The sequence below is a fragment of the Cupriavidus sp. MPR-AND1C genome (genome assembly GCF_058809705.1).
This window is the reverse complement of record NZ_JBXASU010000008.1, coordinates 56,049-111,021: the sequence shown is the minus strand read 5'-3', so window position 1 is coordinate 111,021 and position 54,973 is coordinate 56,049. Positions and strand designations below refer to the sequence as shown.

At 67.2% G+C, this 54,973-nt stretch carries 52 protein-coding genes and 1 pseudogene (2 of these 53 only partly in view); 28 read left to right on the top strand and 25 right to left on the bottom strand.

Annotated features, from left to right (window positions below; all coding sequences use genetic code 11):
* The 3 genes in view from cyoC to AC1RWI_RS07505 are tightly spaced (at most 17 nt apart) and all read left to right on the top strand, a layout consistent with a single transcriptional unit that may run on beyond the window.
* Positions 1 to 338, top strand: partial view of a cytochrome o ubiquinol oxidase subunit III gene (gene cyoC / locus AC1RWI_RS07515; RefSeq protein WP_492865436.1) — the 3' portion only. The gene continues 319 nt to the left of window position 1, outside the view; 338 of the gene's 657 nt are visible here — the last part of the coding sequence; its start codon lies off the left edge, out of view; the stop codon is at positions 336 to 338.
* Positions 335 to 742 carry a cytochrome o ubiquinol oxidase subunit IV gene (gene cyoD, locus AC1RWI_RS07510; protein WP_043353083.1) on the top strand — a complete coding sequence of 136 codons (408 nt, stop codon included), beginning with the start codon at positions 335 to 337 and terminating at the stop codon, positions 740 to 742. Before cyoC ends, cyoD begins: the two co-directional genes overlap by 4 nt.
* A 17-nt stretch (positions 743 to 759) precedes the next feature.
* Complete coding sequence (locus AC1RWI_RS07505) at positions 760 to 1,593, top strand: SURF1 family protein (RefSeq protein ID WP_492865434.1); 834 nt, start codon at positions 760 to 762, stop codon at positions 1,591 to 1,593.
* A 16-nt stretch (positions 1,594 to 1,609) separates the two neighbouring features.
* Here the strand turns inward: AC1RWI_RS07505 and AC1RWI_RS07500 are convergent, their stop codons facing one another.
* Positions 1,610 to 2,812 carry a dipeptidase gene (locus AC1RWI_RS07500; RefSeq protein WP_082055048.1) on the bottom strand — a complete coding sequence of 401 codons (1,203 nt, stop codon included), beginning with the start codon at positions 2,810 to 2,812 and terminating at the stop codon, positions 1,610 to 1,612.
* 248 nt (positions 2,813 to 3,060) lie between these two features.
* Here AC1RWI_RS07500 and AC1RWI_RS07495 point away from each other — a divergent pair, with 248 nt between their 5' ends.
* From AC1RWI_RS07495 to AC1RWI_RS07485, 3 genes are all read left to right on the top strand, one after another.
* On the top strand, positions 3,061 to 4,362 hold the full coding sequence (locus AC1RWI_RS07495; protein ID WP_492865432.1) for a UDP-N-acetylglucosamine 1-carboxyvinyltransferase: 1,302 nt from the start codon (positions 3,061 to 3,063) through the stop codon (positions 4,360 to 4,362).
* Between the two features lie 371 nt (positions 4,363 to 4,733).
* On the top strand, positions 4,734 to 5,681 hold the full coding sequence (locus AC1RWI_RS07490) for a DnaJ C-terminal domain-containing protein (protein ID WP_492865430.1): 948 nt from the start codon (positions 4,734 to 4,736) through the stop codon (positions 5,679 to 5,681).
* A gap of 4 nt (positions 5,682 to 5,685) precedes the next feature.
* Positions 5,686 to 6,003: a chaperone modulator CbpM gene (locus AC1RWI_RS07485; RefSeq protein WP_063778450.1), complete on the top strand. Its 318-nt coding sequence runs from the start codon at positions 5,686 to 5,688 to the stop codon at positions 6,001 to 6,003.
* A gap of 23 nt (positions 6,004 to 6,026) precedes the next feature.
* On the opposite strand, the gene AC1RWI_RS07480 is transcribed toward AC1RWI_RS07485, so the two are convergent.
* From AC1RWI_RS07480 to AC1RWI_RS07465, 4 genes are read right to left on the bottom strand one after another with little or no spacing between them, the layout of a single operon-like run.
* On the bottom strand, positions 6,027 to 7,457 hold the full coding sequence (locus AC1RWI_RS07480) for a C25 family cysteine peptidase (RefSeq protein WP_492865428.1): 1,431 nt from the start codon (positions 7,455 to 7,457) through the stop codon (positions 6,027 to 6,029).
* A 24-nt stretch (positions 7,458 to 7,481) separates the two neighbouring features.
* The gene (locus AC1RWI_RS07475) at positions 7,482 to 8,825 is read right to left on the bottom strand and encodes a hypothetical protein (RefSeq protein ID WP_492865426.1); all 1,344 of its coding nucleotides are present in this window, start codon (positions 8,823 to 8,825) and stop codon (positions 7,482 to 7,484) included.
* A 51-nt stretch (positions 8,826 to 8,876) separates the two neighbouring features.
* Complete coding sequence (locus AC1RWI_RS07470) at positions 8,877 to 12,698, bottom strand: nSTAND1 domain-containing NTPase (protein ID WP_492865424.1); 3,822 nt, start codon at positions 12,696 to 12,698, stop codon at positions 8,877 to 8,879.
* A 1-nt stretch (position 12,699) separates the two neighbouring features.
* On the bottom strand, positions 12,700 to 14,760 hold the full coding sequence (locus AC1RWI_RS07465; protein WP_492865422.1) for a CHAT domain-containing protein: 2,061 nt from the start codon (positions 14,758 to 14,760) through the stop codon (positions 12,700 to 12,702).
* Between the two features lie 643 nt (positions 14,761 to 15,403).
* Here AC1RWI_RS07465 and AC1RWI_RS07460 point away from each other — a divergent pair.
* Positions 15,404 to 15,859: a cupin domain-containing protein gene (locus tag AC1RWI_RS07460; protein ID WP_043353100.1), complete on the top strand. Its 456-nt coding sequence runs from the start codon at positions 15,404 to 15,406 to the stop codon at positions 15,857 to 15,859.
* 72 nt (positions 15,860 to 15,931) lie between these two features.
* Here the strand turns inward: AC1RWI_RS07460 and msrA are convergent, their stop codons facing one another.
* The 3 genes from msrA to msrB form a co-directional block, all read right to left on the bottom strand.
* The gene (msrA, locus tag AC1RWI_RS07455) at positions 15,932 to 16,672 is read right to left on the bottom strand and encodes a peptide-methionine (S)-S-oxide reductase MsrA (protein WP_043353103.1); all 741 of its coding nucleotides are present in this window, start codon (positions 16,670 to 16,672) and stop codon (positions 15,932 to 15,934) included.
* Between the two features lie 99 nt (positions 16,673 to 16,771).
* Complete coding sequence (locus AC1RWI_RS07450) at positions 16,772 to 18,580, bottom strand: cytochrome c biogenesis protein DipZ (protein WP_043353105.1); 1,809 nt, start codon at positions 18,578 to 18,580, stop codon at positions 16,772 to 16,774.
* Positions 18,581 to 18,630: 50 nt separating this feature from the next.
* A complete protein-coding gene (gene msrB, locus AC1RWI_RS07445; RefSeq protein WP_492865419.1) occupies positions 18,631 to 19,161 on the bottom strand; it encodes a peptide-methionine (R)-S-oxide reductase MsrB in 531 nt (176 codons plus the stop codon).
* Positions 19,162 to 19,387: 226 nt separating this feature from the next.
* On the opposite strand from msrB, the gene AC1RWI_RS07440 reads away from it, so the two are divergent.
* Both AC1RWI_RS07440 and AC1RWI_RS07435 read left to right on the top strand, forming a co-directional pair.
* A complete protein-coding gene (locus AC1RWI_RS07440) occupies positions 19,388 to 20,110 on the top strand; it encodes a response regulator transcription factor (protein WP_043353109.1) in 723 nt (240 codons plus the stop codon).
* The gene (locus AC1RWI_RS07435) at positions 20,107 to 21,624 is read left to right on the top strand and encodes a sensor histidine kinase (RefSeq protein ID WP_052494858.1); all 1,518 of its coding nucleotides are present in this window, start codon (positions 20,107 to 20,109) and stop codon (positions 21,622 to 21,624) included. Before AC1RWI_RS07440 ends, AC1RWI_RS07435 begins: the two co-directional genes overlap by 4 nt.
* Positions 21,625 to 21,636: 12 nt before the next feature.
* On the opposite strand, the gene AC1RWI_RS07430 is transcribed toward AC1RWI_RS07435, so the two are convergent.
* Positions 21,637 to 22,536: a LysR family transcriptional regulator gene (locus AC1RWI_RS07430; RefSeq protein ID WP_492865416.1), complete on the bottom strand. Its 900-nt coding sequence runs from the start codon at positions 22,534 to 22,536 to the stop codon at positions 21,637 to 21,639.
* Between the two features lie 190 nt (positions 22,537 to 22,726).
* On the opposite strand from AC1RWI_RS07430, the gene AC1RWI_RS07425 reads away from it, so the two are divergent.
* Positions 22,727 to 23,167 (top strand): DoxX family protein, encoded by a 441-nt coding sequence (locus AC1RWI_RS07425; RefSeq protein WP_043353114.1) that lies wholly within the window; start codon positions 22,727 to 22,729, stop codon positions 23,165 to 23,167.
* On the opposite strand, the gene AC1RWI_RS07420 is transcribed toward AC1RWI_RS07425, so the two are convergent.
* From AC1RWI_RS07420 to AC1RWI_RS07410, 3 genes are read right to left on the bottom strand one after another with little or no spacing between them, the layout of a single operon-like run.
* Positions 23,119 to 24,507 carry an MFS transporter gene (locus AC1RWI_RS07420; RefSeq protein ID WP_492865414.1) on the bottom strand — a complete coding sequence of 463 codons (1,389 nt, stop codon included), beginning with the start codon at positions 24,505 to 24,507 and terminating at the stop codon, positions 23,119 to 23,121. The genes AC1RWI_RS07425 and AC1RWI_RS07420 overlap by 49 nt on opposite strands.
* Positions 24,504 to 25,601 carry an MBL fold metallo-hydrolase gene (locus tag AC1RWI_RS07415; protein ID WP_492865412.1) on the bottom strand — a complete coding sequence of 366 codons (1,098 nt, stop codon included), beginning with the start codon at positions 25,599 to 25,601 and terminating at the stop codon, positions 24,504 to 24,506. Before AC1RWI_RS07415 ends, AC1RWI_RS07420 begins: the two co-directional genes overlap by 4 nt.
* Before the next feature lie 31 nt (positions 25,602 to 25,632).
* Entirely contained in the window at positions 25,633 to 26,136 is a 504-nt protein-coding gene (locus tag AC1RWI_RS07410) for an ester cyclase (protein WP_043353118.1), read from the bottom strand.
* A gap of 414 nt (positions 26,137 to 26,550) precedes the next feature.
* On the opposite strand from AC1RWI_RS07410, the gene AC1RWI_RS07405 reads away from it, so the two are divergent.
* A complete protein-coding gene (locus AC1RWI_RS07405) occupies positions 26,551 to 27,798 on the top strand; it encodes a collagen-like triple helix repeat-containing protein (RefSeq protein ID WP_492865410.1) in 1,248 nt (415 codons plus the stop codon).
* A gap of 29 nt (positions 27,799 to 27,827) precedes the next feature.
* On the opposite strand, the gene AC1RWI_RS07400 is transcribed toward AC1RWI_RS07405, so the two are convergent.
* Positions 27,828 to 29,114, bottom strand: coding sequence for a DUF2325 domain-containing protein (locus AC1RWI_RS07400; RefSeq protein ID WP_492865408.1), 1,287 nt, complete (start codon positions 29,112 to 29,114; stop codon positions 27,828 to 27,830).
* 230 nt (positions 29,115 to 29,344) lie between these two features.
* Between AC1RWI_RS07400 and AC1RWI_RS07395 the strand changes: the two genes are divergently transcribed.
* The 3 genes from AC1RWI_RS07395 (at position 29,345) to AC1RWI_RS07385 (ending at position 30,818) form a co-directional block, all read left to right on the top strand.
* Entirely contained in the window at positions 29,345 to 29,701 is a 357-nt protein-coding gene (locus AC1RWI_RS07395; protein WP_144409919.1) for a gamma-glutamylcyclotransferase family protein, read from the top strand.
* A gap of 150 nt (positions 29,702 to 29,851) precedes the next feature.
* A complete protein-coding gene (locus AC1RWI_RS07390; protein WP_492865406.1) occupies positions 29,852 to 30,280 on the top strand; it encodes a TOBE domain-containing protein in 429 nt (142 codons plus the stop codon).
* A gap of 211 nt (positions 30,281 to 30,491) precedes the next feature.
* Positions 30,492 to 30,818, top strand: a complete 327-nt coding sequence (locus AC1RWI_RS07385) for a winged helix-turn-helix domain-containing protein (RefSeq protein ID WP_043357615.1) — start codon at positions 30,492 to 30,494, stop codon at positions 30,816 to 30,818.
* Positions 30,819 to 30,946: 128 nt separating this feature from the next.
* On the opposite strand, the gene AC1RWI_RS07380 is transcribed toward AC1RWI_RS07385, so the two are convergent.
* Positions 30,947 to 31,441 carry a hypothetical protein gene (locus tag AC1RWI_RS07380; RefSeq protein ID WP_492865404.1) on the bottom strand — a complete coding sequence of 165 codons (495 nt, stop codon included), beginning with the start codon at positions 31,439 to 31,441 and terminating at the stop codon, positions 30,947 to 30,949.
* Positions 31,442 to 31,629: 188 nt separating this feature from the next.
* Between AC1RWI_RS07380 and AC1RWI_RS07375 the strand changes: the two genes are divergently transcribed.
* On the top strand, positions 31,630 to 32,133 hold the full coding sequence (locus AC1RWI_RS07375; protein WP_492865402.1) for a GyrI-like domain-containing protein: 504 nt from the start codon (positions 31,630 to 31,632) through the stop codon (positions 32,131 to 32,133).
* An 11-nt stretch (positions 32,134 to 32,144) separates the two neighbouring features.
* Here the strand turns inward: AC1RWI_RS07375 and AC1RWI_RS07370 are convergent, their stop codons facing one another.
* Positions 32,145 to 32,297: a hypothetical protein gene (locus tag AC1RWI_RS07370; protein ID WP_158408293.1), complete on the bottom strand. Its 153-nt coding sequence runs from the start codon at positions 32,295 to 32,297 to the stop codon at positions 32,145 to 32,147.
* Between AC1RWI_RS07370 and AC1RWI_RS07365 the strand changes: the two genes are divergently transcribed.
* The 3 genes and pseudogenes from AC1RWI_RS07365 to AC1RWI_RS07355 form a co-directional block, all read left to right on the top strand.
* Positions 32,284 to 32,559 carry a hypothetical protein gene (locus tag AC1RWI_RS07365; protein ID WP_043353122.1) on the top strand — a complete coding sequence of 92 codons (276 nt, stop codon included), beginning with the start codon at positions 32,284 to 32,286 and terminating at the stop codon, positions 32,557 to 32,559. The genes AC1RWI_RS07370 and AC1RWI_RS07365 overlap by 14 nt on opposite strands.
* A 142-nt stretch (positions 32,560 to 32,701) precedes the next feature.
* Positions 32,702 to 33,082, top strand: coding sequence for a VOC family protein (locus AC1RWI_RS07360; protein WP_043353124.1), 381 nt, complete (start codon positions 32,702 to 32,704; stop codon positions 33,080 to 33,082).
* A gap of 35 nt (positions 33,083 to 33,117) precedes the next feature.
* A pseudogene (locus AC1RWI_RS07355) lies at positions 33,118 to 33,300 on the top strand (hypothetical protein); the annotation flags it as partial.
* 4 nt (positions 33,301 to 33,304) lie between these two features.
* On the opposite strand, the gene AC1RWI_RS07350 reads toward AC1RWI_RS07355, so the two are convergent.
* The 7 genes from AC1RWI_RS07350 to AC1RWI_RS07320 form a co-directional block, all read right to left on the bottom strand.
* Positions 33,305 to 33,742 (bottom strand): ester cyclase, encoded by a 438-nt coding sequence (locus AC1RWI_RS07350; protein WP_043353126.1) that lies wholly within the window; start codon positions 33,740 to 33,742, stop codon positions 33,305 to 33,307.
* A gap of 85 nt (positions 33,743 to 33,827) precedes the next feature.
* Positions 33,828 to 34,805 carry a Bug family tripartite tricarboxylate transporter substrate binding protein gene (locus AC1RWI_RS07345; protein ID WP_043353128.1) on the bottom strand — a complete coding sequence of 326 codons (978 nt, stop codon included), beginning with the start codon at positions 34,803 to 34,805 and terminating at the stop codon, positions 33,828 to 33,830.
* 63 nt (positions 34,806 to 34,868) lie between these two features.
* Positions 34,869 to 35,675 (bottom strand): SDR family NAD(P)-dependent oxidoreductase, encoded by an 807-nt coding sequence (locus AC1RWI_RS07340; RefSeq protein WP_201777380.1) that lies wholly within the window; start codon positions 35,673 to 35,675, stop codon positions 34,869 to 34,871.
* 222 nt (positions 35,676 to 35,897) lie between these two features.
* Positions 35,898 to 36,995, bottom strand: a complete 1,098-nt coding sequence (locus AC1RWI_RS07335; protein WP_492865398.1) for a substrate-binding domain-containing protein — start codon at positions 36,993 to 36,995, stop codon at positions 35,898 to 35,900.
* Positions 36,996 to 37,107: 112 nt separating this feature from the next.
* Positions 37,108 to 37,728, bottom strand: a complete 621-nt coding sequence (locus AC1RWI_RS07330; protein WP_043353130.1) for a flavodoxin family protein — start codon at positions 37,726 to 37,728, stop codon at positions 37,108 to 37,110.
* Positions 37,729 to 37,861: 133 nt separating this feature from the next.
* Entirely contained in the window at positions 37,862 to 38,389 is a 528-nt protein-coding gene (locus tag AC1RWI_RS07325) for an Rv1443c family protein (RefSeq protein ID WP_492865396.1), read from the bottom strand.
* Between the two features lie 83 nt (positions 38,390 to 38,472).
* Positions 38,473 to 39,036 (bottom strand): P-loop nucleotide/nucleoside kinase family protein, encoded by a 564-nt coding sequence (locus AC1RWI_RS07320; protein WP_492865394.1) that lies wholly within the window; start codon positions 39,034 to 39,036, stop codon positions 38,473 to 38,475.
* A gap of 385 nt (positions 39,037 to 39,421) precedes the next feature.
* On the opposite strand from AC1RWI_RS07320, the gene AC1RWI_RS07315 reads away from it, so the two are divergent.
* From AC1RWI_RS07315 to AC1RWI_RS07270, 10 genes are all read left to right on the top strand, one after another.
* A complete protein-coding gene (locus AC1RWI_RS07315; RefSeq protein ID WP_492865392.1) occupies positions 39,422 to 40,270 on the top strand; it encodes a hypothetical protein in 849 nt (282 codons plus the stop codon).
* 133 nt (positions 40,271 to 40,403) lie between these two features.
* Positions 40,404 to 42,827, top strand: coding sequence for a penicillin-binding protein 1A (locus AC1RWI_RS07310; protein ID WP_492865390.1), 2,424 nt, complete (start codon positions 40,404 to 40,406; stop codon positions 42,825 to 42,827).
* A gap of 256 nt (positions 42,828 to 43,083) precedes the next feature.
* A complete protein-coding gene (locus tag AC1RWI_RS07305; protein WP_043357629.1) occupies positions 43,084 to 43,752 on the top strand; it encodes a CDP-alcohol phosphatidyltransferase family protein in 669 nt (222 codons plus the stop codon).
* Between the two features lie 8 nt (positions 43,753 to 43,760).
* Positions 43,761 to 44,603, top strand: a complete 843-nt coding sequence (locus AC1RWI_RS07300; protein ID WP_043353137.1) for a HalD/BesD family halogenase — start codon at positions 43,761 to 43,763, stop codon at positions 44,601 to 44,603.
* Entirely contained in the window at positions 44,600 to 45,607 is a 1,008-nt protein-coding gene (locus tag AC1RWI_RS07295) for a flippase-like domain-containing protein (RefSeq protein WP_043353139.1), read from the top strand. Before AC1RWI_RS07300 ends, AC1RWI_RS07295 begins: the two co-directional genes overlap by 4 nt.
* A 32-nt stretch (positions 45,608 to 45,639) precedes the next feature.
* On the top strand, positions 45,640 to 46,404 hold the full coding sequence (locus AC1RWI_RS07290) for a phosphocholine cytidylyltransferase family protein (protein WP_492865387.1): 765 nt from the start codon (positions 45,640 to 45,642) through the stop codon (positions 46,402 to 46,404).
* A 53-nt stretch (positions 46,405 to 46,457) separates the two neighbouring features.
* Complete coding sequence (gene aepX, locus AC1RWI_RS07285; protein WP_419188928.1) at positions 46,458 to 48,107, top strand: phosphoenolpyruvate mutase; 1,650 nt, start codon at positions 46,458 to 46,460, stop codon at positions 48,105 to 48,107.
* Positions 48,104 to 49,285: a phosphonopyruvate decarboxylase gene (gene aepY / locus AC1RWI_RS07280; protein WP_043353145.1), complete on the top strand. Its 1,182-nt coding sequence runs from the start codon at positions 48,104 to 48,106 to the stop codon at positions 49,283 to 49,285. Before aepX ends, aepY begins: the two co-directional genes overlap by 4 nt.
* Positions 49,286 to 50,350 (top strand): 2-aminoethylphosphonate aminotransferase, encoded by a 1,065-nt coding sequence (locus AC1RWI_RS07275; RefSeq protein WP_492865385.1) that lies wholly within the window; start codon positions 49,286 to 49,288, stop codon positions 50,348 to 50,350.
* Between the two features lie 332 nt (positions 50,351 to 50,682).
* On the top strand, positions 50,683 to 51,195 hold the full coding sequence (locus AC1RWI_RS07270; protein WP_492865476.1) for an MlaC/ttg2D family ABC transporter substrate-binding protein: 513 nt from the start codon (positions 50,683 to 50,685) through the stop codon (positions 51,193 to 51,195).
* On the opposite strand, the gene AC1RWI_RS07265 is transcribed toward AC1RWI_RS07270, so the two are convergent.
* From AC1RWI_RS07265 to AC1RWI_RS07255, 3 genes are all read right to left on the bottom strand, one after another.
* A complete protein-coding gene (locus AC1RWI_RS07265) occupies positions 51,176 to 53,317 on the bottom strand; it encodes a putative bifunctional diguanylate cyclase/phosphodiesterase (protein WP_492865383.1) in 2,142 nt (713 codons plus the stop codon). The genes AC1RWI_RS07270 and AC1RWI_RS07265 overlap by 20 nt on opposite strands.
* Before the next feature lie 173 nt (positions 53,318 to 53,490).
* On the bottom strand, positions 53,491 to 54,816 hold the full coding sequence (locus tag AC1RWI_RS07260) for an MFS transporter (protein ID WP_492865381.1): 1,326 nt from the start codon (positions 54,814 to 54,816) through the stop codon (positions 53,491 to 53,493).
* A gap of 101 nt (positions 54,817 to 54,917) precedes the next feature.
* Positions 54,918 to 54,973: the 3' portion of a DUF2783 domain-containing protein gene (locus AC1RWI_RS07255; protein WP_459374321.1), read on the bottom strand. The gene runs 160 nt beyond the window's last position; the window shows 56 of its 216 coding nt (coding positions 161–216); its start codon lies beyond the right edge, outside the window; its stop codon occupies positions 54,918 to 54,920.

The window sequence follows — 54,973 nt, the reverse complement described above, 5'->3', positions numbered from 1 at the left end:
AGGTGCGCGCCACCCTGATCTGGCTCGGCATCACCGGCCTGCTGGGCGCGGCGTTCATCAGCCTGGAGCTCTACGAGTTCGCGCACCTGGTCCACGATGGCGCGGGGCCGCAGCGCAGCGCGTTCCTGTCCTCGTTCTTCACGCTGGTGGGCACCCATGGGCTGCACGTGACGGTCGGCATCGTCTGGCTCATCACATTGATGGTGCAGGTGGGGCAGCACGGGCTGATCCCGGAGAACAAGCGCCGCCTGATGTGCCTGTCCATGTTCTGGCACTTTCTGGATGTGGTCTGGATCGGTGTGTTTACCTTCGTCTACCTGATGGGAGTGCTGCCATGAACGCGCATGACAATGCCCTTGCAGGCGATCCCCATGGCCACGGGCATGGCCATGACGACCACGGCCACGATGGCGAGGTCAGCCATAGCACCTTCAAGGGCTACATGACGGGCTTCGTGCTCGCGGTGGTCCTCACGGCGATCCCGTTCTGGCTGGTGATGGCCAAGGTTTTCGATAAATCCAGCACCACCGCGTTGTTCCTGCTGGGCTGCGCCGCGGTGCAGATCGTCGTCCACATGATATATTTCCTGCATATGAATGCGAGATCCGAGGGCGGATGGACCATGCTGGCGTTGATCTTCACGATCGTGCTGGTGGTCATCGCGCTGAGCGGCTCGCTTTGGGTAATGTTCCACCTCGACCAGAACATGATGCCAATGCACGACATGAAGAACCTGCCTTGACGGCCCGGCAGCAGGGCGTGGCCCAACCCAATCCGCCTTCCCGCAAGCGCGCCACTGGCGCGCTTGTGGCGTTTGCCCTGCTCGCCATCGTGGCGGTAGCCGGGCTGCTTTCGCTCGGCGTCTGGCAAGTCGAGCGCCGCGCGTGGAAGCTCGACCTCATCGAACGCGTGAACGCGCGCGTGCATGCTCCCGCCACGGCCGCGCCCAGCGCCGATCAGTGGCCGCGGCTCACCAAGGCCGCCGACGAGTACCGCCGCGTGCGGCTCACCGGCACCTTCCTGAACGACAGCGAGACCCTGGTGCAGGCCGTGACGGAACTGGGTGGCGGCTTCTGGGTGATGACGCCGTTGCGCACGGCGGACGGCAATGTGGTGCTGGTCAACCGTGGCTTTGTGCCGCCTGAGCTGAGCGAGCGCGCCAGGCGCGGCGGGGGTGACCCCACCGGCGAGACCACCGTCACCGGCCTGTTGCGCTTCAGCGAGCCCGGCAACGGCTTTTTGCGCACCAACGATCCGGCGGCCGGGCGCTGGTACGCGCGCGATGTGCCGGCCATTGCCGCCGCGCGCGGCCTGCGCAACGTGGCGCCTTACTTCATCGATGCAGACGCGGCCGTGCCGCTCGGGGACGCCAGCAAGCGCACCTGGCCGGTGGGCGGGCTGACCGTCATCACGTTCAACAACAACCACCTCGTTTATGCGATCACCTGGTTTGCGCTGGCGCTGATGTTTGCCGCGGGCGCTGTCTATGCCGGGCGGGAGGCGTACCGCCGGTCGCGGGCCGACGATACACGGGATACCCAGGATACCCAGGATACGCCGGGTGAGGGCAAGGCGGGACGGCGCGCGCCGTAAGCGCAGGTCCCTCGCGCTACCCCACGCACGCTTCGAACACCCGGCGGTAATTGCCGCCGAGCACCTTGCCGGCTTCCTCTTGCGTGAATCCTGCCGCCAGCAGCGCGGTGGCCAGCGAGGGCAACTGATCGTAGGTCCGGAACACCGGTGGCGAGATGAAGCCGAGCATGTCCGTTCCCACGCCCACATGATCCACGCCAACCACGTCGGCCATGCGCTTGATGCCTAGCGCCATCGCAGGCAGGTCGCGGAAGGTGCCCGCGCTGGGCCAGACCCCGATCACGCCACCGGTGCCCGCGATCACGCGCGCGTGGTCTGGCGTGATCAGCCGGCTGCGCAGGCTGGGGCGCGTCGCCAGCGCGGAGTGCGAAATCACCAGCGGCTTGGTGGAGATGGCGGCGGCGCGCTTGACCAGGTCATAGGTGCCGTGCGCGACATCGACGACGATGCCCAAGGCATTGCAGCGCCGCACCACATCCGCGCCGAAATCCGTCAGGCCTGCGTGCACCGGCGCCTCCGTCTGGATGTCGCCCAGTTCGTTGACGCGGTAGTGTGTGAGCTGCAGGTGGCGCAACTGGTGCATGCCGTACGCTTCGTCCACACGCTCGAGCCTGCCCTCCAGGAAGTCCGCACCTTCCGACGCGATGATCACGCACGGCCCGGCCGGCCCCCGCGTGGCCAGCGTAGCCGCGTCGGTCACCACTTGCATCTGCTCACGCTCCACCAGCTTGTGCGCACGCGCGAATTCGGCCACGCCAAGCGCGTAGAGCTCGCCTTCGGACGGGGTTCGCCAGGCTTCGAAGCGCGTGCGATCGGCGGACACGCGCGTGACGATGGTATCCGTCACGATCGCCAGGCAGATCACGTTCACGCCGCCCGCGCGCATCGGCGCGGCCAGCGCAAGGAAGGGCCGGTCCGCGCCGATGGCGGGATCGCGCGACACAATCACGCGCCCGGCATGGCTGTGCATGTCGATGACCAGCGCGGCGGGGGAGGGCTTCCTGGGGGAGACGTCTTTGACGCCGCTCGCGTCTTTGGCGGCCTTCGTGCCGGCTGAACCCTGCGGCTGGGTGTCGCCGGCAAGGTGTCCCTGTGCACAGGCGGCTAGCGCCAGTGCAGCGCCAGACGCCAGGAACGCGCGGCGGCTGATGCTGCCCGGTGCTTGTCCAGGCGGCGCATCGGCATCGCCCCGACAGATCGTCGTCCGGTCAATCTGCATTGTCGCCCCACGCGTTTGTGCAGCCACCATGATATCGCGGCGCAAAGTGCTTCAGGCGCACCACTTGCAGGACGCCGTCCCATCGCCCTGGGCCTGCGCGCTGCCTGAGGCGGTTTTTCCAACCTGGTCTCTTTTCGAGAGCGTCATCTGTGAACGCTGCCAGGGTGGCATCCTTGTCCTTGGCAGTGCAAGTACAATGCTGGGCGTTGTTCCATCCTGTCCTGGCTCGTCTCGCAATATCCCATCCCATGTCCAATCTCATCGTGCACGGCGGCAAGCCGCTCCGGGGGCGTATTACCCCTTCCGCCAACAAGAATGCAGTGCTTCCTGTGCTCTGCGCCACGCTTCTGACCGATGAGCCCCTGCGCCTGCATGGCGTGCCCGACATCACCGATGTGCGCAAGATTCTCGACATCTTCCGTGCTTTGGGCAGCAAGGTGCATATGGATGACGCAAGCGGCACGCTGTCGCTGCACCATCAGGAGACCGTGTTCGACGCGGCCCGCCATCGGCTGCCCGAAGAGATGCGCTCGTCCATCATGCTGGTGCCGCCGCTGCTCGCCCGCTTTGGCGTGGCCCGGCTCGAAGATAACGTCAAGGGTTGCACGCTTGGCGTGCGCGAGATCGATCCGCACGTCGATGTCTTCCGCCGCTTTGGTGGCGAGGTGGAGCGGGCCGATGGGTCGCTGCTGGTGCGCAGTGCCGGCCAGCTGACACCCATCGACCACTGGCTTGACTATGCATCGGTCACTACCACGGAGAACTTCGTGCTGTGTGCCGCAGCAGCGGGTGGCGCCTCCACGCTCACCAATGCCGCATCGGAGCCCCATGTGCAGGAATTCTGCCGCTTCATGGCGATGATGGGCGCGCGCATCGAAGGCATGGGCACCTCGCGCCTGACGGTGCATGGCGGCAACAAGCTCAAGGGTGGCGACTTTACCTTCGACGAGGATTTTCACGAGATCACCACTTTCCTGGCGCTGGGCGCCATCACCGGCGGCGATGTCGTGGTGCGCAACAGCGCGCCGGGGAATTTCCCGCTGATCGACCGCACCTTCGCCAAGTTCGGCGTGCAGATCACGCACGAAGATGGCTGGTCCCGCGCCACCAGCGCCGGTCCCCTGAAAGTGCAGACGCCGTTTACCAGCAACGTGCTGACCAAGGTCGAGGCCGCGCCGTGGCCTTACTTCCCGGTTGACCTGCTGCCTATCTTCATCGCGCTGGGCGTGCGCGCGCAGGGCAACGCCATGTTCTGGAACAAGGTGTACGACGGCGCGCTGGGCTGGACCGGCGAGCTGTCGAAGTTTGGCGCCCATGTGTTCTCGTCCGACCCGCACCGGCTCATCACCTTTGGTGGCAATCCCCTGACGCCGGCGGTGGTGGAAAGCCCGTACATCATCCGCGTGGCCATCGCCTTGCTCATGGTGGCCGCGAGCATCGATGGCCGCTCGGAGATCCGCAACGCCGCGCCCATCCGCCGTGCCCATCCGCGTTTCGTCGAGAACCTGCGCAGCCTTGGTGTCGAGGTGGAGTGGACCAGCGAGGAGTAATCTCGACTGCGGCTCTAACCTCTGCCAACGGCCAGGATGCCGAGGTTCAGGTCGCCGGCGTGGCAGGCAACCGGCGGTCGAGTTCACGCTTGCGGCCCGAGCTTGCCGAGCCGTGATTGTTCAGCGTCTCGCGGGGCGGATGCCACATTTTTCGCCGATGCCTCCAGTAGCTGGCTTGCCGCGAACATAGCAAGTTCCGCAGGTTCCGCAGGTGCGCACGCCACGTCATGGATACGGGCGCCGACAGCGCGCGCAGGGCGAACCGCGTCGCACCGCATGCCCGTGCCTTTGCCTATACTTAGAGCCGCAGGTCAAGCGCATCATTCGCCAAGCGCCGTGCGCGTGCCGCACGCCAGTTGCCGGGGGCATTCATGGAGTACAAGGATTACTACGCGATGCTCGGGGTGGAGCCCACGGCCACGCAGGATGAAATCAAGCGCGCCTACCGCAAGCTGGCGCGCAAGTATCACCCGGACGTCAGCAAGGAGCCGGATGCGGAGGCCCGCTTCAAGGATGTGGCCGAGGCGTATGTGGCGCTGAAAGACGAGGAGAAGCGCGCCGCTTACGACGACGTGGGGGCGCGGTACAAGAGCGGCCGCGAATTCACACCGCCACCGGGATGGGATAGCGGCTTCGAATACAGCGGCGGCGAGGCGGATCTCGAGCAAGACCTGGATCGCAGCGATTTCTTCGAGTCGCTCTTCGGCGCCAGGCATGCGCAGTCTCGCGGTGGGCGAGGCGCTGCCCGCATGGCAGGTGGCGATCACCATGCCAAGGTGCAGATCGATCTGCAGGACGCCTACCGGGGCGGGCGCCGCACCATCACGCTGCGTACGCCCCAGGCAGACGCCAGTGGGCACGTGCGATTGCAGGAGCGGCAGCTGGAAGTCAATATTCCCAGGGGCATTCGCACTGGACAGCATCTTCGGCTTGCAGGCCAGGGCGGCCCCGGACTTGGAGACGCTCCCGCCGGCGACCTCTATCTCGAAATCGAGATCGCGCCGCACCCGCTGTTCCGCGTAGTCGATCGCGATGTCTACCTCGACCTGCCCGTGGCCCCATGGGAAGCCGCCTTGGGCGCCAGCGTCGGCATACCCACGCCGGACGGCAGCGTGCAACTCAGCGTGCCGCCGGGCTCGTCGGCGGGCCGCAAGCTGCGGCTCAAGGGCAAGGGCCTTCCCAGCACGCCGCCCGGCGACCTGTACGCGGTGCTGTCGATCGTCTTGCCACCCGCGGACACGGAAAAGGCCAATGATGCGTACCGGGAGATGGCCAAGACCTTTAGCGGCTTTGCCCCGCGCCGTTCACTGGAGGCTTGATGCGATGAGCGATCAAGGCATATCGATGCTGCATGGCGTCCTTGTCGAAGAAGAGGTGCAGTTCACGCTGGTGGAGCTGAGCGAGGCCTGTCATGCCGACATTGGACAGGTGGTGGCGCTGGTGGAGGAGGGCGTGCTGACGCCGCGCGGAGAAGACGCGCCGCGCTGGCGTTTCGACGGCGCCACGCTCAAGCGTGCCCGCACGGCGCTGCGCCTGGCGCGCGACCTGGAGCTTGGGGTGGCCGGCGCGGCCGTCGTGCTCGACCTGCTGGACGAGATCGAGACGTTAAAGGCAAAGCTGCGGCGGGCGAACCTGGCTTGAAGAGAAGCGTTTTGCACTCCCAGTCACGCCATGTCCCGCACCCTCAGCCGCACCGCCGGGTCCCCCAGCACCACATAGTTGCGCGCATCGTCCCGTGCCACCCAGCGCAGCGCGATGTCGGCGTCGGGGACGTCGGCGCCCGCGCTGCGGTCCCGCAGCAAGTCGGCCAGTTCGGTGCTCAGCGCGGCCCAACGGATGTTGAAGCGGTCAGTCGCCTGGCCAATGCGCTCGCCGCGCAGCAGGCTGCCGATCACGTCGCGGAACCCCTGGGTTTGCGCGTCGGCGCGTTCGGACTGGAAGCCGTAGGCCCACGCCCTGTCGATGTGTCCGAGCACGGCCAGCGCGCCGCCATGCGGATGCGCCAGCAGCCGCTGTGGCAGGCGCGCGGTGAAGGGCGCGGGCGCTAGCCGGGTGGGGGCGTCGCCGCCGTGGCCGAAGTTGTCGAAGTCCGGGCAGCCGGCGCCGTAGCAGGCAAAGCAGAACTGGATAAGGCCGTGGCACTGCGCGTCGTCGGGGACATCCTGCGCGGCGAACCAGTGCTCGGGGCCGATCGCGCCATAGCCTGGCCAGTCCTGGCAGACGATCGCGCCCTGGGTGCCGGCAAGCCGCGCATCGTCCGCGCGAAAGCCCATGCCGTGGGAGCCGGTGAAGAGCAGGGCGGGTGGCCCGTCCGGTCCTTTGCCGCGTAGTACATCCGTCAGCGCGGCTTTGGTGGCGGCCTCGCCCAGCAGCGCCTGCATGGCAAAGCCCTGGCGCTCACCCAGAGGCTTGGCTTGCGCGGTGCCCTGGCTGAGCGGGGTGGCCAGCTGCCGCGTGAGCAACTGGGTGGCGCGATCAAAATCAAGGCAGGTGGCGAACAGCGCAATCCTGCGCCGGGCGGCCACGCTGGCCATGGTCTCGTAGGCTGTCACGCTGTCCGCATAGCAGCGAAAGTCCGCCAGTTGCGGAAAATCCAGCCGTCCCACCGCCCAGTACAGGTCCAGCGTGTATTGGAAGGCAAACGGGATCTTGTCCGGCGGCCCGACCAGCACGAGGTAGTAGGGTACGCCCAGCGCCGGGTCGACCACGTTGAGGGAGACCCCGTGCCGCGCCAGCCAGGTGGCGGCGCTTTCGCCGGGCAGGCAGCCGTCGGCGCCCTGGAATACCGAGACCTGTCCCGCCTCGCGGTGCCGCCAGGCGATCAGCGGCGCGAGCGCGTCCAGGTAAGGCGCCGGATCCACGTCGGAGGGAAACAGCAGGCCCCAGCCGGCCTCGTCGAGCTTGGCGCCGTCGACATCGCCGAGCACCGCATAGGTCTCGGCCTGCCGGGCTTTCTCCGCGGCGCGTTCCGGCGCGCGGCGCAAGGCGTGCTCGTGCGCGGAGAACCCGGCGATGGCCTGCGCATCGAGGCTGGCGAGCGGGCGTCCGGTGTCGGCCTGGATGCCGAGCGGCATGGGCATGGCGTCGTCGGTCATGGTTGGGGCTCCTTGGGTTTGTTCTCAGGTCAGCGCGGCTTGCCAGATCAGGTGGGCGACCTCCGGCCCGGCGATGTCGTTGTGGGCGCCGGCGATGCCACTGCCGTTGCAGATGTATTCACTGGCTTCGATGTTCAGCACCTTGCCGGCCGTCATGGCGTAGTTGCCGTCATACGGTTGCATCGGTGCGTCCGTGGCGGCGTCGGTGCCCTGGATGCCGAACGCACCGATGGCGCCAAAGGTGGGATAGGTGGGGTAGGCGGGAGATGCCTGCGTGGCGTCGAACGCCACCTGGCCCGCCACGCCGGCCGCCCAGGGATACAGCGTGCCGACCGCGCTGTCGTGCCGCGAGCGGGTGACCACCAGCGGCCCGCTGACCTTGCCATCGGGCAGCACGTGGTGGCAGTAGCCCGCCGTACCCGGGCGCACCGGGATGTCCGGCGCGTACGCCCAGAGCGACATGGCGCCCTGCACCAGCACGCAGGAGGCTGCCGGGCGCCGCAGCGCGGCCGTGCCGCCAGGGCCGCCCAGCGCGGCGGACATGACGACGGCGCCGAAGCTGTGGCCCATCAGGTGGATGCGCGCCGACGGCAGCGCGTCGCCGATGCTGTTGAGCAGCGGGAAGACGCCGCACTCGCCCACGGTCTGGCCGCGCTTTTTCATGGTCCAGAACGAGAGTTGCCGCAGGGGCGCCAGCAGCCCGCCCAGCACCGGCCCGCCAAACGCGGCGCCCAGCTGGTTGGCTTCGGCGAAGGACGCCGCGGGATCGAAGGGCAGGCGGTCGGCGCCGGCGTCGCCGCCCGGGCCCTCGCTGCCCAGCGCGAGGGCCTGGTCGAGTTGCAGGTAGGCCTGGCGCACCGGGTCGGGCAGCGTCACGGCATCCGCCTGGGTGCGCGCGGCTTCGAAGATGACGGCCAGCGCGGCGCGTACCTGTGGCGTATCGCCCAGGCGCTGCGCATAGGCGTCGATCATGGCTTGGGCGCCTTGCGTGCCCGGTCCGGCCAGCGGCGCAAAGCTGGCGCCGTCGCCCAGTTCCTCGTCGCCCCAAGGCTGGCTGGGCCAGTGCACGCCGATATGGGCAATGGCGAAATCCGGGTGCCGGGCGCGCATGGCCTGCTCGTCGCCGGCGCTGCGCGCGAACGCGCCGATCCAGCGGTCGTACTGGATGCGCGCCGCGGGCAGGTCGCCCTGCCAGCCGTGGCTCCACAGGAAGACATCGGTGGGCGCGGCGGCTTGCCATTGCGCCAGCAAGCGCTCGGACATCTGTCCCGCGATCCCGTCCGGGTCGTCGCTGCGTTCGTTGCCGGCGGCGTCCAGCGCGAGCAGGGCGTAGGTGGCGCTGGTACCAGCGATGGTCTGGAATGGCATGGCGTGCCTCCCTGGCTTGTCAGGTTCAGTCGATAGATGCAGCGGATGCGGTCAATGCGCCTCACACGCGCTAGGTGATGGGGTATCGCCCTTGAAGAACTCGGCCTTCTGCCTGGGCGTAAAGCCGCCGCCGACGATGGCGCAGGCCGCTTGGCGCCACTGCGCCATGTCCAGGTCCCAGATCGCCGCGATCCCGGTGCCCGCCGCGTACAGCCAGCGCCCGTCGTCGCTCACGGATAGCGCGGCCACCGGCTGCCGCGGGTCGCGATAGAGCGCTTGCGGGATGGGCAGCGGACGATCGGCCTCGGGATCGAGCAGGAACAGGTTGCCGTGGTCATCCCCGGCGACGACGAATGGCGCATCGGGCGCGGCCAGCGCGGTGATGACGCCTGCGGCATCCTGCTTGAGGATGGTGGCCTTGGCCGGCACCGGCTGACCCGGCGTTGTTGCGGACATTGTTGCCGGCGTCGCCAAGGGCTTGGGCAATGCCAGGCGATAGACCTTGCCGAGGTAGTTGCCGGCCACCAGCGTGTCGCCGCGCGCGTCAAAGACCAGGCTGGTGATCTGTCCGCGCGGCAGGCCCTCGAAGCGCTGGGCCATGACGGCCTTTGCATTCGCGCAATCGGCGTCGGCCGCGGCAACCTGCCACAAGCTGATGCCGTCGTCGTCGGTGACCGCGAGCTCCGCGGTGCCCGGCCGGAAGGTGGCGTACGCAGCATGGGACAGGGCCTCGGGCAGCGGGATGCGGCAGGCGGCGGCTTCGGGGGTGGCTGCCGTGGACGCCATGGAGGCGGATGGCGCCGCGTGCCGGCTCGCGCCCTGATCTGGCGCCAGCCGCCATAGCTCCAGCCGCCGGTTCTCCGCGGGCTCACCCGAACGGATTGCCAGCAAGCGCGCGTCGTCGCTGATCGTCAGGCGGGTGCTGGCGCCGGCCATCACACCGGGCAGGATCGCATCGCCCGTGCCATCGGTCCGCAGCATCCAGACCTGGCCATTGTCGTCCGCCGCTACCAGGCGCTGTGCGCGGCGTGCCCAGTCGAGTGCCCGCACCGGTGGCGCCAGCATGTCGATGGGGCGCCGGATGGCCTGCTTGCCCGGCTCGGCCTGGAGCAAGGCGAGCTTGCCATCTTCGGTCGCGGCCACCAGGGGCGGCGTGATGCCCGTGAGCGCAAGCAGCAGGACAGGCTTGCCCTCCTGCCGGCGCGAGACGATGCGGGCCATCGGGTGCCGTGGCGCATCGAAGCGCATCTGCAGCAATTCGCCCTGCTCGGTGGAGGCATAGAGCCGCTGGTCGCGGCCGGCCAGGGCCAGTCCGGTGATCTGGCTCGGCAGGTCCAGCAGCTCGGTGCGCGTTGCCCGCATGTGTTCCGGGTCGAGCCGCCAGCGGATCACGCGGCCATCCCAGCCGCCGGAGAGCAGTTGCCGGTCACTGGTGAACACCAGCCGCACCACGGCGTCGTCGTGCCCCAGCAGTGCCTGTGGCCATAGCTCGCCGTCGGCGGTGCGCCACACGCTGATGCGCCCGCCGCGCGTGCCCGCCACGGCCAAGCTGCCATCGGGGCTGACGGCGATGCTGTGGTAGCCCGCGAACCAGTCGGTGTTGTCCGCGGGCGCCGACAGTTCGTGCGCGGGTGTTGTCAGCACGAAGGGATCCGCCGGGTCCGCCTGCGCGTCCGCCGGCAGGTGCCACAACCTTGCCTTGCCATCGCGCCCCGCGGTGGCGAGCTGCCGTCCCTCGTCGAACAGCGCCACATCGGTCACACGCAGCGCATGCGCGCGCGCGCTGGCAATCGGGTGCCGCCAGGCGTCTCCACCCTTGGCCAGATCCCACACGACAATGCGGCCGCGCTCGTAGCCCGCGACCAGGCGCTGCCCGTCGCTGGATAGGGCGGAGACCGGGCCCCAACCGCCTTCGCGCCTGGCGCCCGCCGGCAGCAGCAGCACCGTGGCGCGCGCAGGCTGGGCAACGTTCCATAACGCCACGCTGCCGTCCTGCCCGCCGGTGGCCAGCGTGCCGGCGCCCGTCAGTGCAAACACGCGCACGCCTTCGGGGTGCTGGTTCCTGAGCGCGGTCTCGTCCAGGCGCACCGTTGCGGCACCGGGCGCAATCGCGGTGATCTCCATGAGCCAGTGATTCCCGCCGAGCCGGGCACTTACCCGATAGCCGGCGTCGCCCTGCACCTCCAGCGTTTGCTCGTCCGCGCGCGCCAGGTAAGCCTCGATATGCCGGGCACGGTTCATGGCGCCGACCAGTGCGCGCCGAAAATCAAAGCCCTCCGGCGGCGCATGGTTGCGCTGGCCGCGCGTGCCCTCCACCGACGCCAGCAGCGCAGCGTCCGGTGCCGGGCGCGAACCGAGCAGCGAGAACAAGGCGTTTTGCCGCGCGATGTCCTGCTTGGTGGCGCGCAGTTGCCAGGCCAGGATCGCCACGCCAATCAGCACCAGCAGCCCGATGAGCCCGAGCGCATAGCCAAGCATGCGCCAGCGCCGCGCGCGCTCCCGCTCCGTGCGATGGCGCTGGTAGGCCGCCAGGAACCGGTTCTCCGCTTCGCTGTGCCGGTCTTCGGCCTCAAGCAAGGTATCGTCGAGTTCCGCGGTGGAGGTGAGCTTGCCGAATACGCCGGGATTCTCGCCGGACAGCGCCCAGGCCCGCGCCAGCTGTTTCCAGTGCGGCAGGTACTGGGTGCGCCATTGCGCGTTGCTGGCGCGCAGCGGCTCGATCAGCCGGTCGTGGGCCAGCTCCAGCCACTGCGCGTCCTGGCGGCTTTGCGCGCGCACCAGGTGGTACTGCTGCAGGATGTCCAGCTCAGCCGCGGTGGGCGCGCTGCGCGAGCCCGCATCCAGCGTCGCCTGCGCGCGCATGTTGGTGGCGGTGATCAGCCGGCTCTCGATCCAGTCGCGCACCACGCGTTGCCGGATGCGCGTGCCGGTGGCCGCGTCCAGGGCCATGTTGCAGTAGGAGGCGAGCGCAGCGCTGGTGTCCAGGCGCTGCACCTGCTCAAGCGTGATGGCGCCTGCGCCCGCCGGCGGCCCGGCCGGGCCGAAGCACGCCTGCCACAGGCTCAGGCCAACCACCTGCAACTGCACCGGTTCGACATAGCGCCCCTCGCGCAGGCTCACCTGGCCCGCGGCGTCGCGCGTGCGAACCTGGGCCAGATCCTTCACGAGTTGCCGCGCCGCGTCCTCCTGGAAATCCACGCCAGCTTCCCGCGCGGGGCCGCGCAGCGCTTCGAGCGCCTGCTCGCGCGAGAGCAGGTCGATCCGCATGGTGTTGGTGAGCCGTGTCGGCACCAGGTCGCGATAGGCATCGAGCCAGGAGAAGTACTCCTCACGCATCGCCACCAGCGCCCAGACGGGGCTCCCGCCGCGGCCGAGCAATTCGCCCAGCTGCGCAAAGAAGGCTTGCTTGGCGCCAGTGTCGGTGGTGTCGAGCGTGAAGATCTCCTCGAACTGGTCGAGCACGACCAGCAGGCGTCGCGCGCGGCCGCCGTGGGCGGCATCTTCCATGCGGGCCAGGCACGACAAGAGCGTGTCGTCCGCGCGCGGCTTGAGTCCGGCGCGCGCGGCCCAGCAGTGCAGCACGCTGGTGACGTAGCGGTTGGCGCCTTCGTACGGCACGCTCACGCGGGCGGTCGGCAACACGTCGAAACGATTCGCCAGGCGCTTGCGCAGCCCCGCCTCGATCAGCGAGGTCTTGCCCGCACCGGATGGCGAGTACAGCAACACGATGCGGTCGGCGATCAGGCGGTCGCGCAGCTCCTCGATCTCCGCATCCCGCCCGAAGATCGGATCGGACTCGTCCAGCGGCATGGGGCCGATGTACGGGCCGTGGGCGCGCTGCGCGGCGCTGTCGCGGGCAGGATTGGCCGCCATCTCAGGCCTCCAGGCGCCGCAGCAGTTCGGCGGTGAACATGCCCACGTCGCCCCAGTACAGCTTGAGCCGCGCCTTGTCCTGGAAGTAGCGCTCCAGGTAGCGCCGTGCGCTCACCGGGTCGACGATGCTGTTGGGGTCCAGCTGCGCCGAGAGGTGCTGGTACTCCTGGCGCAGGTCCGCGCCCTCCAGGTTGAGGATGCTGCGAAACAGGATGCGGAATTCCCACGACTGCACGTCGAAGCCGACGAACAGCAGCGCGCTGTCGTTCAGGCGCGCGCGCACGGCCAGCGGGATGGCGGTGCCGTTCGTCGATACGCTGGTGAGGTAGTCGAAGTACTGGTCCTCGGTCAGCACCAGCGAGCCGGGCTCGCGCAGGTCGCCAAACAGCTTGAGCACCATCGGCGTCTGCGGGGTGGGATTGGCACGCTTGCGGCCTTCGGCCAGCGCGTCGTCGCAGGCCTGCGCCTGGCGGTTCCAGCGGCACAGGCGGATGCCGGGATCGGCGCCGCCCTCGCGCAATGCATCGACGAGCAGGTCGCTCGGGTCCGTCGTCAGGTAGACCGGCAGCTTGAGCCGTGCCATGGCGCGGTAGGGGTTGTCGGGGTCCTGCTGGCGCTGCGCGCGCCCCACGGCGCAAACCACTTCGCCAAGCTGGGCGATGATGTCTTCGTTGCGCAGCGCCGCCAGCTCGGCCGGCAAGATGTCGTGGTACTGCTGGCTCAGGTGCTGGTAGGCAAACTTGAAAAAGAGCCGCCGCGGAAACACGCCTTGCTGGGACACGGCCAGGTACTGCGCCACCTGCGGCAACTCGTCGCGCTCGTGCGCCGCCATCGGGAAGTGATAGGCCTCGGCCCACATCTGCGCCAGTTTCAGGCGCGAGCCGAACACCGTCTCGCTCATGGCGGGCCCGAGGATCGGCGTGGTCTCGCCGTGCTGGATGTTCTCGATGACGGCGCGCCAGGCGTCGGCACCGTCGCCTTCGTCGGGACCGAATCCAGGCGGGTAGAAGATCCGGCCGCTGTCCAGGCGCGTGAATACCGCCGGCATCCACCAATCCGGATACTGGCTGACGGCGGCGCGCGCAACGCCCGCGGCGCGGTCCACTTCGCCGTGGTCGCGCAGTTCGGCAAAGAACACCGGCATGAAGGCGGCCATGGTGGCCACGCTCACATTGCCCTGCATGGCCAGCACGGCAGGCACGCCAGCCTGCGCCAGCAACGGACCCAGCGCCATCAGCGTGCTGCCGCCGCGTGCGGCCCCTGTGCCAGCGCTCTGGCACGAGCACAGCACCACCAGGCTGGGCGGGCGTTCCAGCGCGCCGATGTGGTTCACCAGCACGCTGCCAGCCACCAGGTCGCGGGTGCCGTCCATGCGTTCGAGCCATAGCATGGGCTCATCGTCCACCAGTGCCCCGTGGCAGACCAGGTAGAGCACGTCCACGCCGTCGCGCAAGCCGCCAAGGATGCGTTCAACCGTGGCGCACCCCGGCTCGGCCAGCACGGTCACGGGCACCGGGGCCAGCGCGGCGCTGGCACGCGCGGCTTCGCCCGCGGCATCGATCGGCACCATCTCCTGGCCCAGGCCGCTCGGGTTTGACACGACCACCAGCGCCGTCACGTCGCTCTTGGCGCGCAGCTTGGGCAGGCGCATCTCACGCGCAAACAGGTAGCGCGAGAAAAAGCACCGTTGCCCAATGAACAGAGGGTGCTCGCCGGCCGGGTCGAACAAGGTCTCCCAGGGCAGCGCATGCAGCTCGCACGCCTGCACGCTGATGCGCAGGCGCACGCGCAGGTCCAGGCGCCGCTCATCCGCGGCGTTCTGCGCAGTGACAAAGGCATCGCGCACGACCGGCGCGGCAAACAGGCAGGCGGCCAGTGCGCGCCCGCATACCTGCGGATCCGCATCGCGCAGCGCCGGCGCATCCGGCGACAACGCCAGCGGCACGCGCGGCGTGATGGCGTCGCCCTCCGGCACCCGATGGCGGGCTTCCACCGCGTACCTGGCATCGCCATCGCCATCGCTGTCGATGACGATCTCTAGCTCGGAGTAGTTGCGTGGCATGGGCCGTTTTGCCGCAGGGCGTGACGCGCGATGCGTTGCCGGCTATGCGCTATCGCGCGAATCGCACCCACAGCACGGATTGCACGGCTTGCCGTCCCGGCACGGTGCACTGGTCAGCGCAATGGCGGCCATGTTCCTCCCCCGCAAATCTGCCATCCACGCAGGGTGGATGGCAGCAAATCGCTTTTTGTCGCGGCAATGCCATGCTGGCGGCCCGCATGCCGGCTTGTCTTGTGCTCTGGCTTTGCGTTGCCTAACTACTGAATATGATATTTGCGAAAAATGCAATTTGCGTCGCCGCCGCCGCCGTGCCGATCTTGCCGATGGTGATGCAAGCGCCATCCGGCGCGGCCGCCCACGCTGGCAAACAGGTAGCTGCCGAGGAGCACGCAGAGCGCCGTCAGCAAGCCGGCACAGGCCGAGTAAAGGCCGAGTACAGGCCGAGTACAGGCCGAGTACAGGCCCGTGCCGCTGGAGATGACACCCACGCCAGCAGCCGCGAGCCGAAGGTGAACGCCGTGATTTCCGCGATCACGCCCGGCGCCCACAGCTAGCCGATGGTCCTGTCGCAAGCATCCACGCTGACCTAGAATCGCAATAGCGGCGGGGGCGAGCGGTGCTTTGAATTGGCGGGAGATTGAAAATGGCGCTTGATGGCGGGACTCCGGGCGATTCGATCCAGGTGGGTCAGTTGCACATCCAGTACCTGATCGATGGTGCGGCGGCGGGTGGGATGGGTGTATTCGAGTTGACGGTGCCGCCCGGCGCGCAGGTGCCGCCAGCGCACAGCCACACGCACAACGAAGAGTGCGTCTATGTGCTGGCGGGCCGGCTCCGGTACGCTGTCGATGGGGTGGCCCGAGACCTGGCGCCGGGAGAGTGGATGCATACCCCGCGCGGATCGGTGCATCAGTTCAGCAACCCGCACGGCGACGCGGCTCGCGCACTGGTTGTTCTCACGCCGGACATCGGGGCCCAGTACTTCCGCGACGTCGCCGATGTCGTCAATGCCGGCGCGCCACCCGACCGCGCGGCGCTGGTTGCGGTCATGTCCCGCTACGGGCTAATACCGGCAGCACCACCGGCAGCACCGGGTTAAGCGCAATCCACTGCCCGCAGGGCCGCGTCACCCGCGTGGTCGGCGCGGCAAGCAGCGATCTGCGCGCGGCCATCACGAGCCCGCCACCTTCAGCAGTACCGGGTCGTTGCGATACAGGTCGGGAAACATCTGCTTCAGGTAGCCGATCTTGGGCATGTCGTTGATGACGATGTATGGATGCGAAGGATGGCGGGTCAGGAAATTCTGGTGATAGCTCTCCGCCGGGTAGAAGGCCTTGTAGTCCTCGATGCGGGTGACGATGGGTGCCTTGAACGCATTGGCCTTGCCCAGTTGCGCGATATAGGCCTGCGCCACGCTGCGTTGCTCGGCATTGAGCGGGAACACCGCCGAGCGGTACTGCGTGCCGTGGTCCGGACCCTGGAAGTTGAGCTGGGTAGGGTTGTGCGCAACCGAGAAGAAGATCTGCAGCAGGCGGCCGTAGCTGACCTGCGCCGGGTCGAACAGGACCTGTACTGACTCCGCATGCCCGGTATCCCCGCCGCTGACGGTCTCGTACTGGGCCGTGCTGGCCGCGCCGCCGGCATAGCCGGACGTGACCTGCTTCACGCCGCGCACGTGCTGGAACACGCCTTGCACGCCCCAGAAGCAGCCGCCGGCGAACACGGCCGTTTCCGTTGGCGCCGTGCCGGCTTTTTCATCGAGCGCGGGCGGTGGGATCTTGACGGCGTCTTCCGCCGAGTTGGCCACGCGCTGCCAGGCCAGCAGGCCTGCCGCCAGCATGACGAGGCCAGCGACTTTTGCGGCGGACGAACGCGTCCACCAGGAGAAACCGGTTGAAGTTTGCGTGGTCATGATTGCCTGTCCTTGAACGTTGCTGTGTCGTAATCAATGCGTGGAATATGGCGGATATGGCGATACGGCGATACGGCGATATGGCGGCTTGCGTGCGCATCAACCGAAGGTAAAGGCGTAAGCCTCCACGCCGGGGTCCAGGAATTCGATCGCAAACGTGCGATCGGCTACCTTGCCCGTCTGCCGCACCAGTTGGTATAGCCGCTGCTCGGTCACCGTGCCGCTGCCATCGGCCGCCACATCGGTGCCGTGCGCGCTGCCTGGTGCGCCGCCGTCCACGCTCACCCGGAACCGCACTGGCTTGCCGTCCTTGCCCGGCCCCAGCACCAGATGCAGGTCGCGCGCGTGAAAGCGGTAGACGATCCGCCCGGAGGCGCCCGCCAGGGTGGCGTGCTCCGCACCCACCTGCCAGGTGCCGGCCAGGCCCCAGTCGTTGAGTGCGGGGTTTGCGGGTGCGGTATAAGTGTGCGCCTTGTCTTGCGCCTCGCCGCCGGGCGAGGCGAAGTTCTGCGCCCGCTCATAGCCAAGGTAGGTTTCGCCGGACTGGATTTCCGCTTCGTCGGCAGCCATCTGCACGCCTTGCACGTTTTGCGTATCGGCATGGCTGATGCCCATGGCCACCTTCGCCGCATCGGCGTGGCCCGCTTGCGCCAGCAGTTGCTGGATCACCTGCTCGGATTTCGCGTACTCGCCTTCGCCGAAGTGGTGAAAGCGGATCTGCCCCTGCGCGTCGATGAAATAGTGCGCCGGCCAGTACTGGTTGTTGAAGGCGCGCCAGATCGCGTAGTTGTTGTCGACCGCCACGGGATAGTCGATGCCGAGGTCGCGCGTGGCTTTCTTCACGTTGTCGAGATTGCGCTCGAAGGCAAACTCCGGCGCATGCACGCCGATTACCACCAGCCCCTGGTCGCGGTACTTCTGCGCCCAGGCCCTCACATAGGGCAGGGTGCGCAGGCAGTTGATGCACGAGTAGGTCCAGAAATCGACCAGCACCACCTTGCCGCGCAGCGCCTCGGCCGTGAGCGGCGGCGAGTTCAGCCACTCCACGGCGCCGCCCAGCCCGGGCAGCTGGCCTTCCACGGGGAGTGCCGCGGCGGCGCTTTCGCCGGTCTTCAGGCTGGTTGCGCGCATCATCGCGCCGGACGGCGTGGCCATGGCCGCGCCGTTGCCGGCTTGCGCCTGTCTAGCGGAGAGCTTGTCGACCAGCTGCTGCTCGATGCCGCCCGTGGCCACGGTCGAGACGCGGGCCAGCACACCGGTGTCCAGCCCCAGCCCGATGGCAACCACGCCGAGCAGCATGGCCGCGCCAATGCCGCGCCGGACCCATTCTCCCGCACCCAGCGAGCGCTTCATCGCGGTAAAGACCCGGCCGCCGATCAGCAAGGCCACCGCCAGGGACGTGGCCGCGCCGGCCGCGTAGGCCACCAGCAGCAGCGTGGTGCCGGCGCTGGCGCCGCGCAGCGCCGCACCAGTCAGCACGAGGCCGAGGATCGGGCCAGCGCACGGCGCCCACAGCAGGCCCGTGGCAATGCCGAGCAGGAACGACGAGCCGGGCCGGACCTGCCCGCCATCGGCCTGCGCAAACGCGCTGAGCCGGCTGCCCGCGCTGACCAGCGGATGCATCAGCCGCTCGGCCAGGCGCGGCAGCAGCAGCGTCAGGCCGAACACGGCCAGCAAGGCAATGGCCAGCCAGCGTCCGTACTGGTTGGCCTGGGTTACCCAGCCACCGCCCACTGCCGCCAGCGTTGCCACCGCCGCGAAGGTCAGCGCCATGCCGGCCAGCAGCGGCAGGCCGCTGCGCACAAAGGGCTGGTCGGCCCGTGAGAAGACGAAGGGCAGCACGGGCAGGATGCACGGGCTGAGAATGGTGAGCGCGCCACCAAGGTAGGCGAGGATAAGGAGGAACATGGAATGCTTCAGTCTGGTTGTTGTTGTCGGCGTTGGAGGCCCGCGCGGGCTCAGGCGGCTTGCGGCTTGAACGTCATCGCCACGCCGTTCATGCAGTAGCGCAGCCCGGTCGGCTTGGGGCCGTCGTCGAACACATGGCCCAGGTGACCGCCGCAGCGCCGGCAGTGCACTTCCGTGCGCGATATGCCGAAGGAGCGGTCCTCGTTCGTGCGCACGGCGTTCTCCAGCGGCGCCCAGAAGCTGGGCCAGCCGGTGTGGCTGTCGAACTTGGTGCGCGACGAGAACAGGTCGAGCTGGCATCCGGCGCAGGCGAAGATGCCGGCGCGATGCTCATCGTTGAGCGGGCTGCTGTAGGGCCGCTCCGTGCCTTCCTGGCGCAGCACGTTGTACTGGCTTGCGCTGAGCATCTGGCGCCACTGGGCGTCGGAGCGCACTACCTCGAAGGCTTCGGCGGGCTTGCCCGCGTTCGCCGTGTTCGTCGCATTCGCCGGACCGGCGGCCAGCGCGCGCCAGCCGCTAACGGCCGCGAGCGCCGCCACGGCGGCACTGCCCGATACCAAAAAGCGCCTTCTGCTTCCCATGATGTGCTCCTTGCCTCAATGTATCGATCGCGGCGACCGACTTGCCGTCGATCGCTGCCATGCATCGTTGGCCGCATCGTATGGCTGGCACCATCCCGGAGTCCTCACCAAAGGTTAAATTAAATGTGATAACTCGCCGCCTCAAAATTTTGCACAATAGCCAGGCCGGCGCCTTTCCTGTGCCTCCCCTGTCACGGGCGAGCCGACTCGCGCCTCTAGGCTGAACATGGATCACCCCAAGCGCATCCTGATCGTCGAAGACGACGTCGACATCGCCAACGTACTGAGCCTGCACCTGCGCGACGAGCGCTATGAAGTGGTGCACAGCGCCGACGGCAACGAAGGCCTGCGGCTGCTGGCGCAGGGCAACTGGGACGCGCTGATCCTCGACCTGATGCTGCCCGGCGTGGACGGGCTGGAGATCTGCCGGCGCGCCCGCGCCATGACGCGCTACACGCCGATCATCATCACCAGCGCGCGCGCCAGCGAAGTCCACCGCATCCTTGGCCTGGAACTTGGCGCCGACGACTACCTGGCCAAGCCGTTCTCGGTGCTCGAACTGGTGGCCCGCGTGAAGGCGCTGCTGCGGCGCGTGGATGCGATGGCCAAGGACCTGCGCATCGACGCGGGCAGCCTGGAGCTGGGCGGCCTGTCGATCGATCCGCTCACGCGCGAGGCCAGCGTGGACGGCCGGCGCATCGAGCTCACCCCGCGCGAGTTCGACCTGCTGTATTTCTTCGCCAGGCATCCCGGCAAGGTGTTCTCCCGCATGGACCTGCTCAACGCCGTCTGGGGTTATCAGCACGAGGGCTACGAACATACCGTCAACACCCATATCAACCGGCTGCGCACCAAGATCGAGGCCGATCCGGCACAGCCCAGCCGCATCCTGACCGTGTGGGGGCATGGCTACAAGCTCGCGGCGGGAACACAGGGAGGCGCGCCGTGAGCCTTGACCTTGGACTGAACCTGAGCCGCCGCCTGACCCTGACGCAGCGGCTGTCCCTGGTGTTTTCCGTGCTGCTGCTGGCCTGCTGCGGCGCCTCCGCTTGGCTGCAGGTCCGCTCCAACGACATGCGCGAAAAGGAGGTCATCCAGGACCTGTCGCGCGGGCTGGCCGGCCATATCGCGCGCAATGCATCGCTGATGGACGCCAACGGGCTCAAGCCGGATGCGTTGCGCCGCCTGTTCGGCCAGTTGATGGTGGTGAACCCGAGCGTGGAGGTGTACCTGCTGGACAGCCAGGGCCGGATCCAGGGGCACGATGCGCCGGCCGGGCACCTGCAGCGCCAGCAGGTCGACCTCAAGCCGGTGCAGCGCCTGCTGGCCGGCGAGCCGCTGCCTATCCTTGGGGACGATCCGCGCAGCGCGGGCGGGCGCAAGGTGTTCAGCGCCGCGCCGCTGCGCGTGGGCGGTGCCGAGCCCGCCGGCTACATCTACGTGGTGCTGCTGGGCGAGGCGCATGACGAACTGGCGGCGCGTGCCTCCGCCAACTCGGTGCTGCGCACCACGCTGTGGTCGATGGGGCTGGTGGCGCTGCTGGGCTTGCTGGCGGGGTTGATGGCGTTCGGCCTCATCACGCGGCCGCTGCGCCGCCTGACCGAAGCGATGCGGCGGTTTGATGCCGATGGCGCGCCCGAGACGCAGCCGCGCGTGCCGCGCTCGCCGCGCGGCAATGCACGCGATGAAATCGTCGCGCTGGAAGCGGCCTTCGCGCAAATGGCGGACCGCATCGCCGAGCAATGGCGCGCGCTGACCAAGCAGGACCAGGAGCGGCGCGAGCTGGTTGCCAATATTTCCCATGACCTGCGCACGCCGCTGACCTCGCTGCACGGCTACCTGGAAACGCTGTCGCTCAAGGCCGATACGCTCAGCGAGGCCGAGCGCCAGCGCTACCTGGCCATCGCGCTGGCGCAAAGCGTCAAGGTGGGGCGGCTGGCGCAATCGCTCTTTGAGCTGGCGCGGCTGGAGCACGGCATCGTGCAGCCGGCGCTGGAGGATTTCTCCCTGGTGGACCTGGTGCAGGACGTGTTCCAGAAGTTCGAGCTGCCGGCCGAGGCGCGCCATGTGCGGCTGCGTGCCGGCATCCCGCAGCGTCTGCCCGCCGTCACGGCCGATCTTGGCATGATCGAGCGCGTGCTGACCAACCTGCTGGATAACGCGATCCGCCATACGCCGGCCGAAGGCGCCATCGATGTCGATCTCGCCCTGCGCGACGGCAAGGTGGCGGTCACCGTCAGCGATACCGGCCCCGGCATTCCGGCGGAACTGCGCGAGAGCCTGTTCCAGCGGCCGTTCAGCGCCGGCGGCGCGCATCGCGGCGGCGGGCTGGGACTGCTGATCGTGCAGCGCATGCTGCAGTTGCATCACAGCCAGATCCGGCTGGTGGAGCGCGCCGGCAGCGGTACGGTGTTCAGCTTTGAGTTGCCGGTGTCCAGCGTCGCTGCCGGCAATGCCCGCTAGCGGCGGGCAGGTTCAGTCCGCTGCCTGGCCGGAGAAGCGTTCGATCAGCCACGAGGCCGCGGGGCCGGGTGGCGTGTCGGTGCGGTAGATCGCATCGAAGGGGTAGAAGTTGCTGTGATTGTCGGGCAGGTCGAGCAGCACCAGGCGGCCCGAGTCGAGATCTTCCTGCACCATGGGCACCGGCATATTGCCCCAGCCGATGCCTTCGCGCAGCAGCATGTGCTTGGCGCCAAGATCGCCCAGGCGCCAGGTATGTGTGCTGATCACTGCGAAATCCTTGCCGCGCGTCAGCGCCGAGCGGTCCGACAGCACCAGTTGCACATGATGCCGTCCGGCACCCGGCAGGTTCGGGCTGCCGCTGGCCAACGGATGGCTTGGCGCTGCAACCGGCCGCAGCATCACATCGCCGATCCAGATGCGCTCGATCCCCGCCACGCCCGCGCCAAGCGGCCCGCTGACGCCGATGGCGGCGGAGCCGTCCAGCACCATCTGCGTCACGGCGCCAAGTGCTTCCATGTGCAGGTGCAGCGCTACCGTGGGAAACGCCTCTCGAAAGGCCTTCAGCGCGTCCACCACCCGGGATGCCGGCAGCATCACGTCCAGCGCCAGGTGGACCTCGGCCTCCAGGCCTTGCAGCAGGCCCTTGACCTTCGCGCGTAGCCCGTCGATGCCCATGGTGACCGTGCGCGCCTCAGCCAGCACGGTGCGGCCTGCCTCGGTCAGCTGCGGCTTTTTGGTGGTCTTGCGGTCGAACAGCGCCACGCCGAGCTGATTCTCCAGGTTGGCGATCGTATAGCTGATGACCGAGGTCGCCCGGCTGAGCTTGCGGGCCGCGCCGGCAAAGCTGCCGACGTCCACCACGGTCAGGAACACCTTCAGTTGATCCAGCGTGGGCGTACCGGGATTTGGCATCTTATCGATTTTATCGAACGTTTCGATCCATATTATCCCAGTTTCGCGGACGTAAAAACCCGCCTACATTTAGGCCCATCGGTTGCGGTACCCGATTCAGACCCTGAACCCCGAACCCGAACCTGAACCCTGAACCCCTGACTCAACCGGCCTGCCATGACCGTGCGGCCGCATCGAATGGAGAACCACCATGTCCCAAGCCGCCCAACTCAACGCCCAGACGAACGCCCACGCCGACACACCCGCCGCAGCCGGCGTGGCAGTGCTGGGCCGTGTCCTGATCAGCGCCATCTTCCTGCTCTCCGGCGCGTCCAAGCTGGCCGCGCCGGCCGCCATGATCGGCTACATCCAGTCGGTCGGCCTGCCGCTGCCGCAAGTGGCGCTGGCCATTGCCATCGCCGTGGAAGTGGTGGGCGGCATCGCCCTGGTGCTGGGATACCGCACCCGCCTGGTAGCTGCCATCCTGGCCGTCTTTAGCGTGGCGACCGCGCTGGCCTTCCATGCCAACCTGGCGGACCAGAACCAGTTCATCCACTTCTTCAAGAACATCGCGATGGCCGGCGGCCTGCTGCAGATCGTGGTCTACGGTGCGGGCCGCTTCAGCCTGGATGCGCGCCGCGGCAACGCCTGACGCGCGGGGCGGGTTTCACGCGCGGCCATGCGCATGGGAAACGCCAGCACGAAGAGCAGCGCGGCCAGCACCAGGGCCGCGCTGAGGATGTACAGGCTATACGTGAAGCCTCCGGTGGCGGCCTTGATGGCGCCCACCATGACCGGCGCCACCAGGCCCGCGCTGCTGCCGATCGTGCTGATCATGGCGATGCCGGCAGCCGCGCCCCGGTCCGCCAGGATGCTGCCCGGCACGGACCAGAGAATCGTGAAGGCGCTGGAGATGCCTGCCGACGACAGCGCCAGGCACAGCACCGCCGCCAGCGGGTTGTGCATGAACAGCGTGGTGAGCGACAAGCCCAGCGCGCCAACCAGCGCCGCCACGGCAAAATGCCAGCGCCGCTCCCCCGTGCGGTCCGAATGGCGCCCCACGACGATGGACGCCGCAATCCCGGTGACAGCCGGCACCACCGCGTAAAACCCCACCTGCAGCACGCTCAGCCCCATCATCTTCAACAGCGTGGGCTGCCAGAACGACAAGGCGTAGATGCCCAGGATGGCGAGAAACGAAATCAGGCCGAGCATCCACACGCGCCGGTCGCGCATCGCGGCGCCAAAGCCGTGGGCCGCGCGGATGCCATTGGCGGCCTGGTCCTCCTCCAGCAGCCGGACGACACGTTGCCGCTCAGGGGCGCTGAGCCACCGTGCCTGCGCGGGACCGTCCGACAGGATGAAGAAGGCCAGGATGCCCAGCAGCGCGCTCGGTATCCCCTCCAGCAGGAACAGCCACTGCCACCCCTGCAAGGACCACGCGCCGTTGAGGAACGTCATCACCAGGCCCGCCAGCGGCCCGGCCACGATCGGCGCGGCGCCATACGCCATGAAGAACAGCGCCGTCACCTGTGCCCGGCGGCGCGACGGGTACCAGAGCGTGAAGTAGTACAGCACCCCCGGCGCGAACCCGGCCTCCAGCACGCCGATCAGGAACCGCAACGCATAGAATTGCGTGGGTGTGCTCACGAAGATCATGGCCGCGCTCGCCAGTCCCCACAGTCCCATGATGCGCAGCAGCGTGGCCCGCACGCCGATCTTCGCCAGCATCAGGTTGCTGGGCACCTCGAACAGCGCATAGCCGAGAAAGAAGATGCTCGCGCCCAGGCCAAAGACGGCATCGCCAAAGCCGAGGTCCTCGCGCATCTGCAACTGCGCATAGCCAACGTTGGTCCGGTCCAGGTAATTGAAGACATAGCACACGCATAGCAGCGGCAGCAGCCGCCATGTGATCTTGCGGAACAGTTCGGCGTCGCTGGCCGGATCGGCGGCGGCCGCGCCGGCCGGCTTGGTGAGGGCGGCGGTGTTCATTGCGCGGGCCCCCGGTCTGCCCGTGTGCTGGTCGGGTGGCCGAACTCGGTCTCGCCCCACAAATGGCTGGACGGCGCGCCCGGGAACAGCCAGTACGGCGTGCACTCGGACGACGGCACGACGTTGCAAAACGGATGCGCTTCGGAGCCGCCCGCGATGGTTTTCTCCAGCACCATGGACAGGTACTGGTCGTTGCTGCCCTCCTGTGTATTGCCGTTCAGGATCACCTCGGCCCCGGTGGCGCGCGCAAAGCGCCGGATGCCGTTGTGGCGCGAATGCTCCGGCGACCAGCTATCCGCGCTGACACCGTTCTCGCTGCTCACGCGGATGCCGTCGGGCGTGCGATAGACCAGCGAATGATTGCCTTCGGTGTGCCCTGGCGTGTGCACCAGCGCCAGGCCGTGGCCCAGGTGCACGCTGCCGTCGAAAGCGACGATGCGCTCCCGCGGCACGTGCGCGAGGCCATTGGGGCAGTACCAGTCGGCCTGCACCGGCAGCAGGCCCTGCACGCTGGCCAGCTCCTGCCGGTGCACCAGAAGCCTCGCGTTGGGCAGCAATCCGCGGCTCGCGCCGCTGCCGAGCCAGCGGCGCACGTCCTGCGTGTGCAGGTGATCGTAGGTGATGTAGTCGATCTGCTCCGGCGCCACGCCGCAGCGAGCCAGCGCTTGCAGCACCGTGCCGTAGACGGGGGCGATGGTGCTGTGCAGTAAGCGCGGCGTCTGCGTGCTCATGCGCTTGAAGTAGGGCGTCTCGGCGCCGGCCTCGAAGTCCGCGGGGGTAAACAGCAGCGTGCGCAGGCACCCCGCGAAGTCCTCGTACTGGATCAGCACCATGCGCGACAGCAGGTGGATCAAGTGCGGCTTGAGCAGCTGTTGCGAGTACACGCCGTTAAAGGCGTACCAGGCTGGGTAGGGAACCCGCAGCAGGTTGAAACTGCGCGCGAACCGGACCGGCGGTGCTTCCAGGAATTGCTCGCGGAAGTGCGCCGCGCCGCGGCGCAGGGCGCGCAGGCGGTCCTGTGGCGCGCTGGCGCAGCGCGCGCCGTCAAAGTCGGAGATCGGCAGCAGGCCGGTCGGGTCGGGTTCGCGTTTCATGCGTTGTCTCCTGTGGTTCTTGTTTTTCTTTTTATGCGGCTTCGGCCTGGCGCGCTTGTGGCTGGCCCAGCAGGCCGCCGATCAGCTGGGGCAGCATGTCCGGCGGCGTGCCGGCCAGCAACTGGCGCAGCATCGTCAGCGTGTCGAAATACACGCGCTCGCAAACCAGGCGCTCGCCCTCGAAGATGAACAGCGCGATCATGCGGCAGCGAAACGCATTGCCCGTCGGCGGCAAGCCGCGTAACGGGCCACGGTGCGTGCCCAGCAGCCAGAACTCCACGATCACGGCATCGTCCGTGTGGCGCAGCTGGATGATCTCGTGGCGCTGGTCGGGGAAGGCCAGGCGGCTGTCGATGTAGTACTGGCGCACGGTGTCGATGCCGTCATGCACTTCGCCACTGGGAATCAGCTCGTAGTGCGGGTGCGGGAAGGTGGCGAGCACGGCGTCGAAATCCTGCCGGGTTTCATCGGCGAAGTGGTCAAGCACCAGGCGCTCGCGGCGCGCCTTGAGATCGGGGGGGAGGGTTGTGGTCATGTTGAAAGCTCCGTGGCGGGCAATCTGCGGAACACTGCGGCCGATGCCGCAGTCCGTTGCCTGGAGCGATTATCTGCAGCGCGCCGGTGCAAGACTGTCGCCGCTTGGCAGTTGCCGATCCGGATAAACCCCGGGTTTGGCGCGCGCGTGCCAGGCGCCCGTTTCTTCTGTTTGATTGGCGGTGGAGCCGGGGGGGCGTTACGTAACGCGTAACGGAAAAGGTGGGTGATGGGCGCGCTTCAAACGCGCGATCCCGGCCACGTTAATTTCCCGCAAAGCCAATCCACAAGCGGGTTTCCGGGCTGTGAGCACGGTCGCGCGCGGCACGGGAAAAGGCGCCTTTTACTTCGGGCATAACTATTGCGTCCAGGCCACTACTTGACGATTCAACGCAATAACCAGAGAGGTCTGACCGTGCGCAATCAGCAATATTTCCTTGGTATCACATTGGGCGCGTTGGTGCTGCTTGGCGGCTGTGCCAACGGATCCGACGGCGCCATGGGCAAGACTGGCGCCACAGGCCCGACGGGCAATACGGGCGCGGCGGGCAACACCGGTGTCACGGGTGCGGCCGGTAGCGCAGGCGCCAAGGGCGATGCCGGGGCTACCGGCGCCACGGGGACGAACGGAACGAACGGAACGAACGGAACGAACGGCGCGGCGGGAGCCACGGGCGCAACGGGTTCCGCAGGCGCTACCGGTGCCACGGGCGCCACGGGCCCGAACGGTGCGGGCGGCGCCACGGGTGCTACAGGTCCCTCGGGCCCCACTGGCGCCACCGGATCTGCGGGATCCACGGGGGCCACCGGCCCGGCGGGCGGCACGGGACCCACCGGCGCCACCGGTGCTACCGGTGCTACCGGGGGCACGGGGCTCACCGGCGCGACCGGCCCTTCGGCGCTCAATCAACTCGGCACGGCAATCAGCGGCGTGGGCAGCGCCGTCGGCGCGGTGGGCACCGGCCCGCTGGCCGCCGTCACCACGCCGGTGGGATCCATCGTCAGCCAAGTTGGCCAGATCGTGGGTGGCGCGGGACCGCAGGCCATCACCAGTCCGGTGACCCAGATCACAGGCACGCTCGGCCAGGCGATCGTGCCGCTGACCTCCACGCTGACCGGCGCCACGCAGACCCTGGGCGCGGCGACCGGCCTGGGTTCCGTCGTCGACAATCTGCTGCGCACTGTTGGCGGTACGGTGGGCACCGTTGGCACTACGATCACGCAGACCAACGCGCCGGTGGTATCCAGCCTGGGGGGCATCGTGACGTCCACCGGCAATACGGTTTCCGCGCTGGGCGGCCTGGTCAACGCCCCCACGGGCGGCACTGGCAATAATCCGCTGGCCCCGGTCACGAACCTGCTTGGCGGGCTGACGGGCGGTCTGACGGGTGGCCTGGCACCGGGCAATACGCCGACGTCGGGCCTGCTCGCGCCAGTGACCAGCCTGCTCAACAACACCCTCGGCACGGTGACGCATGCCACGGGCAGTGGCGGCGGCGCGCTGCCTGGTGCCTTGCCTGGCTCGCTGACCAGTGCATTGGCTCCGGTCACCAACGTGCTGTCAGGCGCAACAGGTGCAACCGGCACGGCGGGCGCCGGCAATGCGGGCACGGGTGGCCTGCTCGGCGGACTGCTTGGCGGGTTGGGCGGCACCAAGCCCTGATACGTTGGCGCCATGGCGCTGGCTTCTTGCTACGCCGCTGCGCTGACGCGCGTGGTCAGCTCGACAAAGCTGGCCACGCTGGCGGTTCGCAAGGGATAGTAGGCCACCTGATGGCGCTCGCAAACGCGCTTGAGCATGCTCATGGAGTCATGGTCGATGCAGTCGACGGGAAACACCACCATGTCCGCGCGGGCCACGGTTGCCGCCAGCAGGCCCTTCCTGTCCTCGATGCCGCCGTCGTGCAGCACGAGCTGGCCGCCGGTGGATTCCACCAGCGATTTCAGGGTGTGGTTGGAGCCGGGGCGTCCGCCGACATAGACAATGCGTTTTCCCTGTAGCTGGCGCAGCCCGGCGTGGCGCTCCTCCCCTTGTGCCGCGGCGGGGAGCACGGCGCGTTCCATGGCTTGCGATTCGGCGCGGCTGATCTTCAGCTGGGCCAGCGCGTCGTCAAGCTGCGCGCGCACCGCTTGCATCTGCTCGTGTTCGCGCATGGCGCGTTGCTCCGCGGCTTCGCGGCGGCTTGCTTGCAGTGCGAGTTCCGCATCGCGTGCCGCCAGGCTTTCTTGCAGTATCTGCAATGTCGCATCCATATCCGTACCTGTGTCGCGCGGCCCCGCTTGCCGGGCCGCGCGCGCGTTCAGCTGGCTGAGCGGATCGCTCATCTGGCGGATCGCCATTTCATGCCGCGTGTTCAACGCCTGCAGGCGCTCCTGCAGGCGCTCGAGCTTGTCCCGCAGCGTGGCGTTTTCTTCTTCCAGCGCGATCAGCCGGCGGATGTCGGCGCGATTCGCCGCACCCACCAGGTGCGACAGCATATGCACCTCGCCAAACGCCGCCTGGCGAACCGCGGTGCCGGCTTCAGGGTGCGTCATCACCGCCCAGTAAGCCGGCGGGATGTCGCCGCTGCTGACGGCGTCGTCCCAGAGCTTGCGCACGGCATCCGCATCCCTGGCCACGCCGAAACGCTTCAAGGTGCTCGCGTAGCGCTCATCGAGCGCTTTCTGGAATGCTTTGCAACCCTCGCCGCCCGCGCTGGAAAGCTTGACCGCTTCATGGTGGATTTCGAGGTCGGTGGCGCGCTGCCGGTCCAGCGTGGTGAAGCGCGGTACCAGCTTGCGCAGCTCGCTGGTGGTCATGCAAGTGCCTATCACTGAGCAGTGCAGGTGCGAGTCCAGCTCGGCCAGGCGCGTGCGCCGCCGTACTGCGCGGCTCTGCGGCTCGGCTGGCGAGCAACAACCGGTGGCCGGTGGCTGCTCGTGGCCAAGCGCTGCACCAATGCCATTGGCGCGAGCAAGGCGAAACGGTGGCGTGTGCATGCGGACCTCGCGTGAGAGAAGACGGGCAGGGTGGCGCGTTGCCATGCCTCGGAGAGGGGCAACGCCAGGATTCCCGTTCGGTCAGCGAAATATACCATTGAATATAACGGATGTGCGGCGGCGCAGGCAGCGCGTCGCAGGCGCATCAGGTATGTCATGCGGCGCTGCCGGCAACCACCGGGCATGCCCTAGAATTGCAGCGCCAGACAGGCAGATCAAAAGGAGTGGCGATGATGGTGGATGCGAAGGATACGGCTGTACTGCTTTTTTCCTACGGGACGTTGCAAGACAAGGCGGTGCAGATCGCCAACTTCGGCCGCGAACTGGCCGGCCGCGATGACGCCATCCCCGGCTACTCGCAATCGATGGTCGCCATCGATGACCCCGCCGTGGTTGCTACCAGCGGAAAGACGCATCATCCGATTGTCCAGCCCAGCCCGGATCCCAACGATGCGGTGGCCGGCATGGTCTTCGAGATCACCGCGCAGGAACTGGCCGCGGCCGATGCCTATGAAGTCTCTGACTACAAGCGCATCGCGGTGACGCTGAAATCCGGCGTTCAGGCGTGGGTCTATGTCCGGGCCTGATCTGGCAATCTGGCAAGAATGGTGATCAGGAAGGACGGCATGGCGAAGGGATGTGAACGCGCTATGATCGGGCGATCAGGCACCCGGGCGCCACAGGCCGGGACCCATGCGGCCGGGCGATGGCCGCGGACATGACGAGGCAAGGGCAAGATGAAAACCAGCGCAAGAAACCAATTGAGCGGTAAGGTCAGCGCGGTCCACAAAGGCGCGGTAAACGATGAAATCGAACTGGAGATCGCCAGCGGCGTGCGGATCGTGGCGACCATCACCGCCGAGAGCACGAAGCGCCTCGGGCTGGCGGTCGGCAAGGAAGCCGTCGCGCTGATCAAGGCAACGTCCGTGATCGTGGGTGTGCCCGACCCGGACATCCTCCTCTCCGCGCGCAACCAGCTTGCCGGCACGGTATCGGGCATCAGGATCGGGGCGGTGAATGCGGAGGTTTCCATCGGCCTGGCGCAGGGCGGCGAGATCGTGGCCATCATCACCAATGACAGCGTGACCAGCCTCGGGCTGGTGCAAGGCGGCGCGGCTGTCGCCATCTTCAAGGCCTCCAGCGTCCTGCTGGCCGCGCGCGCATAGGCGTGCCGCGCAATGGCGCCTTTTGGGTGGCCGGCGCCGCGAACACTTGTAACGCTTTGCGGATCGTATGGTGCTATCCGCGTCGGCGCGAGCGCTATTGCATGGCGCGCGTATTCCGCTGGGGATGCCGCCGGGGTACCATGCCGCCATGGTCAAACTTGCTCGCTCCCGAACCTCGGTCAGCCCGGATACGCCGCAGGCGCTGTTTCGCATGCGCGTCATGCTGGGCGATACCATCGCCATTGGCCCCGGCAAAATTGCGCTGCTGGAAGCGATCCGCGAATGCGGCTCCATTTCCGCTGCGGCGAAACACCTCGACATGTCCTACAAGCGGGCCTGGGATCTGCTCAACGAAATCAACCGCTCGCTGGCCAGGCCGGCAGTGGATTCCGAACATGGCGGCGCGCAGGGTGGCGGCACCGTGCTCACGCCGGTGGGCGAGGAAGCGATCCGGCTCTACCGCGCCGCGGAGCTACGCGCGGCCAAGGCCTGCGAGGCCGAGATCAACGGCCTGATCAAGCTGCTGGCCAAGCCCTGAACCCTGAACCCTAAGATGCTGATTGTTTCAAAATGAAGCGAGGCGGTTCTGGCCACGCGCGGCCGCAGACAGTACAAGCGAATCGGCCAAGGCCGCGCAACGACGCCAGAATCTTTCGGAAATGGCCTCTAAGCCTGCCACTGCCGGACCTCGATGCCACTGACCGCGAGCGCCTGGCGCGGGCCAAGCTTGAGGTCGCGCAATGACACCAGGTGGAGCCCGCCAAGGTCGGGATCGAACGCCACGCCGTCCTTTTCCACCACCAGGATCACGCCGCTGCCCACGGCCGTGTTGTACAGCTCGTGCCAGGTGAACAGGCACCGGTAGCCGTCTTTCGCGACCACGGCGACCACGCTCTGCTTGCGCCGCCCGATGGGCAGTGCCTGCATGCCGGCGAGGTCAAGCAACTGCGTCACGCGCACGCCGCGCCAGTGCCGCACTTCGCGGACATGGCGCCCCGAATAGCATTGGATGGTTGCCGGCCCGCCCACCATATCAGCGCAGCCCGCCAGGGCTGCCGCGTCCAGGTTGAGCGTTTGCGGCAGCCCCGAAATCGTCAGCGCATCGGACTGGTATTGCCGCACGTTGCTCTCGCCAGTGCTGGCGGACAGTGCTTCATTCACGGAACTCTCTCCTTGGCTGGCCAGGGCGCCTGCTTTGACCCGCGTTGTATACATCGCTATATTTCGCTAATCAAGGCATGGTACGAGCTTCGAATCGGCGTATCAAGTGCCGGCGGCGTTTGCGCTATGCTTGGCGCCGCGCACGCCGCACATCTCCCATGGACTGCTGTTTCTCCGAGCCACAACGCATGCAAGAACCGAACGCCACCGTTCTGCCCACCCCACGTTTTGAAGCCGGCCGCACATTCTGGATAGCGGGCCTCGGCGGGCGGTTCACCCTGGAAACGAACGGCGGCATCCCCGCGCTCTGGGAAGCATTCGGCCCCTCCATTGGCGAAGTCCCGGGCCAGGTGGGCGGGATGACCTACGGACTGTGCTGCAATCCCAGGGACGATGGCAGCTTCGAGTATGTGGCCGGCGTGGAAGTGAGCAGCCCGGACGGACTGCCGTCATCGTTTCGCTGCATCAAGGTCGAGCCGCAGCGCTACGCCGTATTCGTGCATGCAGGCGATATTTCGACGCTGCACGAGACGTTTCACCGCATCTGGCACAAATGGCTGCCGGCGTCCGGGTTCCAGGCCGGGCATGCGCCTGAGTTTGAGCGCTACAGCGCGGACTTCGATCCGGTGGCGGGGACGGGCACCGTGGAAATCTGGCTGCCGGTCAGGGGTGGGGCGGATGCACCGGCCTGAGGCGTTGCCCGTCACGGGCGCGACACCACCATGCCTGTAAAGACAGTTAACGCAGTGATCCTGGCATTGTTTTCCGCAAGCAGTTTTTCCACCACGCCGTGCCCGCCCGATGCGCCGTGCGGCCCGTTGGCGCCGGAATTCAAGGTGGCGATGTACGCCTCCATCGTTGCCTTCCCGATGGCTTGCGCGAAGCTGGATCCCGCGAACGCGCCGCGCTACGAGGCAGCCTTGTCGGCGGCGCTTGGCCAACTGGGTGCCGACGATCAGGCGGCCATGGACGAGGCAAGGCGCGATCCTGCCTTGCCCGCGATGCTGATCGCCGCGTCGAAGGCGCTTGAGGCGGAGCAATCGCCTGCGCGGCTTGTGCGCAAGTGCAGCCGTGCGCTCCAGCGCACCGAGGCGGCGGAGTCTGGTAGCACGAAGTAAGCCCAGGCTGAATCGCGCGCTGTGCTTTGTTACCTGCCTTGAGTCCCCCGCCGCGATGAACAATACTGGCCCGTAGGCCGCTGCGGCGCGAGCGGGCCGGTTTTGTTTGCGCATGCGCGGAAGTGATTTCAAGGAGCAAGCCATGTTGCGCGACAGTCATGCATTCAGCGGATTCTCGGTCGACGACATCGCCAGGGCCACGAACTTCTATGGCGGTACGCTGGGGCTGGAAGTGTCCGCAAGCGGGGGCTTGCTGACCCTGTATATCGCCGGCGGCAACAACGTGCTGCTTTACTCCAAGCCGAACCACGTGCCTGCGACGTTCACGGTGCTGAATTTCCCGGTGAAGAGCGTGGACAAGGCCGTGGAGACACTCGGCAAGCTCGGCGTGCGCTTCGAGACCTACGACCTGCCTGGGCTGAAGACCGACGAGCGGGGCATCTGCCGCAGCGAGGGCGGCCCCGTCATCGCCTGGTTCAAGGACCCGGCCGGCAATATTCTCTCTGTGCTTGAAGCGACATAAGCTGTTTTGGTCAGGCACCGGACACCGGGCGGCTCGTGGATCGCTTTATATCGCTGCCGGGATCACATGCGCCGCGCATTCTCCTGCTCGACGGCTCGCTGCACCCGAACTCCTGTAGCCGCCTGTTTGCGCTCGAAGCCCAGCGGATCCTTCGGCACCTCGGCGCGCAGACCAAGGTGTTCGATCCGCATGGCCTTTCCCTCACGGACAGCGTGCCATGCGCTAGGTGGCGGCCAGCCCCAGCGAGCGCAGCTTTGCCCCCTGGTCGAAGTACGGCCGCTCGCAAACGATCTTGTCGCTGTCGGGCGCGAACTCGAACGATGCGGCCATGCGCACGCGAAACGCGCGGCCTGTGGGCGGGTAGACGGTGCCGTTCGCCTTCAGGGGGCCTAGGTGGGTGCCGGTGAGCCAGAATTCCACCAGCACCGTGTCGCCGGCCGCGGCGATGCTGATGATCTCGTTGGCCTGGTCGGGGAAGGGCGTGCGCGAAGACGCGAAGTAGCCGCGCACCGCTTGCTCGCCGTCGAAGACCGCGCCGCCTCCGTGCATCTCGTAGCGCGGATGGGCAAAGGTGGCGATGACGGCGTCCCATTCCTGGGTGCACTCCAGGGCCATATGGTCGCGCACGGTCTGGATGCGGGCGAGAGACAGACTATCCATGTTCAGGGCTCCGTGATTTGGGTTTTTTGCGAACTTGCCGGGTGATTGATGCGCTGATGCGTGCATTGACGCGTGCATAAGGCGCTTAGTCCTGCGTCACGCCGGCGGTCTTTGCTACGTCTTTCCACGCCGGGATATCGCGCTCATTCAGCTTGCCGAGTTCCTCGCCGCTCATCGGCGTGGCCGCGATGCCCATCTCCAGCAGGCGGGCCTTGATCTCCGGCGTGGCCAGCACCTGGTTCAAGGCGTCCGACAGCTTCTGTACGATCGGTCTGGGCGTGCCGGCGGGCACATACAGGCCCCAGCGGAATACGCGGTCAAAATCGATGCCCTCGTCGACATAGCTCTTCACCCCGGGCAGGCTCGGCGAACGCGAGGTACAGGTGCCGATCGCCTTGACCTTGCCGGACTTGACGAAGGGCGTGCCCGAAGTCATGTCCACATAGCCCAGCTTGATATGCCCGGCAACGATGTCGTTGAGCACCTGTGGCACGGTCTTGTAGGGAATATGCGTCATCGAGGCGCCGGCCAGTTGCTTGAGCACCTCGCCGCAGAATTGGCCCGTGGAGCCGGTGCCCCAACTGGCGTACTGCACTTCGTTGGGATGGCTCTTGGTGTACGCCACCAGCGCCTTGATGTCGTTCGCGGGAAAGTCATTGCTGGCCACCAGCAGGATGGCGGCGGTGCCGACCTGGCCGATGGCGGTGAAGTCCTTCACCGGGTCATACGGCAGCTTGGTGTAGACCGCGGCGTTCAGCATATGCGTGGTCGCGCCGCCGAGCGTGAAGGTGTAGCCGTCGGGCGCCGCGCGCGCGACCGCTTGCGTGCCGATGATGCCGGAGGCGCCACCCTTGTTTTCCACCACGATGGGCTGCTTCAGGATGGCCGACATGCGCTGCGCGAGCACGCGGCCAAGGATGTCGCCGCCGGAGCCGGCCGAGATCGGCAGCAACAGGCGGATGGGGTGGGAGGGGTAGTCGGCGGAGGGTTCACTGGCCTGCGCTGCGATTGCGGGCGCGGCAAGCGCGACGACGAGCGTAGCGGCGGCTAGGTGGCGGGGCATGGGGCGTCTCCTGATTCTTTGTCATGTGCCGCGGTGCGGCCTTTGATTCGCTGTCTATTTTCGTCAAAGCCCCAGTCCGCCATCTACCACCATCTCCAGCCCCGTCACATAACGCGACTCATCGGAGGCAAGGAACAACGCCGCGTAGGCGATATCCCACGGCGTGCCTTGCCGGCCCATGGGGCAGCGGCTGTTGCGAAACTCGCGCGCGGCCTGCACGGCGGCTTCGTCGCCATCGGTCAGGTGGGCCGCATGGGGCGTATCGATCAGGCCGGGCAGGATCACATTGCAGCGCACCTGGTCCGCGGCGTAGCGGCGCGCGAGGATCCGCGTCATGTGGTTGAGCGCGGCCTTCGATGCGTTGTAGGAGAGAAAGGGCATCGGGCCCCATTTGCGGCTGGCGATCGACGAGATGTTGATGATCGAGCCGCCGCCCTGCGCGATCATGTGCGGCATTGCCTTCTGGCAGGCGAGCATGGCGCCTTTGAGGTTGATGTCGAACACGCGGTCCCAGGATTGCTCCGTGATGTCCTCGAGCTCGCCGATCTCCTCGATGCCCACGTTGTTGTGCAGCACGTCGATGCGGCCATAGCGCTCGCGGCAGGCCTCCACCATGGCTGCCAGCCGCGCGCCGTCGCGCACGTCGGCCTCGAAGGCGCTGGCGCTTCCGCCCGCATCCTCGATCTGGCTCGCGGTCCTGCGGGCCAGCGCCAGGTCGCGGTCCACGCACAGCACCCGCGCGCCTTCGCGGGCGTAGACGATGGCGGCGGCTGCGCCGTTGCTGGTGTCGGCGCCGATCGATCCCGCGCCTACGACGATGGCTGCCTTGCCGGCAAGCCGGCTCACTCCTTTGCGATTGCTGTCCGGCATGCTGTGGCTGTCTCCGTGGTGATCTTTGGATGATCTTTACGTGATTGTTTGCATGATCCCCACTACCAGGGATGGAAAAAATATAGCACGGAATTGAAACGTTTCATATAAAGGGTAAACGACTGCCTGCAAGGGCTTGAGACAGGGTAAGGGCATGCCGGAATGGCGGCATCGCGCCGCCCGGCGGGGGCTTGCGTGATGGGTCCGGGGAAAGTGGTAGTCCTAGCTGGCGAGGCGCTTCGCCCGGCCTCGCGCCGGTTTTTTGCCTGCCCCCGTGTGGACGGCGGCGCAGGACTCGCGCAGGATCAGCTCGCAGGTCAGCATCAGGTGCCCGGTTGCGTCAGGGCTGCCTTGCGGATCGATGCCGGGCTCCATCTCGGCAAGGAGCAGGCGGGCGGCATGGCGCCCCAGGTCCTGCAGGTTCCAGGTGAGCGTGGTCAGCTCGGGCGTATGCACCTGGGCCAGTTCGGTATCGCCCACGCACACCACCGACAGGTTGCCCGGAATGTCCCTGCCGGTCTGGCGTGCTGCCTTGAGCGCGCCGGCGAGCAGGGTCGTGCCCAGCCCAAAGATGGCGGTCGGCGGCGCGGTCTGTTGGAACAGCGCCAGGCATTGCGAAAAGGCGACGTCCATCGAACTGGTGTCGATGCGCACAAGCTCCAGCGCATCGCCGATGCCGCGCGCGGCGGCAGCCGTCTCGAAGGCCTGCCAGCGCTCGCGCGCGGGGCGCAGGTGCGAGCTGGGGAAGAGCAGGGCAATGCGGCGGTGGCCAAGATCGAGCAGATAGTTGGCGGTCTTCAGCGCGCCGCTGAAGTGGTCCACCTTGACGCTGGGCCGATCCGGCGCGATATCGCGGTCCAGGATCACCAGCGGCACATCCACCTGCGCGATCCGCTGCTGCAGCTTTCCGGAGCTCTCGGAGCCGGGCGCGAACAGCACGCCGTCAACGCCGACACGGGTCACGTCCAGCAGCAGCTCGCATTCGCGTTCGGTGTCGTTATGGGTGTCGACCAGCAGCAAGGTGTAGCCGGCCTCGCGCAGCACATGTTCGGCCGCGCGCACGATCACGCCGTAGAAGCGGTTGGTGATGTCCGGCACCAGGCAGGCCACCAGGCGCGAGCGCCGCGAGCGCAGGCTGCGGGCCGCGGCGTTGGCGACATAGCCGATCTTGCGCGCCACCTCGAACACGTGGGCGACGGTCTCGGCGGACGGGCCGTCTCGCTCCGCCATCACGTTGGAGGCGGTGCCGACCGAAACGCCCGCTTGCTCGGCCAGGTCCTTCAGGGTCGGCTTGCGCTGCGCTGCGGCTTTTTTCTGCATGGCACTCCACGGATATCGTCGTTTGCTGTGGCGTGCAGTGTAGCACGCTATGAAACGTTTCAATCACGTGAAGCGCATTGGCACGCGTAGGTGTGTATTGGGGCGCAAGCCCTCAGGCTGCCTTCTTCAGCGACGCCAATGCCGCGCGGCCGGCGGCCAGTTGCCGGGCCACTTCCGCCACGCGCGCACCCAGATGCTCGGCCGTGCGCAGGTCTGCCGGCGGCGGCACCACGTCAGCGCTTTCGTCTGCATTCGACTGCGCTGCCGCACCCAGGAAGAAGCCATGGCGATTGAGCGAATCCTCGGTCGATTTCGAGTTGTTGTGGCCCGGGGGCAGGCCAAGGTTGATCCAGTGCATGCCGTGTTGCGCGGAGAAGATCGCGATCTGCTGCAGCGTGGCAAGCTTGTCGCCCGAACGCGAGGCCGAATTGGTGAAGCCAGCCGCCACCTTGTTGGCCCATTTGCCGCCTTTGGCGAAAACGGTGCGCGAGGTGGCGTCCATAAAGCCTTTGAACTGCGCCGACGCGCTGCCCATGTAGGTGGGCGCGCCGAAGATGATGCCCTCCACGTTTTCAAGTGTGTCCCAGTGCTGGTCGATGTCGTCGACGCTGATCAGCAGGCTTTCCACGCCATCGACGCTGGCGGCGCCGCGTGCAACGGCCTGTGCCTGCCTGGCGGTGTGGCCGTAGCCGCTGTGGTAGACGATAGCGATTTGGGTAGCGTTGGGGTTCATGATGCGGTGCCTCGATAAAGTTGGAAATATTTGAATTTGGCTCGCATCGCGTGGATCACTGGATCTGCTCGATTGCTGGGCCGGTGAGGCAAGTCTAGGCGCCGGCCGATCGCGTTGGCGACCGAAATCTCAATTATTCATTGAAATATTTTGAATTATCGGGCGAGGCCAGGGATTCTGTGCGCCCGGCATTTCGTGCCCACCGTGCCAGGCGCCGATGACGGTGGCGAAACAGCCATTTCACGACGGCTGCCATCGCGCTGCCACCGCCGGGCAGCCAGGCTGCGGGTCCGCGCAAGGCAAAGACGAGCCGGTCGTGCACCTCGCAGCCGCCAGGGGTGTCTCGAATCGTTCGTTCGTGCACCCAGCTGCGCATGCTCAGCATCCGCGACGCTTCCTTGAAGCGGTAGCCCGGCCCCACCTCCGCCAGCATGATGTCGTCCGCGTCCACGGGAAACATGCCGAGCGCCAGCAGCCAGCTGCGGCCGAGCCGCTCGCCGAGCGGCAGCTCGCCGATCGTCTTGCCGCGCACGGCGGGCGGCGCCGTCATGCGCAGCCAGGGAAACAGCTCGTCGTTGATGCCTTCAGGCGTGGTCGCGCGCTGCCATGCCTGGCTGGCACTGACCGGCAGGGGGCATGCAAGCTCGAACATCAGGGACATGGCGGCTTTCGATCAGTGGGTGAACGTGTTCGCCATGATAGCGAGCCGAGCCATGCGGTCCGCCGCCTTCCCCGCTTTGCCTGTCAGGTCGCCGCCGCGCCGGTCTCGGATGGCACATGCCGGATCACGTTGAAACCCTCGTGCGCCGACGGGGCCACGAAGTAACGCGTGATGGCATCGAACTGCGCATCGGTCGTCTCGAACGGATGCGTGCCGCTGGCGTTGCGTGCGCGCAGGCGGGCCTTGCACACGGCGTCAGGCACATCGAGGTAGTGGAGTTGATGCGCCACGCCCGCCTGCTCGAAGATGGCCCTGGCCCAGCTGCGCGTGGCCGGCGTGTTGGCAGGGAAATCAAGCACCACCGACATGCCCGCCAGCAGCAGCGCGTCGATGTGGCTGGCCATGGCGTCACGCAATCTTGCGGCGCAGCGGGCATAGTCGGCGACTTCGCGGATCTCGCCGGGATACAAGCGTGACAGCCAGTCGTCCTCGCTGATCCGCACGGTGGCTGGCCGGGCAGCGACCTGCCTGGCCAGTGTCGATTTGCCGGAGCCGATCTTGCCGCAGACCATATAGAGGACGGCGGGTGCTGCTGCTTGTGGTGCTTGTGGTGCTTGTGCTGCTGCTGCGGGGCGGGTTGGCTGCATCTTCAGGCTCCTTGGTGTTTGCAGGCCCCAAGGCGGCGGGCACAAAAAACCCGCCTCGTTGGGCGGGTCGCTGTGTGTGCTCAGTCCACGTGCGCTAACCCACCATCCCTGGGATGGTGCGAATAATCGACGGGTTTTGCGCGCTGGTCATGATGCATGATCCTAGCGGATTGCCCGCATGCCCGCAATCGATGCGCCGCTTCGCCCTGATCGCTACACCTGTCTTTCTGACGCTCGCCGCCGACAATGCCTGCGCGCTCGATGCCCCGCAGCTGCTCGCCAAGCTCACGCCAAGCATCTATGCCGTGCGGGCAACGGGCGCCAACAACGCGCCGCTGGCGTCGGGCTCCGCCGTGGTGGTTGGCCCGGGGCAACTGGTCACGGCTTGCCACGTGCTGGCAGGCGCGCGGGCCTGGACGGCAAGCTGGACCGCATCGAGCTCACGCTTGATTTGCCGGCGGCCGCCAGCGGTGGCGGCCTGTTCGATGAGACGGGCCGGCTCGTGGGCATCCTGTCGGCACGGCGCGCGCCCGGCGAAAAGCTCAAGGCGTTGCCCGCAAGCTGGATCGCTCAGATCAAGGAGCGCGGCGCGGCGGCGATGGCCAGCTATCGCTCGTCTGCGCCAGCGCCAGCGCCAGCGGCTGCGGCGCCTGTGGTGGACGAGGCCGGCGCTGCCCCGGCTGGCGGCGAGTCGCCCCGCGTTGGCGAGGTCTGGCGCTATGAACTGATCGACAAGCTGACGCGCAAGCGGCGCGATGTGGTCTACCGGGTCGACCGCGTCGAAGGGGAGCGCATCACGTTCAACCAGGGCGCCCGCGTCGAGGCCCTGGACGGCCGCGTCGAGCGGATCAGCACCCCCAGCGGCGGCGAGTTCGATGGCGCATCGCCGCCGCGCGGCTGGGTGCCGGCAGACGTCAAGCCGGGTGCCCGATGGAAATACAGTTACAAGCAGGCTGGCACCGACATGCGTACGGAACTCACCGGCGAGGTGACCGGGGAGTCCACCATCACGGTGCCTGCCGGCAGCTTCCGCGTCTTGCGCCTGGCCTACAAGGGCTATGTGGCGCGGCCGTTCTACGGCTTCTCGTATGGCGCACCATCCTCCGTGCCTTACACGGCGGTGGCGTGGTATGCCCCGGAGCTCAGGCGCGTGGTGCGCTTCGATGCCAGCTACGCGTCCAAGTACGAGCGTCTGGACGAAAGCCTGGTGCTTGCGGAGCACCGCTTCGACTGAAGTGCTGAAGTGGCCCCGATCCGGCCTTGATTCCCTGGTGCGCGACCAGATGCCGGGGTGCGGCAAGCGATTTTGGTAGGATGCAGGCCTTTCTTCGTGCCGGAATGTGACTCCGCCCCATGCTGCTTGCTTCATGAATCTGGCCCAGATCAAATCCCTGGCCGCCGAGCGGCTTGCCCGCCTGCGGCGCCCCACGCGCCGCGGCGTGGCCAAGGCGGTGGCCGCCGTGCCAGTGCTGTTCCTGCTCTATGTGCTGGTGCTGATTCCCTTCACCCCGGGCATCAGCGATATCCGCAAGGCCAAGTCCGACCAGCCCGCGCAGATCCTGTCGGCCGATGGCAAGCCGCTGGCCGTGTTCAAGTGGGCTAACCGCGAATGGGTCCGCCTGGCCGATATCTCGCCCAACGTGACGACCGCGCTGATCGCCACGGAGGATCACCGCTTTTACCAGCACTTCGGCCTGGACTGGCGCCGCATGGGCTCGGCCGCGCTGCATACCTTCTCCGGCGACCGGCAAGGTGGCTCCACCATCACGCAGCAGCTGGCCCGCAATCTCTATCCCGACGAGATCGGCCGCGCGCCGACGCTCACGCGCAAGCTCAAGGAAGCCATCACGGCGCTGAAGATCGAGGCGCTTTACACCAAGGACGAGATTCTCGAGACCTATCTCAACACCGTGCCGTTCCTGTACAACGCCTACGGCATCGAGATGGCGGCGCGCACCTACTTCGATAAATCCGCCGACCGGCTCGACGTGCTGGAAAGCGCCACGCTGATCGGCATGCTCAAGGGCAACAGCTACTACAACCCGGTCATCAATCCCGAGCGCGCCGTGCAGCGGCGCAATACCGTGCTGGCGCAGATGGTCAAGTACCAGAAGCTGGAGCCGGCGAAGTACGAGTTGCTGAAGAAGCGCCCGCTGCGCATCGACTTCGAGCGGCAGACCGAGCCGCCCGGCCCGGCGGCGCACTTTGCCCAGCAGCTGCGCAAATGGCTGATCACCTGGGCGGACCGCAACGACTACAACATTTACACCGACGGGCTGGTGGTGCGCACCACCATCGATTCGCGCCTGCAGGCGCTGGCCAACCAGGCGGTGGCGCGCCAGGGCAACCAGCTGCAAGGGATTGCCGATGCCGCGTGGGCGCCGCGCTCCGGCTGGGCGGCCAACAAAGACCTGGTGCAAGCCTTTGTGCGCGAGACCCCGGCATACCGCGCGGCGAGGGAGTCCGGGCAGACACCCGAGGCGGCCATGAAGCAGCTGCTGGCGGACACCGCCTTCATGCAGGCGCTGCGCCAGTCCAAGACCCGCATCCAGGCTGGCTTCGTCGCGCTGGACCCGCGCACCGGCGAAATCAAGGCATGGGTAGGCAGCCGCGACTTCACCCTGGATGCCTTCGACCACGTCCAGCAGGCGCAGCGCCAGCCAGGTTCCACGTTCAAGCCGTTCGTCTATGGCGCTGCGTTCGAGCAAGGCGCCAAGCCCGACGACACCTTCGTCGACCAGGCCGTGGAAATCCCGCTCGCCGGCGGCGAGGTCTGGCGGCCCTCCGACGATGGCCCCCCGAGCGGGCGTGCCATGAGCCTGCGCGATGGCCTGGTGTATTCCAAGAACACCATCACCGCGCAACTGATGCAGAGCGTTGGCCCGGCCAAGGTGGCCAAGCTGGCGCGCGCCATGGGCGTGCGGCAAAGCCGGCTCGATCCCGTCCCCTCGCTGGCGCTGGGCACCAGCCCGGTCACCTTGAAGGAAATGGTCAGCGCCTACGGCACCATCGCCAATCAGGGCGCCTACCTGGAGCCGGTGATGGTATCGCGCATCGAAGACCGCAAGGGCGAGGTGCTGGAGACGTTCCGTCCCGCGTCACCCGAGCAGGCGCTGCCGGTTGCCACCGTGCAGACCCTGCTCGACGTGATGCGCGGCGTGATCGATCGCGGCACCGGCGCGAGCATTCGCACGCGCTTCGGCATTCGTGCGGATGTCGCCGGCAAGACCGGCACCACGCAGGACAACGCCGATGGCTGGTTCATCCTGATGCATCCGCAACTGGTCGCCGGCGCCTGGGTCGGGTTCAACGACAGCCGGGTGACGCTGCGCAGCGACTACTGGGGCCAGGGCGCGCACAGCGCGCTGCCGATGGTGGGCGACTTTTTCCAGCGTTCGCTCCGGTCCCGCATGATCGATGCGAACGTCCGCTTCGTGGAGCAGAAGGAGACCGGCCTCTTTGAAGCCTTGGGCTGGACGATACGCGGCTGGTACCAGCGGTGGTTCGGGCCGGCGGCCAAGCCGGAAGCCCCGCCCGCGTCCAAGCGGGCCGCTCGCCCGGCGCCGCCGGATACGGCGGCATTGGAGCCGGAAGCCAGCGTGGCGGCATCGGTGGCGTCGGCGCCGCCTGCGTTGCCCGCATTGCCGGGCGCGAGCAGCCCGGCCGTTGAGCAAGGCGGCGCCGATGCGGCACCGGCCGGAGCGCCGGCCAGCGCGCCGCCAGCCATGGCGGCGCCATCGTTCACGCAAGACGATGCCCGAGCACGGGCCAGCGAAAGCAGCCAGCCTTGAAGCCAGGCCTGGCCTGGCCCGGCGCGACGCTGAGCGCCGCAACCCCGGGCTCCCCTGCGCCAGGTTCAGCCTGCCGCCGTGCACGCGCGCTTACCGTTGCGGGTCACATCGCTTAACATAGCGGTTTGACTGGCGTATGCCCCCAAAAGCGGCCCGGCCGGCCTTTCGGCGTTGCGTGCGCACAATGCAAGGTGCGCAATCCGGCGCTAGTATGCGAGCCGTGCGGCAGTTTTCCTGCCGGTGGACCTTTTTCCTGATGAACAAAAATCCAAAGAATTCTCGTGGCGAGCCTCCCGCTCCGCGTACCTGGGACGCCCGTCTGGCGCGCGCGCTTGTCCGCCCGCTCAAGGACTCCTGGATCACGCCGAACCACTTGACCACCCTGCGGCTCGCGATCGGCCTTGCCGGGGTAGCGTGCCTGATGCAAGGCGGTTTCGCGTGGACCAACTACGGCGCGCTCCTGATCGTGGTGTCCAACTTCGTTGACCACACTGACGGAGAATTGGCAAGAATTAGCGGTAAATCGAGCAAGATAGGCCATTTTTATGACCTGGCGAGCGATGCGCTGATTACCGTCCTGCTCTTCGTGGGCATGGGCGCAGCCATTTCCGGGCAGGCCGCGGCAGACACGATGTCGCCCGTCCTGCAAGGCGCGCTCGCGGGCGTGGCGGTGGCGCTGATCTTCTTCCTGCGCATGCGGATCGAGTCGCGTGTGGGGAAAAGCGGGACGAAGCAAGCCTCTGCCGGCGGTTTCGAGACCGAAGACGTGCTTTACCTGCTTCCCCTGGTGACGTTGACCAGCGGCATCGCGCCGTTCCTGATGGCAGCGTCGATCGGCGCTCCCCTGTTCGCGGCCTGGGTCATCATCGATTACTGGCGTGTGATGCGGCGTCCCCTGCCAGCCACGGCTTCGACGGAGATCTGAGAAACCCGATGAGCGAGCAAGCCAACGACATCACGCTGGACGACCCGTCCCCCGCTTCGGTTCCCTCCCGCCAAAGGCCGGCTGCGGAACCTGCCGCCGGCGCCATGCTGCCCAACCCCGATGCCTGCGTGGCCGAGCGCACCGCGCGGCTCGACAGCAAGCAGCTGCGCGCCGATTTCGTGCGCCAGGACGCTTTCCTGCACCTGGAGGATTTCCTGGCGCCTGAAGTCACCGCGCAACTGGTGGCCAGCGCCCGCGCGCTGGTGCCGCAGATCAACCGCAACTACCTGCCCGGCCACAAGCAGGGCGGCAGCGTCAGCCGGCACACCATCGACGAGCTAGCGCCGTTCATCGCCGAGCTGTACCGGTCGAAGGCGCTGATCGGCTGGCTGGAGCAGATGTGCGGCGAGAAGCTGCTGGTCTCCCCCGATTCCGATCCCCATGCCTACGCGCTGTATTACTACACGCGCCAGGGTGACCACATTGGCTGGCACTACGACACCTCTTATTACGACGGCCGCCGCTACACGCTGCTGCTGGGCGTGATCGAGGAATCGTCATGCCGCCTGGACTACGAACTGCACACGCGCAACGCGCAAGTGCCCGATGAGCCCGGCTCGGTGCAGACCACGCCCGGCGGGCTGGTGTTCTTCGATGGCGACAAGCTGCGTCATCGCATCACGCCGGCCGGCGCCAACGAAATGCGCGTGTCGCTGACGTTCGAGTACGTGACCGATCCGGGCATGCGCCCGTGGCTGCGCTTCATCTCCAATATGAAGGACGCGGTCGCCTATTTCGGCTTCCGGCAAGTGTTCAAGAGACTGGTACCGGGCCAGAAGCCCCGCTCATGACCCGTGCTGCCATGCTTTTCCTGTCGATCGGCGCGGCGCTCTTTGTCGCGCTGCTCGCCTGGCAGGGATTCGGCTCCGTCGCGTCGACGTTCATGTCGGCAGGCTGGGGCCTGGTGCTGGTCGCCGCGTTCCACCTGCTGCCGCTGGTGCTGGACGCCGGCGCCATCTACGTGTTGTTCGACCGCAGGGCCGGCCACGGCACCCTGCGCGACGCGCTGCTGGCGCGCTGGGCCGGCGAGTCCGTCAACAGCCTGCTGCCGGCGGGGCAGATCGGCGGCCCGGTCCTGATGGTGCGCTACCTGGCGCAGCGCGGCACGCGCATGCGCGACGCCGCCGCGGCCATCACGGTGAGCACCACCATGCAGGCGCTGGCGCAGATGGTGTTCGCCTTTATCGGCCTGGCGCTGTTTGGCCTGTATGGCGGGCACGATGCGCTTGCCGACCTGCGCACGCCGGCCCTGGTCGTCACCGCCGTGCTTGCGCTATGCATAGCGGGTTTCTACGTGGTGCAAAAGCGCGGCCTGTTCGGCCGGGTGCTGCGCCTGCTGTCGAAGGTATTCGGCAAGCGCGACTGGTCGGGGTTGACCATGCGCGCCGATGCCGTGGACGCGGCCGTGCAAGGCATGTACCGCGACCGCCGCAAGGTGGCGTCCACCTTCGCGCTGAGCCTGGTGGGCTGGCTGGTCGGCACGGGCGAGGTCTGGCTGGCCCTGCATTTCCTCGGGCATCCCGTCAGCTGGCTCGACGCCTTGCTGCTGGAGAGCGTGGGGCAGGCGATCCGTGGCGCGGCGTTTGCCATTCCCGGCTCGCTGGGCGCGCAGGAAGGCGGCTACCTGCTGCTGGCGCCCATCGTCGGCCTGCCGCCCGAAGCGGCGCTGGCGCTGTCCCTGGCAAAGCGCGCCCGCGAGATCGGGCTCGGCGCGCCCGGGCTGCTGTATTTACATTTGAGTGAACGAAAATTCCAACGGCGGCGTGCAGCAGGTGTGCAGCAGGCCGCCGATTGATCGATGGCAATTTGCATGGGTGCGGAGAACGAATGCGAGCAATCATCCTTGCCGCGGGCCTAGGCCTGCGACTTCAGCAACAACCCGGGGAGCAATTCCCCAAATGCCTGCTGCGTTTTGAGGGCATCACCCTGCTGGAGCGGCATCTGCGCATGCTCGACGCGGCCGGGGTGGACGAGATCGTGCTGGCGCTGGGCTTCCAGCCGGAACACGTCGAGGCCGAGCTGGTACGGCTGGGGCGCGACCCCTATCCGGAGATCGTGCTGAACCCGCGTTACGACCTGGGCAGCGTGCTGACCGTGCACACAGTGGCCGATGCGCTCACGCGCGGCGGCGACGTGCTGCTGATGGATGCGGACGTGCTCTACGACGAGCGCATCCTCGGCGCGCTGGTGGCGGGCACCACCACCAATCGCCTCTTGATCGACCGCGATTTCGAAGCCGGCGACGAACCCGTCAAGCTGTGCCTGAAGGACGGCGTGCCGGTGGAGCTGCGCAAGCAGCTCGCGGTTGGTCTGGAGTACGACACCATTGGCGAGTCGGTCGGTTTCTTCCGCTTTCAGGAGCAAACCGCGCGCCGCCTGGCGCAGATCGTCCAGGGCTATGTCGACAGCGGCCGCTCGAACATGCCGCACGAAGAGGCGGTGCGCGACCTGCTGCTCGAAGGCGGCCACGTATTCGATGTCGCCGATGTGAGCGGCGCACCGTGGATCGAGATCGATTTCCCGAACGACGTGGCGCGCGCGCGCGACGAAGTCCTGCCTGAACTTCAGCCGATTGTGGGAGTAGCACAGTGAACGCGATTGACCCGATTTTTTCGACCGCTTCGCGCAGCGCCCGGCTGCGCCAGATGATTGTCGGCAACGAGCTGGAATTCATGATGGAAGCCCACAACGGGCTGTCCGCGCGCATCGTGCGCGAGGCCGGTTTCAAGGCCATCTGGGCTTCGGGCCTGGCGATCTCCGCCCAGTACGGCGTGCGCGACAACAACGAAGCGAGCTGGACCCAGGTGGTCGATACGCTGGAGTTCATGGCCGACGCCAGCGACCTGCCGATCCTGCTGGACGGCGACACCGGCTACGGCAACTTCAACAATGTGCGCCGCCTGGTGCGCAAGCTCGAGCAGCGCGGTATTGCCGGTGTGTGCATCGAGGACAAGCAGTTTCCCAAGACCAACAGCTTCATCGACGGCGAGCGCCAGCCGCTGGCCGAGATCGATGAGTTCTGCGGCAAGATCAAGGCCGGCAAGGATTCGCAGTCGGACGACAACTTCTCCATCGTCGCCCGCGTGGAAGCCTTGATCGCAGGCTGGGGCATGGACGAAGCCCTGCGCCGCGCCGAGGCCTATCGCCAGGCCGGCGCCGATGCCATCCTGATCCACAGCAAGCTGTCGCGCCCGGACGAGATCCTGCAGTTCGCGCGCGAGTGGGCCGGCCGGGGCCCGCTGGTGATCGTGCCGACCAAGTACTACAGCACCCCGACCGAAGCCTTCCGCAAGGCCGGCATCAGCGTGGTGATCTGGGCCAACCACCTGATCCGCGTGGCGGCATCCTCGATGCAGGCCGTGGCCAAGGAGATTCACGACAGCGAGACGCTGGTCAATGTGGAAGACCGCATCGCCACCGTCAACGAGATCTTCCGCCTGCAGGACGCCGACGAGTACTCGACCGCCGAGAAGATCTACCTGTCCGGCTCGCAAGCGCCGGGCGCGGCGGTGGTGCTGGCGGCCGGCCGCGGCACCGGCCTGGAGCCCCTCACCGAGGACCGTCCCAAGGTCATGCTGCCCGTGGCCGGCAAGCCGCTGCTGCGCTGGCTGGTGGACGCGTTCAAGAAGCAGTCGATCAACGACATCACCGTGGTGGGCGGCTACCAGGCCAAGGCCATCGACACGGCCGGCATCAAGCTGGTGGTCAACGAGCAGTACGCCCAGACCGGCGAGCTGGCCTCGCTGGCGTGTGCCGTCGACGGATTGCAGACGGATACCGTGATCGCCTACGGCGACCTGCTGTTCCGCAGCTATATCCTGCGCGACCTGCTCGAGAGCGACGCGCCGTTCAGCGTGGTGGTGGACTCGTCGCTGACCACGGAGTCGAACCAGAGCGTGCGCGACTTCGCCTATTGCTCCGCGCCCGACGACCGCGACCTGTTCGGCCAGAAGATCCTGCTGCGCCATGTGTCGAGCAAGGGCCAGGAGCCGGGCGCAGGTCAGGCCCAGGCACCGCACGGCCGCTGGATCGGCCTGCTGAACGTGCGCGGCGAGGGCCGCGTGCGCCTGCAGAAGCTGGTTGCCGAACTGCGCAAGCGCGACGACTTCAACACGCTGGACATGCCCGCGCTGCTTAACGCGCTGGTCGAAGCCGGCGAACAGATCGAAGTGAAGTATGTGCATGGCCACTGGCGCGGCGTGAACGACCTCGACGACTTCCGCCGCGCGGGCGATTTCGCGCATACGCAGACACCGTTTGCGGTCGGCGGCACGGACGCAGAGGAAGCCCGATGATCGAAGCGGCACAGTTTGTCGAGGCCGCACGTGCGCGCGGCTTCGACTGGTATGCCGGGGTGCCCTGCTCGTATCTCACGCCGTTCATCAACTACGTGATGCAGGATCCATCGCTGCACTACGTGTCGGCGGCGAACGAAGGCGATGCGGTGGCGCTGATCGCCGGCGTGACGCTGGGCGCGCAGGGCGGGCGCCGTGGCGTCACCATGATGCAGAACTCCGGCCTGGGCAATGCGGTCAGCCCGCTGACCTCGCTCACGTGGACGTTTCGCCTGCCGCAGTTGTTGATCGTGACCTGGCGCGGGCAGCCGGGCGTGGCTGACGAACCGCAGCACGCGCTGATGGGCCCGGTCACCCCGACGATGCTCGATACCATGGAGATCCCGTGGGAAACCTTCCCGACCGACCCGGCCGAGGTTGGCCCGGCGCTGGATCGCGCGGTGGCGCATATGGATGCCACCGGACGTCCGTACGCGCTGGTGATGCAAAAGGGCAGCGTCGCGCCGTATGCGCTCAAGCAGCAGGAGCAGCCCGCGCTGCGCCCCAAGTGCACGCCGCAGTCGGAGGCGCGGGGCGCTTCGCGCGATGGCCTGCCTACGCGCCGCGACGCGCTGCAACGCGTGATCGCGCATACGCCAACGGACAAGACCGTGGTGCTGGCATCGACCGGCTTCTGCGGGCGTGAGCTTTACGCGCTCGACGACCGTGCCAACCAGCTCTACATGGTGGGTTCGATGGGCTGCCTCACGCCGTTCGCGCTAGGCCTTGCGCTCGCGCGTCCGGACCTCAACGTGGTCGCCGTGGACGGCGACGGCGCGGCGCTCATGCGCATGGGCGTGTTCGCCACGCTCGGCGCCTATGGCCCGGGCAACCTCACGCATGTGCTGCTCGACAACGGCGCCCATGACTCCACCGGCGGACAGGCGACCGTGTCGCACCATGTCTCGTTCGCCGGCGTGGCGTCCGCCTGCGGCTACGCGTCGGCGGCCGAGGGCGACCAGCTCGACCTGCTCGACCAGACGCTCACGGCCGCGCCAGCGAGCGCCGCCGGCCCGCGTTTTGTCGCGCTGACGATCAGCGCAGGCACGCCGGACGGCCTGCCGCGCCCGACCATCACCCCGGTCGATGTGAAGACGCGCCTGGCGCGACACATCGGTGCCGACCAAGGAGGGAAGTAAATGCTGCTACTCAACCCGGGCCCCGTTACCCTGTCAGAACGTGTCCGCCAAAGCTTGCTGCAGCCCGACCTGTGCCACCGCGAAAGCGAGTTCTTCGACCTGCAGGACGAAGCCCGTGCACGCCTGCTGGACATCTACGAGCTGGATCCCGCCGAGTGGGCCGCGGTCCTGATGACCGGCTCCGGCACGGCGGCGGTGGAGAGCATGATCGCCGCGCTGGTGCCCGAGCAAGGCAAGCTGCTGATCGTCCAGAACGGCGTGTACGGCGAGCGCATCACGCAGATCGCCACGCAGTACCGCATCGCCCATGAGGTCGTTGCGCACGACTGGATGCAGGCGCCTGACCTTGCCCGCATTGCCGCCGCGCTCGACGCGGACCGTGCGATCACGCACGTGGCGGTGATCCATCATGAAACCACCACCGGCCGCCTGAACGACCTCCAGGCCCTGGACGCACTGTGCCGCGCGCGGGATGTGCGCCTGCTGGTGGATGGCGTGAGCAGCTTCGGCGCCGAGGCGATCGATTTCGGCGGCAGCATTGCCGCGGTGGCCGCCACGGCCAACAAGTGCCTGCACGGCGTGCCGGGCGCATCGTTCGTCATTGTGCGGCGCAGCGCGCTGGAGCAAGCCGCCAGCCGGACGTACTACCTGGATCTCGGGCGGCTCGCGCGCTTGCAGGACCAGCGCAATACACCGTTTACGCCGTCGGTACATGCCTATTACGCGCTGGTGGAAGCGCTGCGCGAACTGGAGGACGAGGGTGGTTGGCGCGCCCGCCATGCGCGCTATGCGGCCCTTGCGGAACGCGCGCGCGCCGGGCTCGAGGCCTTGGGCATGCCGGCCCTGTGGCCGTCGGAACAGTCCTCGGTGGTGCTGCGGGCCTACCGCTTGCCGGCCGGCTTGTCGTATCCCCAGCTGCACGACGGCCTGAAGGAACGCGGCTTTGTCATCTATGCGGGGCAGGGCGGACTGTCGGCCGAGTTGTTCCGCATTTCCACCATGGGCAATATCCAGCTGGATGACATCGAGCGCTTGCTGCAGGGTTTCAAGGCGCTGACGCAGTAATTGCCTGTTGGCCGGTGCGTGGTACGCGCCGGCCACTGTCGTTTCCGTCATTTTATTTTTGGCGGCAAAGCACTAGCATTAGGCAAGAGATGCGGGTACCCCGGGCCCCCGGGGCGAGCGCATCTTGTTCGTGGAGGATCATTGCGATGCCTCGCCCTTTCCGCTTTCGCTTTCGCCTTCGCTTTGCCACTGCGGGATGCAATGCCGCCGTGCTCGCGGTTTGCGCCGGCTTTGTCTTTGTCCTTGGCGCATCCTTGCCCATCACCGCGCCGGCCGCGACACCTGGCGAGAGCCCTGCGGCCGCAGGCGTTGACCGCTCCTCGCCGGACCGCATGGTCCGCGCCGCCGTCGAAGGCGTGCTCACCACCATTCAAGCCAACGCCGACACCCGTAACGGCGATCTGGACAAGATCACGGCCGTGGTGCGCCGGCAGTTCCTGCCTTACACCGATTTTCAGCGCACTACCCGGCTTGCGGTCGGCAGCGCCTGGCGCGGTGCCACGCCTGAGCAGCAGAGGCAGCTTTACGAGCAGTTCCAGACGCTGCTGGTGCGCAGCTACGCCTTATCCCTTTCACAAGTGCGCGAGCAGACGCTGAAGTTTCGCTACAAGGCGCCGCGGACCGCGGGAAAGGATGTAGTGGTGGAGACCAGCGTGATCAATAACGGGGATGAGGTGCGGATCGATTATCGGCTGCAGCGGGGCGCGGCGGGGTGGTCGATTTACGATATCAATATGAGCGGGGCTTGGCTGATTGAGATTTATCGCAAGCAGTTTGCGGATATTGTGGCTAAGGGGGGGATTGAGGGGTTGGTCAAATATCTGGCTAGTCATAATGCGGCGTGAGGTACCCCGCGTCATAGCATGACCCGATGGTGCCTTCCTCAACCGGCTCTGATAGCAGATTATCGTTGGACAGCGATTCAATCAGGTTTTCCGCGGACATCGGTCGTCCGAGCAGGAATCCTTGCAGCGAGTTGCATCCCAGCCGCGTCAGGAACTCCTGCTGCTTCGCCGTTTCGACCCCTTCTGCGACGATATTCAAATTCAGCGTGCGCCCCAGCGCCACAATGGCCGAGACAATCGCCGCATCCTCGGTATCGCGTGACAGATCCCGGATGAACCCGCGATCGATCTTCAGCTCGCTCGCAGGCAGCCGCTTGAGGTACAGCAGGCTCGAGTAGCCGGTACCGAAGTCGTCGATCGAGATGCGCACGCCCATGTCGTGGAGCTGCTGCAGGATCTGCAGGCTGGCATCCGCGTCGCGCATCGCCGTGGATTCGGTGACCTCCAGCGTCAGGCAGCATGGCTCCAGCGCATGCCGGGCCAGGGTGTCGCGCACGGTCGCGATCAGGCTGGCGTGCCGGAACTGCAGTGCCGAGAGGTTGACCGCCATGGTCCACTCGGGGCGGCCCTCGTCGCGCCACGCCCGCATCTGCCGGCAGGCTTCGTCCAGGATCCAGTCCCCGAACGGCACGATCAGGCCGGTTTTCTCCGCGAGGGGAATGAACTGGTCCGGGGCGATCAGGCCGCGCGTGGGATGCATCCAGCGCACCAGGGCTTCCACGCCGACTATCGGGCCGTTGGGGGCGGTGAGCTTGGGCTGGTACTGCAGGGTCAGCTCACGGCGTTCCAGCGCCATGCGCATGTCCTGCACCAGCTGAAGCTGCTCGTGCACGTTGGCGTTCATCGATGCTTCGAAGAAGCAGATGGTGTTGCGGCCCAGCGCTTTGGCGTGATACATCGCCGCGTCGGCGTTGGTCAGCAAGTCGTGCTGGAGTTCGCCATCGCCAGGGTACATGGCAATGCCGATGCTGGTGGACACGCGCAACTCGCGGCCGGCTACCTGGAAGGGCTCGCGCATGGCGCTCAGCACCTTCTCGGCAAGGGTGGCGGCATCCGCCGGCTCGCTGACGCTGGCCAGCAGCACGAACTCGTCGCCGCCCAGCCGTGCGATGGTGTCTTGCGAGTGGACATTGGCGCCGATGCGCCGCGCGACTGCCACCAGCAACTGATCGCCAATGGGATGGCCGTAGGCGTCGTTGACCGCCTTGAAGCCGTCCAGGTCCATGAACATCAGGGCGAAGCGGCTCTTCTCCCGCGTGGCGCCCTGGATCGCCTGCTCGAGCCGGTCTTCCAGCAGTACCCGGTTGGGAAGCTTGGTGAGGTTGTCGTGCAGCGCCAGGTAGGTCAGTTCCTGGTTGGCTTCGGCGAGCGAGATGGCCAGCATGGAGGTGCGGGCTTCCAGGCGCACATCGAGCACCGAGGTGATCAAGGCAATGGCCAGCACGGCCAGCGTGACGACGATGATCACCACGGCCAGCCAGCCGGTGTCCATGCCGTCGCGCGCCGCGCCGCAGACGGCGCCGATCGGAAATTGCGCGGCCGCCATGCCGGTGTAGTGCATCCCGGCGATGGCAAGGCCCATCACCACCGAGGCGCCCGCCCGCAAGGGCCGCACCCAGACGGACTCGCGCCGCAGGTTGAACGCAATCCACAGCGCCGTGCCCGACGCCAGGACCGCAATGACCACGGACAGGACGAACAACGATGGGATGTAGTGGATACCCGGGACCATGCGCAGTGCAGCCATGCCCGTGTAGTGCATGCCGGCAACGCCGCTGCCGATCAACAAGGCGCCGCCAGCCAGGCGCCGCCACGGCAAGGTTTCCCGGCCCACCAGCCAGAGCGCGAGCGCGGATGACGCGATGGCGATCAGCAACGAGGCCACGGTGATGGGCAGGTCGTAGCCCAGCGGAATCGGCAGGTGGAACGCCAGCATGGCGATGAAGTGCATCGACCAGATGCCGATGCCCATGGCGCAGGCACCACCCGCCAGCCACCAGTGGGCCGCGCGTCCTTGCGCGGTGGCAATGCGCCCGGCCATGTCCAGGGCGGTGTAGGAGGCCAGCATCGCCACAAGCAGTGAGAACAGCACAAGCAAACTGTTGTAGCTACCGGCGTGCATGGAAGACCTTTCTGGATGTTGACTTGGACCTGCCTGGAGGCCGCCCGGCGCGCGCGCCAAGCGAGCGCGCCAAGCAAGGCGCCAGTACGCCCCTCATATCGACAAGAGGGCGGGCAAGTTTAGTCGAAACCCCAGAAAGATGGGAGCCCGGGGGGGCCAGCCGGCCCCCGGGGTTAGCGCCGTGGCTCGGCCTTCGGCACGCCCGCCCACATGGCGACGCCGCTGGCCAGCAGCAACCCTGCGAGCAGGTACAGTGCGTTGTCCATGCTGCCTGTGTGCGTCTTGATCTGCCCGATCACCCACGGGCTGACGATGCCGCTGGTAATGCCGATGCTGCTGATAAAGGCAATGCCGGTGGCGGCGGTGTGGGCTGGCAGGTGGCTTGGCGGCAAGGACCAGAAGATCGGCAGCGCGGCGAAGATCAGCACGCACGCGGCGGACAGCAGCGCGAGCATCGCCGCGAAGCTGGGCAGGTGCAGGGTCAGCAGCGCGAGCGCCAGCGCGCCGCCTACCGTGCAGGCTACGAAATGGCGATGCCGCTCGCCGCGCCGGTCGGAGTGGCGGGCAATCAGGATCAGGCCGACGGCGCCGACGGCGTTCGGGATGACGGAGTAAAGACTGATGGACATCACATCGGTGATGCCGAAGTCCCGGATCATCAGGGGCATCCAGAAGCTCAGCGTCAGCGAGCCGCAGGTCAGTGCGAAGTAAATGAAGGCAAAGAGGTAGATGCGCGGGTTGCGCAACGCCTCGATGAGCGCGCCAAACGAGTGCGCGCGCGTGGCCTGTCCGGCCGGCCCGTTATGCGCGGCGAGCAATGCCTTCTCCGTGGGGGTGAGCCAGCTCGCCTGCTGCGGGCCATCGACCAGGAACACCGCGGCGACGAGCCCGAGCAAGATAGCGGGCGCACCTTCGATGGCAAACATCCACTTCCAGCCATAGAGCCCGAGCACGCCGGCCATGTCGCGCATGATCCAGCCCGACACCAGCCCGCCCAGCACGCCGGCCACGGCAACACCCGCGAAGAAAATGGCCATCACGGCAGCGCGCCTCCGCGCCGGGAACCAGTACGTCAGGTAGAGCACGATGCCGGGGAAGAAGCCGGCTTCGAACACGCCCAGCAGGAAGCGCAGCGTGTAGAAGTGCGTGGGTGTCGACACCCACATCATGCCGACCGATGCCAGGCCCCACAGCAGCATGATGCGGGTGAAGGTGCGGCGGGCGCCAAAGCGGGCCAGCAGCATGTTGCTGGGTACCTCGCACAGCACGTAGCCCACATAGAACACGGCGGCGCCCAGCCCGTACATCGCATCGCTGAAGCCCAGGTCCTGCTTCATCTGCAGCTGGGCAAAGCCGATATTGATCCGGTCGAGGAAGGAGATGACGTAGCAGACAAAGAGGAAAGGGATGATGCGCAGCCAGATCTTGCGATAAAGCGCGTCTTCGTCGCAGGCAGCACGAGCCGGGGGCGCAATGGCCCCTGCAGAGGAATAGGTCATGGATTGTCTCCGGGAACGCGGGCCCGGCCGGGCCCTGGATGCCGACGTCTGGTGCGTATTGGCAATGAGTGGAAGCGGGCAGCGGGCCGCGCCCGCTGCGATCAGGCTTGCGCGCCGATCTCCGGCGCCGCGCCCTGCCGCGCGAGCTGCATGGCGG

What these genes read in the sequence shown, in the direction of transcription:
- cyoD (WP_043353083.1), top strand. Translation starts at nt 335, where the DNA reads ATGAACGCGCATGACAATGCCCTTGCAGGCGATCCCCATGGCCACGGG.
- AC1RWI_RS07500 (WP_082055048.1), bottom strand. Translation starts at nt 2,812, where the DNA reads ATGCAGATTGACCGGACGACGATCTGTCGGGGCGATGCCGATGCGCCG.
- AC1RWI_RS07495 (WP_492865432.1), top strand. Translation starts at nt 3,061, where the DNA reads ATGTCCAATCTCATCGTGCACGGCGGCAAGCCGCTCCGGGGGCGTATT.
- AC1RWI_RS07490 (WP_492865430.1), top strand. Translation starts at nt 4,734, where the DNA reads ATGGAGTACAAGGATTACTACGCGATGCTCGGGGTGGAGCCCACGGCC.
- AC1RWI_RS07485 (WP_063778450.1), top strand. Translation starts at nt 5,686, where the DNA reads ATGAGCGATCAAGGCATATCGATGCTGCATGGCGTCCTTGTCGAAGAA.
- AC1RWI_RS07480 (WP_492865428.1), bottom strand. Translation starts at nt 7,457, where the DNA reads ATGACCGACGACGCCATGCCCATGCCGCTCGGCATCCAGGCCGACACC.
- AC1RWI_RS07475 (WP_492865426.1), bottom strand. Translation starts at nt 8,825, where the DNA reads ATGCCATTCCAGACCATCGCTGGTACCAGCGCCACCTACGCCCTGCTC.
- AC1RWI_RS07470 (WP_492865424.1), bottom strand. Translation starts at nt 12,698, where the DNA reads ATGGCGGCCAATCCTGCCCGCGACAGCGCCGCGCAGCGCGCCCACGGC.
- AC1RWI_RS07465 (WP_492865422.1), bottom strand. Translation starts at nt 14,760, where the DNA reads ATGCCACGCAACTACTCCGAGCTAGAGATCGTCATCGACAGCGATGGC.
- AC1RWI_RS07460 (WP_043353100.1), top strand. Translation starts at nt 15,404, where the DNA reads ATGGCGCTTGATGGCGGGACTCCGGGCGATTCGATCCAGGTGGGTCAG.
- msrA (WP_043353103.1), bottom strand. Translation starts at nt 16,672, where the DNA reads ATGACCACGCAAACTTCAACCGGTTTCTCCTGGTGGACGCGTTCGTCC.
- AC1RWI_RS07450 (WP_043353105.1), bottom strand. Translation starts at nt 18,580, where the DNA reads ATGTTCCTCCTTATCCTCGCCTACCTTGGTGGCGCGCTCACCATTCTC.
- msrB (WP_492865419.1), bottom strand. Translation starts at nt 19,161, where the DNA reads ATGGGAAGCAGAAGGCGCTTTTTGGTATCGGGCAGTGCCGCCGTGGCG.
- AC1RWI_RS07440 (WP_043353109.1), top strand. Translation starts at nt 19,388, where the DNA reads ATGGATCACCCCAAGCGCATCCTGATCGTCGAAGACGACGTCGACATC.
- AC1RWI_RS07430 (WP_492865416.1), bottom strand. Translation starts at nt 22,536, where the DNA reads ATGCCAAATCCCGGTACGCCCACGCTGGATCAACTGAAGGTGTTCCTG.
- AC1RWI_RS07425 (WP_043353114.1), top strand. Translation starts at nt 22,727, where the DNA reads ATGTCCCAAGCCGCCCAACTCAACGCCCAGACGAACGCCCACGCCGAC.
- AC1RWI_RS07420 (WP_492865414.1), bottom strand. Translation starts at nt 24,507, where the DNA reads ATGAACACCGCCGCCCTCACCAAGCCGGCCGGCGCGGCCGCCGCCGAT.
- AC1RWI_RS07415 (WP_492865412.1), bottom strand. Translation starts at nt 25,601, where the DNA reads ATGAAACGCGAACCCGACCCGACCGGCCTGCTGCCGATCTCCGACTTT.
- AC1RWI_RS07410 (WP_043353118.1), bottom strand. Translation starts at nt 26,136, where the DNA reads ATGACCACAACCCTCCCCCCCGATCTCAAGGCGCGCCGCGAGCGCCTG.
- AC1RWI_RS07400 (WP_492865408.1), bottom strand. Translation starts at nt 29,114, where the DNA reads ATGCACACGCCACCGTTTCGCCTTGCTCGCGCCAATGGCATTGGTGCA.
- AC1RWI_RS07395 (WP_144409919.1), top strand. Translation starts at nt 29,345, where the DNA reads ATGATGGTGGATGCGAAGGATACGGCTGTACTGCTTTTTTCCTACGGG.
- AC1RWI_RS07390 (WP_492865406.1), top strand. Translation starts at nt 29,852, where the DNA reads ATGAAAACCAGCGCAAGAAACCAATTGAGCGGTAAGGTCAGCGCGGTC.
- AC1RWI_RS07385 (WP_043357615.1), top strand. Translation starts at nt 30,492, where the DNA reads ATGCGCGTCATGCTGGGCGATACCATCGCCATTGGCCCCGGCAAAATT.
- AC1RWI_RS07375 (WP_492865402.1), top strand. Translation starts at nt 31,630, where the DNA reads ATGCAAGAACCGAACGCCACCGTTCTGCCCACCCCACGTTTTGAAGCC.
- AC1RWI_RS07365 (WP_043353122.1), top strand. Translation starts at nt 32,284, where the DNA reads ATGTACGCCTCCATCGTTGCCTTCCCGATGGCTTGCGCGAAGCTGGAT.
- AC1RWI_RS07370 (WP_158408293.1), bottom strand. Translation starts at nt 32,297, where the DNA reads ATGGAGGCGTACATCGCCACCTTGAATTCCGGCGCCAACGGGCCGCAC.
- AC1RWI_RS07360 (WP_043353124.1), top strand. Translation starts at nt 32,702, where the DNA reads ATGTTGCGCGACAGTCATGCATTCAGCGGATTCTCGGTCGACGACATC.
- AC1RWI_RS07350 (WP_043353126.1), bottom strand. Translation starts at nt 33,742, where the DNA reads ATGGATAGTCTGTCTCTCGCCCGCATCCAGACCGTGCGCGACCATATG.
- AC1RWI_RS07345 (WP_043353128.1), bottom strand. Translation starts at nt 34,805, where the DNA reads ATGCCCCGCCACCTAGCCGCCGCTACGCTCGTCGTCGCGCTTGCCGCG.
- AC1RWI_RS07340 (WP_201777380.1), bottom strand. Translation starts at nt 35,675, where the DNA reads ATGCCGGACAGCAATCGCAAAGGAGTGAGCCGGCTTGCCGGCAAGGCA.
- AC1RWI_RS07335 (WP_492865398.1), bottom strand. Translation starts at nt 36,995, where the DNA reads ATGCAGAAAAAAGCCGCAGCGCAGCGCAAGCCGACCCTGAAGGACCTG.
- AC1RWI_RS07330 (WP_043353130.1), bottom strand. Translation starts at nt 37,728, where the DNA reads ATGAACCCCAACGCTACCCAAATCGCTATCGTCTACCACAGCGGCTAC.
- AC1RWI_RS07325 (WP_492865396.1), bottom strand. Translation starts at nt 38,389, where the DNA reads ATGTCCCTGATGTTCGAGCTTGCATGCCCCCTGCCGGTCAGTGCCAGC.
- AC1RWI_RS07320 (WP_492865394.1), bottom strand. Translation starts at nt 39,036, where the DNA reads ATGCAGCCAACCCGCCCCGCAGCAGCAGCACAAGCACCACAAGCACCA.
- AC1RWI_RS07310 (WP_492865390.1), top strand. Translation starts at nt 40,404, where the DNA reads ATGAATCTGGCCCAGATCAAATCCCTGGCCGCCGAGCGGCTTGCCCGC.
- AC1RWI_RS07305 (WP_043357629.1), top strand. Translation starts at nt 43,084, where the DNA reads ATGAACAAAAATCCAAAGAATTCTCGTGGCGAGCCTCCCGCTCCGCGT.
- AC1RWI_RS07300 (WP_043353137.1), top strand. Translation starts at nt 43,761, where the DNA reads ATGAGCGAGCAAGCCAACGACATCACGCTGGACGACCCGTCCCCCGCT.
- AC1RWI_RS07295 (WP_043353139.1), top strand. Translation starts at nt 44,600, where the DNA reads ATGACCCGTGCTGCCATGCTTTTCCTGTCGATCGGCGCGGCGCTCTTT.
- AC1RWI_RS07290 (WP_492865387.1), top strand. Translation starts at nt 45,640, where the DNA reads ATGCGAGCAATCATCCTTGCCGCGGGCCTAGGCCTGCGACTTCAGCAA.
- aepX (WP_419188928.1), top strand. Translation starts at nt 46,458, where the DNA reads ATGATTGTCGGCAACGAGCTGGAATTCATGATGGAAGCCCACAACGGG.
- aepY (WP_043353145.1), top strand. Translation starts at nt 48,104, where the DNA reads ATGATCGAAGCGGCACAGTTTGTCGAGGCCGCACGTGCGCGCGGCTTC.
- AC1RWI_RS07275 (WP_492865385.1), top strand. Translation starts at nt 49,286, where the DNA reads ATGCTGCTACTCAACCCGGGCCCCGTTACCCTGTCAGAACGTGTCCGC.
- AC1RWI_RS07270 (WP_492865476.1), top strand. Translation starts at nt 50,683, where the DNA reads ATGGTCCGCGCCGCCGTCGAAGGCGTGCTCACCACCATTCAAGCCAAC.
- AC1RWI_RS07265 (WP_492865383.1), bottom strand. Translation starts at nt 53,317, where the DNA reads ATGCACGCCGGTAGCTACAACAGTTTGCTTGTGCTGTTCTCACTGCTT.
- AC1RWI_RS07260 (WP_492865381.1), bottom strand. Translation starts at nt 54,816, where the DNA reads ATGACCTATTCCTCTGCAGGGGCCATTGCGCCCCCGGCTCGTGCTGCC.